This is a genomic window from Pseudoalteromonas sp. SWYJZ19 (assembly GCF_015864375.1).
Classification (GTDB): Bacteria; Pseudomonadota; Gammaproteobacteria; order Enterobacterales; family Alteromonadaceae; genus Pseudoalteromonas; species Pseudoalteromonas arctica.
In genome coordinates this window covers 346,029-403,699 of record NZ_JADYXI010000001.1, presented here as the reverse complement: position 1 = coordinate 403,699, position 57,671 = coordinate 346,029, and the positions used below count along the sequence as shown (strand labels likewise).

The window sequence follows — 57,671 nt, the reverse complement described above, 5'->3', positions numbered from 1 at the left end:
GCGCTAACGGCGGTATCTGTTGCTGCGCTTACTTTGTTTGATATGTGTAAAGCAGCCGACCCACTAATGGAAATTAGCGGCATGCGCGTTACTCAAAAAGCTGGGGGCAAAAATGGCAGTTGGCAACGCGATTAATCCAAACGATGCTATATCTAGCGCCGGAAAAGTAGAGTTATTGTTTTTTGGGCAACTAAAAGAGCGGTTAAAGTGCAGTAAATTAAGCCTTGAGATTACGCAGCCGCTTAGTATTTCAGAGCTTAAATTAAGATTAGTTAGCCAATACCCGCATTGGCAACCGTGGCTTGAAGAGCGTGAGCTACTTGCAGCGCTTAACCAAACTATGTCATCAAGCAACGAAATAGTGAAAGCAGGGGATGAGCTTGCCTTTTTCCCGCCGGTTACAGGTGGCTAATGAGCATACATATTCAAGTACAAACCGATGATTTTAATGTAGGTGACGAGCACAATACGCTTTGTAGTAATAATAAAAGCGATGGCGCTGTTGTCACCTTTACAGGATTGGTAAGAGAGTTCAGCAGTGGCGATAACGTTACTGCACTTGAGCTTGAGCACTACCCTGGTATGACCGAGCAACTGCTTCAATCTATTGCAGAGCAAGCACAAACTCGCTGGCAACTGGCGAGAATATGTATTATTCATCGCGTTGGTTACTTAGCACTTGGCGAGCAAATTGTATTTGTTGGCGTAACGTCCCGCCATCGCCAAGCCGCGTTCGAAGGCGCACAATTTATAATGGATTATTTAAAAAACCACGCCACGTTTTGGAAAAAAGAGCACTTTAAAGACTCATCAAACTGGGTTGAGTTTAAACAAAGTGACAAACAAGCGCTGGGTAAATGGGAAAAGTGATGCAGATATTTCATTACTTGTGCTCTACAGAGGTTATATAGCTCTCAGTTTGCGTGTGAAGTCTGCGTTTTTCGTGTTATAAATCAGCAATATTAGATTGTTATCTCGACCCAAGTTTGGAAGACATATGCGCACATCAAAAATGTTATATTTTACAATATTATTACTTGTTCTACTTTCAGCTTTTCTTGCTGTATGGGTATATGATTTAAAAGAAGGTAAAGATTTACTAAGCTTTACTATATCAACAGTAAGCTTTTGTATAGCCGTATTAGCTTTATTTATTACTGTTAGAACATATACATCAATTGATAGTGTAAATAACATTAGTAAAATGGAAGGTAACATTTTAGATAATGAAAATTACGTAACCTCACTTCCAGAGTTAATTAATCAGTTTAAATCCCAAGATGAAAATACACTAGAGAAAGAAATTTTTGACTCTATTGAGCATAAACTAAAAAAAGAGTCAGAAACCGCCGTTCTTTTTGCCGATACCCTTCAGTATATAATTGACCTAATTGTTTTATTTCCAGCTGTTTTTAATGCATCAGAAACTAACAAAGTGCTTTATAAAAAGCGTATGGATACAATTTTGTCAGAAGTTGATAGGCGCTGTGAAATATTGCACTCGGTGAGTAAAGGTAATTCAATTCAAATAACGGAAACAATAAAGCTATTTAAAGCTGTTGTGTCTTACCAAAGTTTTGTAGCTGATGATAATTTTAATATTCATGCAGACTTACTTCATGTGAGAGGTCCAATTCTTCGTAATCCAGTTACAAAAACCATTTACCATAATTACCTAGGTTTGTATTACAACAAAAAAGGCATGCATTTATTACGAGAGTCGCTAAATATGAACTCTGTAGATATTTTGTCGATTGATGGTTTAGAGCTGGCTCAAAAAAATATTAATACCATAGAGCCATCAATACTTGAAGAAGTAAGTATGTATCTTAAATCTGCCGCTGAGCAGTTCGATAAAGCACTTAAAGTATCTAGCGAAGATGTTATGTGGCCTGGTTTTATTAATTACAATAAAGCACGTACGGTATACTTTTTATCTTTACTATCAAATAGCGAACTTAATTGGTTAGATATTCTCGACGAAGCAATAGAGTCTCGCAGCAGGTTAAATCGACTAATTGACGAAATTTTAATGATAGACAGATCAAAATCAGCCAATATTGTTAGCACACATTTAAGAGAATTTTTTCTATATCAAGAAGAGTTAGCACGTACAGTAAAATTGAATATTTTACTGTCGAATAATCTAACCAGACAAAATAATGCACCTATTATATATAAAGGGATTAATATCTCTGATATATCAAACGAAAAACTAACTGACTTATTTGTTTCAATACAAAAGTTTTCTACAGTTAGTATTTACCAAGAAAAAATCATAAGTCGACTTAAGAATAACCTCGCTGTGACAAACTAACAAAGCTTCAGCGAGAAAGTAGGGGATATACTATTTTTACGGCTTTTTTCTCATCATAAAAAAGCCACCTACCTATGCATGAAAAGTCATAGCAAGAATAAATGGCTCTTTATTAAAATGTTTTTTGGACTGAGCTTATTTTATTACACTTTTCCAATGCTCACATCAGGCATTAAATTGAGCCTGTTATGGATAGCATGATGGATGAAAGATAACTTAGTTCGCACCGCTTGAGTTAGTACAAATGGGTAGGCATCGGCAAGTCCCATGCTGCGATTTAGTGAATTTAGAATAATCGAAAATTCCATCCAAGTATCTAAAATAGCATCAATCGATGTTTGTGAATTAAAGTAATAAGCACTTTGTGGCAATCTAAGCTCGTCTGCTTCATCTAATTCAAACTCATTACCTGTTGTTGAGCCTGTAATTGAAAAGTTTTTGGCTGTTTCTAGCGTATCGATAATATGCATGTAATGCGCCCATGTTTCTGCCCAGTCTTCATAAGGGTGCATAGTAGCGTATTCACTAATAAAGGTTTCATGCCAGTTAGCTGGCGCACCTTGCTTGTAGTGAGTGTCGAGCGCTTGCTGGTAATCTAATTCGTCATCACCAAAATATTGCTTACATAAAGCATGTTTTTTTGGTGAATTTGCAATTAGTTGATCAAAATAATAATGACCAAGTTCATGGCGAAAATGACCAAGTAAGGTACGATAACGCTCACCCATTGCTATTTTAGCTTGTGAGCGTGCTACGTCGTCTGCCTCGGCTAGGTTTATAGTGATATGTCCGCAATCGTGTCCTGTAAATACAACGTCTTGACCTATAATAGGGCTTACAAAGTGATCGCTTACGTTACGGTCTGCTATAAAATCGAAGCTTAATCCGCTTTCAGGTTCTTGAATCGTTGTATTTAAAGGGAGTGATAATGACTTTAATGTATACAAAGCGCGACGTTTTGCTGTCTCCATTTTTTTCCATAATGGAATATGTTCAACAATACTTAAATCGGGCACAGTTTCATTAAAGCGACACGAAAAACACAGCACTTCGTCTTTATCGGCAACGGGTATAAATGTATCTAAATTAACCATGCCATTGCATACGTGATACTGAGCGTTGTTATCACATTTTTTATAAAAAACTTCAGGCGCTTCTGCTTTGTAAAATAGCCCCGATTGTTCATCAATTTCATAGGGTTCAACTTGGTCGAACTCATCATCAATACCCACGGTTCTGCCACAAGCCAAACAATGGCTGCTTTCAAAAAATAAAATAAGTTGATCTGTGCAATTACATTTAAATGTTTTCATATGTTACCGAATAAAAAGAGACTGTATAAACCACTTTTAGTTAGCGTTATGCTATTTGAGGATAGTAGTTAAATCCTTTTTAATAGTTCAGACTTTTTAATATTAAATTCATCATCACTAAGCGCATTAGAGTCGCGAAGTTGTGCTAGCTTCTCTATAATCTGAAGCGTTTCGTCTACCGAATATTGCGCTATTGTATTATTAACAGGTGCTTCAACTTGGTTTGGTGTTAACGATGCAAAATTCGGCTGCGTTACTTGCTGCGTAAAGTCTTTTTGAGGAGCCGGTGGCGTTTGTCCTGAAATTAATGGCAGAGTATTAACATTAATTGTTCCCCACTGACTGTTAAATGTAAGAGAGGTATTATTGCCTTGCTGTTGGCTCACTCCACCAATATTGTGATCTAGCGTGTCGTATACGCTCACTTGTCCATTTAATTCAACGGCTAAGCGATTAGGGAAAATAGCGTAGCGAATATTATTTTGCGCTCCACTACTAAATGGGCTGCCTAAATTACCTGGCCACCATTGATTGCTGCCAGGCGTTCCTGCGGGAATAACCGGAAATATTTGATTATTATTTAATACATTAGCGAGTTCGTTGCATAAGTTATCAACGGTTGATTTTAAGCCGTTGTTAAACATATCGCCAACCATAGTCATTCCGCCGCGCATCCATTGACCAGAACCACCAAGCTCTGGGCAATTAAACTGAGCCATAGAGCCACCGCCGTTATTAACGCTTACTAACATATGTAGTACTGCATCGTGGCTGAGGTTATAACGAGATGCTATACCATTAACTAAGTTTTCACCGACATCCGTTAGCTTTTGCATAAGAAAATATCCTATTAGGTAGATTGGGTTGATTTAAAAAATCTGAAAATACGCTAGTGCTGCATTACCTTTAGCATTGATGATAATGAAAAATTAACAGGTTAGTGAGATGTGTTGGTTTTTCAAATTGGACGTGTTCTGTTTTGTCTGAAATTAAAACACACCGCTGCAAAACTAATCTTTAAAACAAGCATCTTTGTATTAAAAGTTACTTGTTTTATCTCATCGAGATTGTTAGTTTCGCTGTAACGTAAGCGGTTAAAAATCGATCTAGTATAGCACCGTTACTTACTTTAACAGCAGCTTTATTGTGAACTATTTCTTTCTATTTAATGATTATTTTTAATGATTTTTAAACTCTAAATAAATACTTTTAATTATACCCGTTTAGCGTTATAAATAACGGAGTAAGTATTTTGAAAAATTAATTTTATTTGTTTTATTTCAATATTTTAAATTAATTAGCTTTAATTGTAAGTTATTTTAAAGCACTGTTTTGGTGCATTTTCTGCACCATTAAAAATCTAAAATTGATGGTTTAAATTACACTAAGTTTACTATTTATTTAATTGGTGTGTTTTTCCTATTAATTAGGTCAAAACCTTTATGCATAACGTTGCTTTGTGCAAGAGCCGCGAGTGGATGAACAGTACTACTTAAGCAAGTCTTTTGGTATAAAAATTGCACAGGTGAATTAGTCCAAATAATATTTTCAGCGTTATATTGTGGCTATACATTATTAAAGGGGAATTAATAGATGACAATTACAGTTGGAATTTCGCACCATACTCAGTATAAATACGATCGGTCAGTTAATATGGGGCCGCATATATTCCGATTACGTCCAGCGCCACATAGCCGTACAAAAATTAAAAGTTATTCTTTAAAAATAGTTCCAGAAGATCACTATATAAATTGGCAACAAGACCCTTTTGGTAATTACCAAGCGAGGGTGGTGTTTAACAAGCCAACTACCGAATTTAGTTTTACAGTTGATTTGGTCGCCGAACTAACGGTTATTAATCCTTTTGATTTCTTTTTAGAAGATTACGCCGAAAACTTCCCATTTGTTTACGATACTATTTCAAAGTCAGAACTCACTCCTTATTTAAAAAAACGCAAAGCCAGTCCAAAATTTAAAGAATTAATTGAATCTTTAAACCCTAAAGAGCCGCTTAGAAGCGTTGATTTTTTAGTGGCTGTTAATCAAGCTATTTATGAATTAGTAGGTTATGGCATTCGGCTAGAACCCGGTGTGCAAACGGCAAACGAAACAATAAGTAAAAAAACAGGTTCGTGTCGTGATTCTGCTTGGTTGTTAGTACAATTGTTTCGTCATTTAGGGTTGGCATCTCGATTTGTATCGGGTTACCTAGTACAGCTAACGTCTGATCAAAAATCACTAGATGGTCCAAGCGGTCCAGAAGAAGACTTTACCGATTTGCATGCATGGACCGAGGTGTATATTCCGGGTGCAGGTTGGATAGGGCTTGATCCTACCTCGGGTTTATTTGCTGGTGAAGGTCATATTCCATTGGCGTGTACGCCAGAGCCAAGCTCGGCAGCGCCGGTAACCGGCGGTATAGACGACTGTAAATCTGAGTTTAGCTTTTATAATAAAGTAACGCGTGTACACGAAGACCCACGTGTTACTAAGCCGTATTCTGAGGCGCAGTGGGCGGCAATTAACCGCTTAGGTCAGCACGTTGACAATGTTTACAATGAAGAAAACATACATTTAACTATGGGTGGCGAGCCTACGTTTATTTCTATTGACGATATGGAACATTCTCAGTGGAATACTGATGCCGATGGTAAAGAAAAAAGAATATTAGCTCAAAATTTATTTGTAGAAATGAATAAAGTATACACAAAAGGTGGCTTTACTCATTACGGACAAGGTAAATGGTATCCGGGTGAGCCATTACCACGTTGGCAATATGCGTGCTATTGGCGCAAAGACGGCGAGCCTTTATGGCAAGATGCTGCACTATTAGCCGATCCTAATAAAGATTATAAATTTGATCATACCGATACTAAAAAGTTTGCTGATAAACTGTGTGACTCACTTGGTCTTGAAACCAAGGCACTTACTACGGCTTATGAAGATATTTTATATCACATGTGGCAAGAAGCTTCATTACCTACCGAAATAAAGCCTGATCAACCAGAACTTCTTCATGCAATGAGCCGAAAAGGCTTTTTAGCTAAAATGGATAAAGGCATAGAAAAGCCTGTTGGCTATGTTCTACCTTTAAAATGGAACGATAGTAAAAACTGTTGGCAGTCGTGTACGTGGGAGTTTAAACGGGGTCATTGTTTTTTATTGCCGGGTGAATCACCACTTGGTTATCGCCTACCTTTAGACAGCCTTGAGTGGAGCGGCAATATTATTGACCGCGACCCGTTTGATATTCCAGAAAATTTTACCAAAGCTAAAAAGCTTAAAAAGGGCTTTATTGGTAAAGAAATGGTTAAAACTGCGCTTGTAATGGAAGTGAGAGAGGGGCGTTTATATATATTTATGCCACCAACAAGTCATTTTGAACATTACATGGGTTTAATAAGTAGTATAGAGAGTGTAGCAAAAGAACTTAAAATGCCGCTTGTTATTGAAGGCTATAGCCCACCTAAAGATAGCCGCGTAGAAAAATACGCTGTAACGCCAGATCCAGGTGTTATTGAAGTAAACATTCATCCTTCAACATCGTGGGATCAATTAGTCAGTCGAACTACAACGTTATACGGTTTAGCAAAAGAATGCCGATTAGGTACTGATAAGTTTATGGCAGATGGTCGCCATACTGGTACTGGTGGTGGTAACCACGTAACGCTTGGTGGCGAAACACCTGAGCAAAGCCCATTTTTACGCAGACCTGATATTTTAAGAAGTTTTATTACCTATTGGCAGCATCATCCTGGTTTGTCGTATTTATTTTCGGGGCTTTTTATTGGTCCTACAAGCCAAGCGCCGCGAGTGGATGAAGCCCGTGATGAAGTTTTATACGAGCTAGAAATTGCCTTTTCGCATATGCCCGAAGGTGAGGTGCCTGAACCTTGGTTAGTTGATAGGTTACTGCGTAATTTATTAGTGGATTTAACGGGTAATACACACAGAGCAGAATTTTGTATTGATAAGCTCTATTCACCCGACTCAGCCACAGGTCGTTTAGGGATTGTAGAATTTAGAGGCTTTGAAATGCCTCCACATTCACAAATGAGTTTAGTGCAAATGCTACTGTTGCGTACTTTACTTGCTTGGTTTTGGAAAAAACCTTACCACAAGCCATTAATACGTTGGGGTACAGAGTTACACGACAAGTTTTTATTACCACAATATGTAGAAAACGATTTAGCTGAAGTAAGCCGCGATTTACAACAAGCAGGTTTTCAATTTCAGTTAAGTTGGTTAAATCCATTTTTTGAATTTAGGTTTCCGGTATGTGGAACGCGAGAACTTGATAACGTTACACTTGAGCTTAGAACCGCAATCGAGCCTTGGCATGTACTAGGCGAAGAGGCAAGTGCGTCGGGTACGGCGCGCTATGTAGATTCGTCATTAGAAAGAGTGCAAATAAAAGTACAAGGAACAATGAGCGATCGCTATGTTGTAACGTGTAATGGTCGAAGAGTGCCGCTTAAACCGGTTAAAGGTAAAGCAAAAGATGAAATGGTCGCGGGTATACGATACAGAGCTTGGCAACCACCTACAGCGCTTCACCCAACTATTGGCGTACATGCTCCATTAGTTTTTGATTTAATCGATACGTGGGAAGGTCGTTCAGTTGGAGGCTTTGTATATCATGTGAGCCATGCTGGGGGTCGTAATCCTGAAACGCTACCGGTTAATGCATTTGAAGCTGAAGGGCGCAGAGTTGCAAGATTTTGGGAGCATGGGCATACACCATCGTTACTTGCATCAGCAGAACCAAGCTGGAGCCCATCGGCGGTTACGCATAGTTTTCAATCGGCGCAAAGCGCAAGTGAATACGTGGTACCTGATGAAGAAAGTAGTAATCCTGATTATCCAAATACCTTGGATTTACGCAGGCAGCCTAACTTTAAATAATAATTGATAGTTGTGTCATTCCACTTTGAAATTATTTAAAGTGGAATGACTAAATATTTTTAAAGCATCATTATGAACACGGCTATTTACTATAAATTGGAGCGCTTTCAGCTTGTATATTAACAATAACGCGATGCCGGAATTGCCTGAGTGGTTGTCTTTATACCTTGATAAATCACATGGACATGATGAACTAGCAAACCACAGTGGTTTAAACCCAGACCATTGGGATACTTTATTTAAGCGTTTAGCTAGTCTAACAGCAGATGATGTTAGTAGCCGCGCTACAGAAATAAGCCAATTGCTACAAAATGGCAATATTAAAAATGAAAGCAATAAGCAGTGGCACTTCGACCCGTTGCCATTTATGTTATCTAAAGCTGATTGGGCGTTGCTCGAAGAGGGAATAAAACAGAGAACCCTTTTATTAAATAAAATTCAGCAAGATATTTACGGTGACCAAACATTATTAGTTGATGGTCATATTCCTGCAAAGCAGCTTTTTCAAGACCCTAATTACTTACGCGAAGGTTTTAGCTTACCTAGTAACGAATTAACACTATTTTTTACTGCATTAGATGTTTACCGCACGCCAACAGGCGAATTTAAAGTATTAAGCGATCATTGTCAGTGCCCGTTAGGCTTAGGGCTATTAATTAAAAGCCGTATTATTGCAAGGCGTGTAATGGCTGAAGAATTTGCCGAATGTAATGTTCAGCAAATTAAAGAATTTTTAAACCTATTCCAAGAGGGTATTAATGAATATACCCACTATATGGATGACCCACGAATTGTAATTCTAACCCAAGGAATTGATGACCCTAACTACAACGAGCATGCATTCCTATCTACCTACTTTGGCTACACATTAGTACAAAGCGCCGACTTAACCGTACGTGGTGGTGACGTTTGTTTAAAATCGTTACAAGGCTTGGGTAAAATTAATGTCATTTTACGCTGGGTTTCTGATCGTTGTATTGACTCTTTAGAGCAAACTGAATATTCACTTCATGGTATTCCGGGCTTATTACAATCGGTACGACAAGGGTCGGTTAAGGTTTTAAACCCGTTTGGTAGCGGTGTGCTCTCGTCACCTTCAATAAAGTGCAACTTAGAAAAGTTATCGCAGCAAATTTTAAAACAACCGCTGTTATTAGGTGAGCCAAATTATTTAAGTGTAAAAGAAGCGCAAGCCGTTGATTGGAATAACCTCGAACTACTATCTGCTATAGACCCTACACTCAAGTTAGATGGAGTGTTAGACGAGCAAGAAATAAAGCTACTTATCAGCAAAGAACCCGATAATTACTTTTTCCAAGAAAAACCTTCTTTTAGCAGTGCACCATTTTGGCATGATGGGCAATTAATCTCCAAGCCAGTGGTGTTTAGATGCTATGCATTAACCACAGAAAATGGCGTAGAAGTACTTCCTTCAGCACTGTGTTTTTCGAACGAAAAAAGTAACAACCCGAGAATATCTGGTTGGATCAAAGATACATGGATAAATACAGCCGATAGAGTTGATTTAGGCGAGCATAATCCACCGGTGCCAATTAGAAAAAGAATGGATGTAACGCTACTCGAAGGGGTTATTTCGAGCCGTACGGCTGAGCACCTTTTTTGGTTGGGTCGATACTTAGAACGCTGCGAAAACACCATACGTATTTTGCGTATTTTTATAGACAAGTACACCGAGTTTTCTGTTTACCCAGATTCAATACGAAAAAGTATAGTTGCACGGCTTTCTAATGCCATTAGGTCGCAGTATATTGTTTATCCCTATATAGAACCTGATTTAAAACTAGATGGCATTGATGTAAATCTGTCTAAAGAAACTGCTTTTCAACTCCTTGCAGACGAGCAATGCGCTGGCAGTATTATTAATACATTAAAGTACATTGCAAATGCGTCGGTGCAAATTCAAGAATTACTATCTCATGATAGCCGCCGAATAATTGATGATATTAATGAGCAAATTAAAGTATTTAAAAATGTAAATATTAATATTCCAACGCGTGCAATGCAAAGCAGCCTAGATAGAGTTATAGGCTCAATTATGGCTTTTAATGGCTCGATTACAGATTGTATGCCAAATAGTAACGGCTGGTTTTTACTCGAAATGGGCAGAAGAGTAGAGCGTAGCTTACAAATAACATCACTAAGTGCGGCTTTATTAACCAAAGAGTTAGACGAGCCCGAAGAGCTTGGCTTACTTGAAGCAGTGCTAAGTTGCCAAGTTAGTTTAGTTACGCATAAGCGCCGATACAGAATGTATCAAACCATTGGTACAGGGCTTGAGCTATTACTTTTAGATGCTGAATACCCACGTTCTTTATTATTTCAGTTAGAGGAAATTAATAAGTTGTGTAAGCATTTACCCACAAAACGCAGACAAGGCGTAATTGCGGCACACGAAAAAGCAATTTTACTGTCTAAAACAAGTTGTTATGTAACTGAGAAAGATTACCTACAAAAAAGTGAAAATGGACAACGTAACCAGTTAATCGAATTTAACCATAATACGCGTATGAACTTAGATACATTTTGTGATGTATTATTACTACAGTATTTTTCTCATACCCAAACGGCAAATAAATTGAACTGGACTAATATTGAGCAAGCTCAATCGTGAAATATAAAATAAAGCACTCGACTACATACAACTATTCAGACTTTGTTAGTTTGTGTCAAAACCAAGCGCGATTAACGCCAAAAACGAATCGCGGGCAAATATGCCACAGTAGCCGTGTAGAAATTGAACCTACACCGACTTACTTACAAACATTTACTGATTATTTTAATAATCAGGTAACAGCGTTTGAAATAGCAATACAGCATAAAAAACTTAAAGTAACGATGATCAGCGAGGTAGAACTGTTAGTCGGCGCTAATAGCAATTTAGAGAGTGTTGATATTGCTTGGCGAAAAGTACGTGATTTATTGGTTAAACCAAATACAGCGGAATTATTAAAAACGTCTGAATTTGTATTACCTTCACAACTTATTCCAATAGATAAAGGAATTAAGGAATACGCATTAATTTCGTTTGATGCACACAAAAATATAATTTCTGCATGTAAAGATTTAATGGCACGGATTTTTCATGAATTTCATTATGATCCTGGTTTTACAACAATTAGTACGCCTTTGAGCACTGTTTTTGCACAAAAAAGGGGCGTTTGCCAAGACTTTGCACACTTTGCGCTTGCATGCTTACGCAGCGTGGGGTTAGCAGGTCGATACGTAAGTGGGTACATAGAAACCATGCCGCCAGAAGGCGAAGAAAAGCTAGAAGGTGCAGATGCAACTCATGCATGGTTTGCGGTATTTGTGCCAAACTTTGGTTGGGTTGATTTTGATCCAACAAATAATGTTTTACCACGCGATCAGCATATTACTCTAGCCGTAGGGCGAGACTTTTCTGACGTAACTCCTTTAAAAGGAGTGGTATTTGGTGGCGGTAGTCAATTGCTTGATGTAGCGGTTGATATGATTCGAATGGAATAGCAGTTTAACTACGTCATATATGATGATGGATAAGGTGAAAGAGTGTATGAAAATTGATTGGAAAGCGTACCAAACAAAAGGTTTCTTTGATGAATTAATTGATGCACAAGGAAACGTTAGATCGCATGGAACACAATTAGCACAATTTTTTGCTAATTTATCAGCAGAAGAATTAGTAAAAGCCAGAGCGGTTGCTGATTTAGCTATTAAAGAAATGGGTATTACTTTCACGGTTTACAACGAAGGTAATATGATTGATAGAGCCTGGCCGTTTGATATTATCCCTCGAACTATTGGTAAAAAAGAATGGCAAAGCGTAGAGGTTGGTTTAAAGCAACGTGTTGAAGCGCTTAACCTTTTTATAGATGATTTATACCACGACCAAAAAATAATAAAAGATGGTGTTTTTCCAAAAGGATTACTAGAAAAATCAGTAAACTTTCGCCAGCAATGCGTGGGAATAAACCCGCCAAATAAAATATGGGCGCATATTTGTGGCTCAGATTTAGTACGCGATGGCAGCGGTACAATGTATGTGCTTGAGGATAACCTGCGTGTTCCTTCTGGTGTATCTTATATGCTTGAAAATCGCTCTGTAATGAAGCGTGTATTCCCTGAATTATTTGAGCAAGTGTCGATTTTACCTGTTGATGATTACCCTTCACAATTATTTGATATGCTAGCGGCAATGTCGCCTCGTCCACAAGATAAACCAGAAGTCGTGGTACTTACTCCTGGGGTGTTTAACTCCGCTTATTTTGAGCATTGTTACCTTGCCCAAGAAATGGGTTGCGAACTGGTAGAAGGGCGCGATTTAGTTGTTGAAAAAGATGACTGTGTATACATGAGAACAATCACAGGGCTACAACGAGTTGATGTTATTTATCGTCGTATAGATGATTTATTTTTAGACCCAGAAGCCTTTTTACCAGAATCCCAACTTGGCGTTCCTGGATTAATGCGTGCTTGGTCTAAAGGTAATGTGGCTTTAGTTAATGCACCAGGCGCAGGTGTTGCTGATGACAAAGTAGTTTACGCCTATGTACCTGAGATGATTAAGTACTACTTAGGCGAGGAAGCTAAACTTGCTAATGTCCCAACGTTCAAATGTTTAGACCCGAAAGAATGCGACCATGTGATTAAAAATATCGATAAGCTTGTTGTTAAACCAGCAAATGAATCTGGCGGATATGGATTATTAATTGGTCCTAAATCGACTAAAAAAGAACAAGAAGCGTGTATTGCTCAAATTAAAGCGGACCCACGAAACTGGGTAGCTCAACCAACATTAGATTTATCAACAGTACCAACATTTGATGGTAATAAACCAGATGGTCGACATACCGATTTAAGACCGTTTATTTTATCATCAGGTAAAGATACGCAAGTTACCACTGGTGGATTAACGCGTGTTGCTATGGTTAAAGGCTCTTTGGTGGTTAATTCATCACAAGGTGGTGGCAGTAAAGATACTTGGATTGTTGACGAAGAGGCTAAATAATATGTTATCAAGAGTAGGCGAAACTTTATATTGGGTATCTCGATACATTGAGCGTGCGGAAAATGTGGCTCGTTTAATCAACGTTAACAATTTACTGATGATGGACTTACCCAAAGGCGTATGTACCGGCTGGGAGCCATTAATTGATATTATTGGTGTGCGTAAAGCGTATTCAGAAAACCATACAGATTTTACTGAACAAAAAGCATTAAGGTATTTACTTGTTGGTAGTGATAATAGCTCGTCAATTTTAAACTCTATTACCTCTGCACGAGAAAGCGCGCGTACAATCCGCGATGTAATTCCGCGAGATGTGTGGGAAGAAATTAACTCTCTTTATTATTATGTAAAAGATAATCAAAAAGAAGGGATAACAAAGCGCGGACGTTTTGATTATTTAAAAAAGATTATAGATTCAGCCCATCAAATATTTGGGGCGTTAGATGCTACTATTAATCACGACCAAGGTTATGTTTTTATTCGTTTTGGCTCAATTATAGAGCGCGCAGATATGACATCGCGAATTTTAGATATTCGCTCTGCTACGTTAATTACTAATGAAGAAGAAGTGAAGCCGTTTGATAATATTCAGTGGATCAGTTTACTGCGCTCTTTAAGTGCTTATCAAATGTATCGCCAAGAAATGGGCGTTAGAGTACAGCGTGCAGATGTAATAGAATTTGTGATGCACAGCAAAGTATTCCCACGATCTATTTTATTTTGTATGAATGAATTAAAAGCATTGGTTTTACCTTTGCCAAACTCAACAGAAATTATTAAATCAATTGATGATGCAATTGTTGAGTTAGAAAATAAAGACGTACGAGTACTTAAAAATGGTCTGTTGCATGACTTTATCGATGAAATACAAATAGACTTAGCCGGAATACATAATGGATTAGCTGAGACGTATTTTTTAAAACAAGCAGAATAATAAAAACTGTATATTGTGAAATGACTGCTTAGTTTTGAGCGGTCATTTTTTTGCTTAAATTTATTTATAATAATTTTAAAACCTGCATAATTAATCACTACTTCCTCATCCGTTGGTATCGCAATGAAAATCATCTCGACTAATATCTCTAAAATTAAAACTCTTATTCATAATGATAAAGAGGTGAGAACAGGAATATTCAAAACCCCAACTAACGAACCTGTAGTGATTGAAAAGCTAAACATTATAGGTGACGAGCAAGCTGATTTAGTTAATCACGGCGGGGTAGATAAAGCGGTATATGCTTTTTCTCACAATCATTATGAGTATTGGAAACAAACCCTCGAGAATGATGATTTGGCAGTAGGTGCCTTTGGCGAAAACTTCACGATTTCTGACCTTGATGAAGCGAATATACACATAGGTGACCATATTCGAATTGGTACTGCACTGCTTGAAGTAAGCCAGCCTCGTGTACCCTGTTTTAAACTCGCTATCGCCCTTAATAATAAAAACAGTCTTAAACTGTTTACGCAGCATTACTGCACTGGCGTTTATTTTAGGGTACTAGAGCAAGGCGTTGCAAAAACGGGTGATAGTGTTGTTATCGAGAAGAAAGCCTCGCACGACATATCAGTTAAAAAACTGTTCCAGGCATTTTTTGATAAAAAATACGTAGGTTATGAAGACATACTTTTAGAAGCATTAACTTTGCCAGAGCTTGCTGTAGAGTGGCAAGAAAAGCTAAAGAAGAAGCTTGCTATTAAAAGTGAATAAAGCAGTTTAAAACTGTTTTATTCCCGCGCTATCACTCTTTAAAAAGTGTTGCTGCAACCTATTTATTAAACTTTGAAGAACAGGTCCTGTTGATTGGCTTCTTGAAACAACGCATCCCACAGGAGTAAGCCAACCGCCTTGTTCATGAGTAACGGGTAGCGTTACCACTTCAGCTTGGTTTATATACCTCTTAATAGCAAACTCGGGTACAAGCGCCCAACCAATACCCTGAACTACTAAGTCGATAAGGGTTTGATGTGTATTTGCGTACCAAATTCTAGAGCTAATTGCGTAGCTAAACCATAACTCTTTTTGGCTAAGGCTGCGATGAACACATTGCCTATGGGCTTTTAAATCATTGCTTGTTACAGCCTTTAGCTTTGCAAGCGGGTGTTCTGGTGATGAAATCGTTAAAAATCGAGCTTGACCTAATAGAAAAAAATCCATATCAACTTTTAGTTCCCCATCACTATAAATGATACCTACTTGTGCTTTTCCTATTTTTACTAAGTTTTCTACATCGTCAGTTGTTGTCGATATTATTTCGAAATTAGTAATCGGGAACTGATCAGCAAGTGGGGCAATCACTTTTAAAATATCTTGATTATTTAGGCTTTCATCAATAGCTATAATTACCTCATGCTCATAATTTTTTGCTAATGCATCCACTTTTTGGTCAAAATACTTTTGCTGATGAAGTATAGAGTATGCGACAGGTAACAATGCCTTACCACTGATCGTTAAGCTGGGTATATTTTTATTACGCGTAAACAATGTTTGATTAATCGCTATTTCAAGATTAGAAATAGCTTGGCTAATTCCCGATTGTGCACGGTTAAGCTTTCGGGCTGTTGCCGAAAAAGATCCTGTTTCTACCACGGTTACAAAAATTTTTAGTTGCTCAAAACTATACATATCATTCAACTTAAAGGTGAGTACTTATTTGCTCATCTTATCACTAAAGGTGATGGCTACTAACTTTGCAAATAATTAAATTATGTCACTATTATTTTCTTTAATTATTTGGCGTAAAAGGGGTTAATTATGGATGCAAAAATGGGGTCGCTAGAGAGGATGTTTCAGGCAGTTTTGTTTGAGATTTTAGCCGTGTCATTATCAATTTTAGGTTTAGCACTATTTACAGATCATGCAATAGGGGCTTTATCGGGCACTATGGTAATTGTTGCCACAATTGCTATGTGTTGGAACTTTATTTTCAACTGGTGTTTTGACAAAGTAGCTACTGGTGCAAAAGAGCAACGTTCTGTATTATTCCGTATTTTTCACGTGCTTTTATTTCAAGGCGGGTTACTTGTTTTTACTATTCCCGTGATGGCAATCATTTTAAAAGTAGGCTTATGGGAAGCATTAATAATGGATATTGGCGTAACTTTTTTTATAACCCTTTACGCTTTTACTTTTAACCTAGTGTACGACCACACACGAGCCTATATTTTTCATTCAAAAAATGCTGCATGTTAATACACTTTTTAAATATGGGATGACTTAACAAAGTTTTGTATTTAGCTGCTGGTGTATTTGCCAATGCACCAGCACTTTTAGAGGCGTAATATTACCCAAGTTTGCTTTATAGTGGCAAAAAACTAATAAAGGATCTTTTTATTAAAAGTGAATAAAGCTAAATATCAACTGTTATTTATAGAGGAGCTAGTAAAAAAGATAAAATCTGCTATACCTAAGGTTATAAATACTATAATTATTATAGTGTTATTTAAAAATTTTTGGGTTAGTAGCTAAAATAGGTGTCGTATATGAATATCTCAAGAAAACTGATGCTTATTGTAATATTAACTGCAGCAGAGATAAGTATTACTGTCTACTCAGCTTTTGAAATAGCTAAAGGAGCTAAGTTTCACCAACTTAACTTTCTTCATTTAAAGTATACACATCAACTTACCAAGTCAGTTAAAAAAATAGAAAATTATATCCCCATAGATATAAATACCATTGAGTCGGATATATTGTTAATTAGGCAGCAACCGATTGAATGTATTGAACAAATAAACCCGTTAAATTATGCTGTTATGAAAGTTATTAACACAGATCATACATTAACAATCTGTGAAAACGATATTGAAATTGCTGATAAAGCCTTATTGTCAGTTAATCAGTATAAAAAGGGGGAACTTAGTAGAGACGCTTTTTTACTAAATCTTAATACTTCGCTAAGTGGCTTTAATAAAAACACGGAGCTGTTTGAGGAACCAATTAGAAAAACAGTATCGTTTATACTAATGACGTTAATTCCACTTGTTATAATCATATCTTTTTTTAATATTCTTTTTATAAGTTATCTTTCTCGCACAATATCGAGCTCTATTCGAAATCTTACTCTACTTTTATCAAGTAAGCCCGAAAGCAATATTAATCTAGACGATGAACTTGATATAAAAACGTCGGGTGAATTAAAAGCACTCGTTATCGCGGCTAGACAGCGAATTAAAAATGATCTTTTAAATATTGAAAACAGTATTGAACTCAAAGAGATTATAAACAGCCAGACAGCTTCCCTGCAGCAAGCAAATGATGAGCTTGCCCAGTTTGCTTATCGGGCTTCCCATGACCTGAAGTCACCGCTGTCAGGGGCTAAATCCCTAGCGCATTTTGTTATCGAAGATATAAAAGCGGGAGACACAGAGGAGGCAAGCCGAAATGCACTGGTTATTTATCAACAAATGGAAAAGTTAGAAACACTTGTTGTTGATATTTTATTGTTAGCCAAAGCTGAAATTGGCAATGAAGATAAAGATGTAATTGACTTTAATCAGTTAATTATTGATATGAAAGAACGACTGTCTTGGCTCATGAAAGATAATCCTTGTACGCTCGAAACAACAATTAATCTATCAGTACCTATAAGGTCGGAAAAAGCGCGTTTTGCTCAAATTATTGAAAATTTGATATCAAATGGGTTGAAGTATTACGACAGAAATAAAGACTCGCCTTATGTCCGCTGTGATATTTTTAATGAGCAAGAGACGTTTTTTATTACTGTTACAGATAACGGAATGGGAATACCACAAAAGCATCAAAGTGAAGTGTTTGATATGTTTAAGCGATTTCATGCACAGACAAGTACGGGGTCTGGTTTAGGGATGGCGCTGGTTAAAAAACATATTGAGTATTTAAATGGTGAAGTATCACTGCAAAGCTCTGATGAAGGTACGACGTTTAAAATAATAATACCAATGGATAAGCTAACATGACAAAAATTAAACCCCCTATATTAATTGTCGATGACAATGAAGTTGACCGGTATATTCTTAAAAGATTAATTAAAGAGGCTGAACTAGATCTTACAATTTTTGAAAAAAAAGATGGTCAGGAAGCATTAGAATTTCTAGAAAATTATGAAGCTAACAGAAAAGAGTACCCTGATGGATTTCCTCCAATACTCATATTTTTGGACATCAATATGCCAAGAGTCAATGGTATTCAGTTTTTAGAAGAGTTTTCTAAACTGAGGAAGATGATAGAAATCAGCTCGTGTGTGGTTATGATGTTTAGCTCATCAGAAAGAGAAGAAGAAAAAAAGATTATAATGTCACACGATTTTGTTAAAGGTTACCTTGTAAAAGGAAGTTTTCAGGCAGCAGAGTTAAAAGAAAAAGTATTGGCTGTCATCGGTCAGCATTTGAAAAAACACAGCTGATTTGCATGTGTTTTAAGTTTTAATCCGCTAGGCTGTGCCAATTGGAGATCCTTTAGTTTGAGTATGTGACACAAACCAAAGGTTTTTAGCTTAAGGTTACACAGATGTTTGATTTAAGCTTCAATTTTACAAAGGCTCAAAATAACCTTTTTATTAAAGGCTTATTTTTTTACTATAGTCATCGAGCAGCAAATTAATTTCGTTTACAGGCATAGGCTTTGAGAAGAGAAAACCTTGCAGGTAGTCTATATTTAATTTTTTACACAGCTGATGCTGGGTTTCAGTTTCGATTCCTTCAGCTACCACAGAAAAATCTAGTTTCTTCAGCATTAAAGATAAGCTCTCGATTATTTTTAATCGCTTATTATTTTCTCCACCTAACGATTGCATGCTTTTGTCTAATTTTACTATATCAATAGGGTAGGAAATAAGGTGAGATATGGATGAATAACCCATACCAAAATCGTCCAAAGCAATTCTAAACCCTTTATTAGACAAAGAAGTTAATATCTCAATCACTTCTTTACTGTTTTCCATAAAAGCTGTTTCTGTTATTTCGAGAATAATACTACTGGTTTTTAAATTGTATTTTTCGACCGTCTCTAATAGATACGTTTGTAAAACTTCTCTTTGCAGCTGTATCGGTGAAATATTAATAGATAGAGTTAACGGCGTTTGATAGTCTTTCTGCCACAAAGATAACTGCTTTAAAGCGCTCGCAATTATCCATTTTCCAAGGGGGGCTATTAATCGGCACTCTTCAGCAATAGGAATAAACTCATCGGGGGTATAATTAACGGTTGTATCTGGCCAACGGATCAGGGCTTCGACACCTGTCATTATTTGTGTTTTTGAACAATAAACAGGTTGATAAAATAGCCTAAAGTTTTTTTCCTCTATATGCTCTTTTATACTATTTTGAATATCTACCCGACGACTAAATTCATATTGATATTGCTCTTTGTAAAAGCTTATTCTACTTTTACCACTTTGCTTTGAGCGGTACATTGCAATATCAGCACATTTTAGCAGTTCATGAGATTCAGTAGCATCATTTGGGTATATGGCGCTTCCAATGCTAACACTGCAATTTAAAGTTCTACCTTCATGTAAAAAGGGTTTAGAAACTTCAGCTAAAATTCTATTTGCTATCATACCTATTTGATTAATGTTGCAAATCCCACCTATTATAACTGCAAATTCATCGCCTCCTAAGCGTGCAAATCCTTCGTTTTGCCTCAGGCAACTATGAATCCTTTCTACTGTTTGTATTAAAATTTCGTCGCCGACACTATGCCCAAGCGTATCATTAATATTTTTGAAGTTATCTAAATCTAAAGCAAGTAACGCCACGCAGTTTTTAGCACGTTTATTGTTAGCTATCATTACTTTTAGTATTTCTTCAAAATGATATCGATTAGACAAACCAGTAAGCTGATCCCTTTCTGCCATATGCTTTACAGCAAGATAACTGTTGTGCATACGTTGTTCTGCCTCGAAGCGTTTTTTGGCATATATAAGCGCTTTATTTAAACTATCCCTCGTTATATCACCTTTTGGTAAAAAGTCTTGAGCGCCGGCTTCTATACACTCAATAGCCAAAGCTGAGTTCTCTGAGGAACTAATCATGATAATTGCGGTGTTACCGAGTTTAGGCTTTGCACGCATTTCAATTAGCATTTCAATGCCATCTTCTTTAGGCATATTATAATCGAGTAGTATTATATCAAAGTGCGTGTCTTCAATGGCTTTCAAGCCCTCGGATACGCACGTTACCTCGGTAATGTCATGATGATGAGAGCCATCAGAAATAAGCATTTTTTTAATTAATTTGCGATCAACTAAGTCATCATCAACAATTAAAATATTCATAAGTTCCTTCTAAGAGCAGCATCTACATGATGCTCGTTTATAATTGATAATTTCATAGTTAAACTTTGGGCCAATAAATAGTGAATGTACTGCCAAGTTCCCCATCGGAGGCTACTTCAATTTTGCCCCCATAATTAATAATGAGCTTATTGGCAATACAGAGTCCAATGCCGCTCCCTTCAACATCATCTCGAGATTGCAATGTCTGAAATAACTTAAATATGAGTGAAAAATATTTAGGGTCAATTCCAGGGCCATTATCTGTTATCTCAATAATGTAATATTGATTAGAGGGGATAAGTGAAATATCGATAACCGGGTGCTCTTTATTGTTATGTTTTATTGCATTACTAATAAGATTTTGAAAAACAGTTTTAAAAGGAATCAGCGGTATATCGAGTACTTCGTTATTGGCGTGTATATCAACAGTGACAGTTTTTGGAACTTCTAAAATTTGTTCTATATCTTGGTAAATACTTTCTAAAGATATGCTTGCACGCGTTGAATCACAGCTATTTATTCTCGAGTAGCTTAGTAAATCTTCTAGCAGTACTTGCATTCTATTAGCCCGGCTGAGCACAAGCTGAAAGTTTTCTAGGTGCTCTTGAGGGAGTAAATCTTTACAGTCATCATAAATCCACTCTAATAAACGTTTTATAGCATTTAATGGTGACTTGAGATCGTGTGAAGCAATGCTGATAAATTCATCAAGTTCATCGCTCACTTTTTGTAATTTTTTAATTAGGCGATCTTTTTCAGTTTCGTCTTCTTTTTTTAGCTCACAAATTGTTGAGTGAAACTTAGCACTGTTTAATTTTTCTAATAATTCTTTTTGTTGGACTAACTGATTTACAAAGTTTTTTTGTAAACTATTTAAGATTAACTTTTCTTTTTCGGTAAGTCGCGAATTACTTGGTCGGTCAAATATAAACCACCCAAATTTAAGGTTTGAGGGCAAAATAATAGGTGATACCACTCTAAATATTTTAGGATCATGTTCGATAATCGATTCATTAAAAACGTCATCAGATAGTTGCTCTTTAGCGACTGTTATTTTTGAACCTGATTTATATAGCTCAACGGAACGTTCAGGGAGGTTAGCAACAATAGAAAATGCGGTGGCATCAAAAATAGTTAAAATTAGCTCAGCAAAGCTTTTTAAGCTTGTTTGAATACCATTATCAACAGGCGTAATTAATTGCTGTTCATCAATTAATGATACATCTGCGATATAACTCTCTACATTGGGCATTCAAAATCCTACAACACTATTAAATAAATACGCCTCAACAAAATGAGATGTAACAAATGATTAACTTATTGTAGTTGATTATTTTGGATGCGTTGAATAATTTGCATTATAAATTGACTCCACATAAGAGCCTTACCTTATTGTAGTCAGTAGGTTATAAATCTATTTTTAAATACAGAGAAGGCTTAAGCTAGGCGAGCAACTTATAACTGAGTAAATAAGCACTAAGCGGGGTGGTGTTCTTATCAAAACCAATAAGAACAGCACTTTTAATCGCTCATTTGTACTATTGTTTGCGCTACGCTAAATAAGGTTTTATGCGTATCCATTGCTTGTTTTTGTAGCTGTTTATGGGCTTGCTCTTCAGTGAGCTTTAACTGCTCAATAAGTATGTACTTGGCTTGGTGAATGACCTTTTGCTCACTAATTACTTTTTTAGCGTCAAGTAACGCTTGGTTTATTTGTTTTATATGTTGGCTTTGCTCAATAATTAAATCGTACATACTTTTATTAGTATTGAGCTTATCGGCCGCTATGTTTTGGCCTACTTCTGGCTTTGGTTGCTTAATGGCTAATTGGCCAAAAGAAGGCGCTATGTGCTGCTCTGCCATATTGTTAAGTACCTGCTTATTTGTATTTAAACTACGTTGAGCACAGGCTATTTGCATTGCTGCGGTATCAATTAATTGATCTGCTATATTTTGTTCAATTTTGTGCATTATATCTATGCGCGTAGTGGTTACTTCGTACCATACTTCGCTCAGTTGTGAGAGCGGTTGAGCATTCTCGTCATCGAGTTTTTGCAGTAAACTTCTAAGTTGCTCCACCTGATTATTAACCTGATGCGTTGTTAGTGTGGCAAAGCATTTTAAAAGGTGCTCATCGGCGTATTCATTAAAAAATTCAAAGCTGTGGTTTTGTTCTTGTACAAAGTGCGCGAGCTGCTGTTTTTGCTCAGTGGTAAATTTACTTGCTGCAAATGCTTGTGCACCACAGGCACGCTCTTGTCCTGCGTACTCTTTACCTTGCATAAAATTGAAAAATGCGACTAACAAACGCGTTATTTTAGGATCGCTTGCGCCATCTGCTGCCTCTAAAATAATATTGAGTAAACTAGCAATTAACTGCGTGAACGACTGCGTAGCATGTACTGCACTAATGTTTTGTTGTGCTATTTGCTTGCGCAATACCGGTAATGCATCGAGTGCTTGTAAGCTGTAGGTAATTAAATTAAATAACCGAGTATGGCCCGTATCGGCGTTGTCGTTTATAAATGTTTGTTTAAGAGAATCATAAAATGCAGTTTGTGCGCTGTTGCTTAAAGGGATTTGTTCTTGTAATTGGGTTTTAAATCGCTCTCGATTTGAGGCCAAAAATATATTACTCATTGCGCGTTCTTTTTGTAACTGATGTACAAAATCGCCTAACTTAGTGAGCGAGGAACAACTGTTTTGTAATTGCTTTAGCGCGTGTATTTCTTGATATTTAGCCGCTAATAAAAACTGTTTTGTGAGAGGATTGTTTGTCGCCATTGATATTATTCCACACTTTTTTGTTTTTAAAGTGCAACCACTGTTCCAATCATTAATAAATTTCATCATTGAATTTAAAATCAAGCTAATACAATTGCTTAAAGTGTTATTTTTGTTTGTCACTGTGTTTCTATAATTTAACTTACCATTACTTTTAACTTATTTGGTGCATTAAAGCATGTTATTGCACACAACTTGAACCTAAATTAAAAACAAAAAAAGCGCCTACTCCTGGGGAGGTAGTAAGCGCGAAAAGTGCATTATTCATTTTGTATCATGCGTTAACATTCATACTGTTTAATAACTCAGGGCTAATTGCCATTTTATGATTTATCACTTCACCAATCATAATTAGGGTAGGGCCTTGAAGGTTGTGTTTAGCATGCTCATTTACTATCAGTTCAAGCGTACTGGTAATTACCTTTTGCTTAGTAGTAGTGGCATTTTCGATTAGTGCAATGGGTGTATTACTTGGCCAGCCCACTGATTGTAAACCGTTGCTTAGCGTTTGTAAGCGCGAAAGCCCCATATAAACCACTAAAGTGGGGTTGTTGTTTCCAGGCATAAACGCGTAATTTTTCCAATGAGGCTGCTTGTTAGGATCGGCAAACTGCGCCGTTAAAAACGTAACACTGCGCGCTACGTCTCTTGCTGTAAGCGGAATACCCGTATAAGCGGAAGTAGCACAAGCCGTTGTAACACCTGGCACAATAGCAAAATTAATATTATGCTTGGTAAGTGCATCAGCTTCTTCGTTAATACGTGCAAATATACTCGGATCGCCGCCTTTTAAACGCACTACGTTTAAGCCCTGTTGCGCGTATTTAACCAGTAGTTCGCAAATGTTAGCTTGGGTCATCGAATGCTTACCCGCACGTTTACCTACAAATACACGCTGCGCTTTTTTAGGCAGTGTTTTTAATAAATCATCGCTTACTAACCAATCGTATAAAACAACATCGGCGGTATTAATTAAACGCTGCGCTTTTACCGTAATTAGCTCTGCGTCTCCTGGGCCGGCACCAATTATATAAACGTTGCCGCTTTTAGCACTGCGATCATTTGAGCTTGTTAGCTTAGTAACAAGCTTATTTAGCCACACGTTTTCAATACCCGAAAAATAAGACAGTACACTCATAATATTCCCCTAAGCCACAGCTGTTGTAACTTTTGGTTCAGAGCTTATAAATACACTGCGGTCTTCAATTTTTGCATTAAAAACCGGTAGGTGTATTGCTTCTGCTTCTAAGCATTCACCTGTTTCTAGGCAAAAGTGCTGCTTATATAAAGGCGATGCGACCACTAATTTATTATCGATAGAGCCAATAATGCCACGCGATAATACATTGGCTTTGCCAATAGGGTCGTAATTGCTAATAGCAAACACAGCCGTTGGATTTTGCGGAATATAAAAAATAGCCACTTGCTGATTATTAACTAATGCGCATACGCCGCTATTAGCCACTAGGTTGTCGATTGTTCCAATATTATGCCAAGACATCAGCTTGCTCCTCTTCAACTTCCATTACTGGAATACGGTTTTGTGTATTACGTTGCTCACGTTTTTCGACTTCTGTAGCAGGGCGAATTTGGTTACGCTCTTGCACAAACAAAATGTTGTCGTCGGTTTCGGGGCTATTAACAAACTGGCGGAATCGTTTGGCTGCATCTGGGCTTTCAATTGCTTTTTTCCACTCACATGCATAGGTTTGTGTAATTAATTCCATTTGCGCTTCTAGCTCGTCGCAAATGCCTAAGCTGTCGTCAATGACTACGCTTTTAAGGTAGTCTAAACCGCCTTCAAGATTTTCCATCCATACCGACGTACGTTGTAATTTGTCAGCTGTTTTAATGTAAAACATAATCACGCGGTCAATGTATTTAATCAGTGTTGGCGTGTCTAAATCGGTCGCAAATAAATCAGCATGGCGAGGGCGCATACCGCCATTACCACACACGTATAAGTTCCAGCCGTTTTCGGTAGCTATAATGCCAATATCTTTACTTTGTGCTTCGGCGCATTCGCGGGTACAACCCGATACCGCCATTTTAAATTTATGCGGTGCACGTAATCCTTTGTAGCGGTTTTCAATTTCGATTGCGTGTCCAACGCTGTCTTGCACACCATAACGACACCACGTACTACCCACACACGATTTAACTGTTCTAAGAGACTTACCATAAGCATGACCGGTCTCAAATCCGGCTTCTATAAGTCGCTCCCAAATAACAGGAAGTTCTTCTAAGCGCGCACCAAATAAATCAATACGCTGACCACCCGTGACTTTGCAGTACAGGTTAAAGTCTTTGGCTACTTGTCCTATTACAATGAGTTTGTCGGGGGTTATTTCGCCGCCAGCAATACGCGGTACCACAGAGTACGAACCATCTTTTTGCATATTTGCTAGGTACGTATCGTTAGTGTCTTGCAGGCCAACATGGGCGGGTTCTAAAATGAAGTCGTTCCATGTTGAGGCTAAAATAGAGCCAATGGCAGGTTTACATATTTCACAGCCATGACCGCTGCCGTGTTTAGTTAGTAAGTCATCAAAGCTTTTAATGCTTTCTACTTTAACCATATGCAGTAGTTCTTGGCGTGAATACGCAAAGTGCTCACATACATGGTTGTTAACTTCAACTCCACGGCTTGCTAATTCGTTATCAACAACTGACTTTAATAACGCGGCACAACCGCCACAGCCGCTTGCTGCTTTAGTACATGATTTTACCGAGGCTAAATCGCATGAGCCGCCATCAATGGCACCTACAATGTCGCCTTTACTTACATTGTGACACGAACAAATAGTGGCTGTGTCGGGTAGGGCGCTGCCCGATAACGACGGCGCACCACCGCTGTCTGGCAAAATTAAGCACTCAGGATTTTCGGGTAAGTCCATGTCGTTAAGCATGTACTGTAATAAAGTATCGTAATCGCTGGTGTCGCCAACAAGTACAGCGCCCAGTAATTTATCGCCTTTTTCACTTAGTATGATTTTTTTATAACAGCCGCGAATAGCGTCTTGGTATATAAGCTCTTTACAGTCTGGTGTTTTTGCGTGAGCGTCGCCAATTGAGCCTACTTCTACGCCTAATAACTTAAGTTTTGTGCTCATATCAGCACCTAAAAACTCAAGCTCGCCACCACTTAATTGGCTCGCTGCAACGCGTGCCATGTTGTAACCTGGTGCAACTAAGCCAAATAGCTTTTTGTCCCACAGAGCACATTCGCCAATGGCTAAAATATCAGGATCTGATGTTTGGCATTGGTTATTAATAATAATACCGCCGCGTTCACCCAGTTCTAAATCAGCAATTTTACCGAGTTGGTCGTACGGGCGAATACCGGCAGAGAACAAAATTAGGTCTGTTTCTAAAAATGTTTCGTCTGAAAAATTTAATCTAAAGCGGCTCGTTTCACCTTTTACTATTTCGCTGGTCGCTTTTGATGTATGTACTGTTACGCCAAGTTTTTCTATTTTATTTTTTAGTAGCGTACCGCCTTGTCCATCAAGCTGAACAGCCATAAGTTGCGGGGCAAATTCAACTACGTGGGTATCAAGCCCTAGTTGCTTAATCGCGTTTGCGGCTTCAAGCCCCAACAAACCACCACCAATAACAACACCGCTTTTACTTACTGCAGCACTGGCTTTTATTTGTTCTAAATCCTCTAATGTGCGATACACCAAGCAATGGGGTTGGTCGTTACCTTTTATAGGCGGCACAAACGGAAACGAACCGGTTGCAAGTATAAGTTTGTCGTACGGGTATTGTTCACCCGTTAGCGTGGTAACTACCTTTGCAGTTCTATCAATGCCTTCAACCCACTGGCTTGTATGCACATTAATATTGAGTGTTTTGTAGTTGTCGTGGGTGGTAAGTGCTAAATCGGCAGCTGTTTTGCCATCAAATACACTTGATAAGTACACGCGATCGTATGCAAGATTTGCTTCTCCGCAAAGTACAGTAATGTCTGCGTTGGCATCGCTTTGGCGCATTTGCTCAACAAAGTGGTGTCCGACCATACCATTACCAATAATGAGTATTTTTTGCGAGGTTTGCATAGGGCATTCCTTAAAGTGACGGTTTAAATACAATTAACAAAAAAGCCCGCCACAAATACGCATTATGCATAACTGTGTGCGGGCTTCTTTGCCGATGGTTGCTAATAGCTAGTGTGCTCACAACCTAAATTTTTGCCGTAAGTAAAACGGGCTTGTTAATAGGATGTTTGCAAAAACACAGCCAGCTTTTTAAGTTGTTGTTTAAATAGTGTTTAATGCGTTTTTAGAGTGAGGATGAAACCTGTTTTGTTATATGTTGGTGCGCGCTGGGCACTAAGAGGGTGCAAGTATTGTCATCTATTGTCATTATTTTGTGCATTATCAGTCAATAAAACACCCATTATCATTTATTGTGTATTGAGTTAAATTTAACCCATAAAATACGCACACGAATTACGAGTAAAATGACTAACACAAACTCAATAGATGCTTCACCTTTTCACGAAGGCGAGCTGGCAATACAAGACAAACTCGGTAAACGAGAAATAATGGCAACATTTGGCAAACGTGCTGTGCGCTCATTTATGCCAGAGCAGCATCAAGCATTTTTTGAGCAGTTACCGTTTGTGGTTGCAGGCAGTGTTGATGAAAATGCCGATGTTTGGGTATCTATTGTTTCAGGGCAGTCAGGCTTTTTAAGCGCCCCAACTTCCACGTCGTTATTAATGACCCACGCGGTTGATAAAAACGACCCCTTACATAACACGTTAAATATTGCCGGCTCGCCAATTGGTTTATTAGGCATTGAGCTAAGCACGCGTAGGCGTAACCGTTTAAATGTGCGTGTAGGTGAGGTAATTAGCGATAATAAGGTGAGTTTTAGTGTTGATCAATCCTTTGGTAATTGTCCGCAGTATATTCAAACGCGCGACTTAACGTTTAATAGAGATCCCTTACTTAAAAGTAATACGGTACAAAAAGTTGAATTTAATACACTTGATAACGCAGCAGTTGCGTTAATTGACACCACCGATACATTTTTTGTTTCAAGCTTTATAACTGCTAAAAACAATCCAAAAATTGAAGGGGTTGATGTTTCTCACCGTGGTGGGTTGCCGGGTTTTGTAAAGCGCGAAGGTAATACATTAACGATTCCTGACTACGCAGGTAACAATTTTTTTAATACCATGGGTAACTTTTTATTAAACCCAAAAGCAGGTTTGTTATTTCCTGATTTTGATACGGGTAATGTATTAATGCTTACCGGCAGCGTTGAAATTTTATGGGATGGGCACCCAGAGCTTAAAGGTTTTATTGGTGCAGATCGAGGCTGGAAATTTACCCTCACTAAAGGAATGTGGCTTAAAAATTTACTCCCGTTTAGTGCTAAATTTGATTCTTACTCACCTAACACTAAAATGACGGGTACGTGGCTTGAGGCTGATAAAAACAACCAAGCCGAAAAACTCAAACATACTTGGCAGCCTTTAAAAGTAACTAAAATAATTAAAGAGAGTGATGTAATTACCTCCTTTTATTTAGAAGGGCACAACAATACAACCTTGTTACCGTTTAAAGCTGGGCAGCACTTAACCGTACAAATACCAAGTAAAAATAGCGACAATAACAACAGTAATAGCAAACCTGTTACTAGAACCTACACCGTTTCATCAAGCCCGCATGAACTCTTTTATCGGTTATCGATTAAAAAAGAGCTCAGTGGCGAGGTGTCTAACTACTTTCATAATAACGTAAAAGTAGGCGACGTTATTTTAGCTAAATACCCACAAGGGCAGTTTTTTATTGACCCCACCAGTACCAAACCTGCGGTACTCATTGGTGGCGGAATAGGGATTACACCTATGATCTCAATGGCTAAACACATTGCCAATGAAGGGCTAAGAACCCGCTATACACGCCCTTTGCATATTTTTCACAGTGCTAAAAATAAACAACAGCGTGCGTTTTATAACGAGCTAAAAACACTTGCAAACACGAGTGGCGGCGCAATTGATTACTACTCACTTTTATCTCAGCCTGAGCTTGATGAAAAGCAAGACAATGGCTTTAACGTAAAAGATAAGAGCTTTAATTTAAAAGACGAAAGCTTTAATTTAAAAGGGCGCATAAATGCGGATGTGTTTAGATCTTATTTACCACTTGATGATTACGAATTCTTTTTATGCGGACCTGAAGCGTTTATGCAACACGTATATAACGAGTTATTAATGCTCGGTGTGCAGGATAAAAACATATTTGCAGAAGCATTTGGACCCTCCATTATTAAGCGCAAAGTGCTTAACACAAACGAAGCGCCTAATAAAAGCAAAGAGATTAGCGTTGAGGAAGCAGACAGCACCGTAATTAAATTTAGTAAATCGGGCTTTGAACAACGCTGGAACAAAGGCGACAACACTATACTTAATGTAGCCGAAGCTCATGGTTTAGAACCTGAGTTTGGTTGTCGAAACGGCAGCTGCGGCAGTTGCGCCGTAAGAATAAATGCAGGCGCTGTGGTTTATCGAAATAACGTGAGTTACCCAGTAGAGACAGGGCAGGCGCTAATTTGCTGCGCTGTACCCGCCAAAGATGTTGATGAGCTTGATTTAGAGCTATAAAGCTTACGGTACTTTAGTTTTGAGTCACCTTATCGTCATTACATGCGAGCTAATTTAGTAAATGTTTTTTTATGTGTTTTTAAAGCTAACTTAGCTTCAGATATTACAATTTGCTTACCTGCTTCACCCGATAAATCTAAAGTTTTAGTTGCTTTAATCTTAGGTCTATCAACGGATGAAACGCCGTAAGCTTCTACTTTTTTATTCATTACAACGACCTTTTGATAACGTATTAAGTTAAGTATACGTCTATATTATGAAAGAGAACATGGCGAGGTGGTAGAATAACTCCAACAGCTAAAATTAATTAAAAAATGAGCTTATGAAATAATCTCTAATTTTTAAACATGTAAATAGTACATTTGAAACTTATAAAAAAGCACGATGACTTGTTTTAAAACAGTAGTAAGCTTTTATCACTGGGCAAGTAAACCTACTTTTTTTTCAGGCATTGTGATACCGCCATACATTTCGCGAAGGTCTGAGTGCTCCCCCGTATTTATTCCTACCGCCAAATTTTAGATATCTTCTAACTGCTCTACCAGAAAGAATTCCCCTTATTTTCACATTAAATTTCTCACAGTATTATTCGCATAGATATGTATCAACTAATTCAATTAATAGTTGTCTGCCAGTCAAAATATCGGCCTATTTACTTACACTAAATTTCAGATTTCACTTTAACAAAAACAAAAAAAGAGGCTTAATAGCCTCTTATAAAACACTCTTAAATACTTGAACGACTAAGCCAGCAAACCTGCTTTTGTTTCAGGCATTGCTATAAAACCATCAAGTTTACGAATGTTGCTTAACCATCTTAAAATATTAGGGTATTCACTAAGAGATACGCCGCCCTCTGGTGCGTGTGCTATGTACGAAAAGTTGGCAATGTCGGCAATAGTTGGCTGAGTGCCTACTAAGTATTCGCGGTTTTGTAAGTACGCATCCATGGTTTTAAATAATGTGTGGGCGATGTTTATCGCGTTTTGATGATCAAGCTGCGCGCCAAATACTGTTACTAAACGCGCTGCAGCAGGGCCTGAAGCCACAAGCCCCGCAGCAACACTCAACCAGCGTTGAATGTGCGCTTGAACCGTAACATTTTCAGGGTACCAGGTTCTGTTAGCATCAAATTTTTGTGCCAAGTACACTAAAATAGCGTTTGAATCGTTAATAACGTCATCGTTATTTTTGAGTACCGGTACTTGTCCAAAAATATTCATTTTTAGAAAGTCAGCTTGCTTTTGTGCGCCGTTTTGCAGTGCCACATCAACCATATTTACATCAAGCTTTAAAAGCGATGTAAATAGCTCTGCGCGGTGTGAATGACCAGATAAAGTAAAACGGTATAGCGTTAGTTTGCTCATGGGTTGTCCTGTTTTTAATTTTGAATAGTGATTTTTAGTAACGCTATTCTTTCACTATTGTCAGTTTTGAAAAACCGAGCTAGCAAGGAATTAATGTCAATGCTATATTGACAATCATGGATACTATTATTGGCATTAAAACAATCATCGCGGTTGTTGAAACAGGCTCTTTTACAGCCGCAGGCGACAGACTAGGGCTTTCAAAGGCGCTGGTTAGTAAATACGTGGGCATTGTAGAGCAAGACTTAGGGGTTAGATTATTTAACCGCTCCACGCGTAGAATTTCGATTACCGAAGCGGGGCAAAGTTATTACGCAAGCGTAGTGCCCGTTATTGAAAGCTACAGCGAAATGCTCGATAACTTATCGGGTCAAACAGCGCTTGCCAGCGGAAAGCTTAGGGTGAGTGCGCCGGTGTCGTTTGGTGAATCAAACCTTGCGCCGTTAATGCCTGAGTTACTGAGCCGATACCCTGATTTAAGTATTGATTTAGTGCTTTCTGACAAAACAATTGATTTGCTAGAAGAGGGTGTTGATTTAGCAATAAGAATTGGCAGTGTGTCTGACTCTAATTTAATCGCGAGGCAAATTACCAGTTACCCTTTAATTTTATGTGCATCAGCCGAATACATTCAGCGTTTTGGCGCACCTACAAGTGTTGGCGAGCTTGAGCAACACGCCACAGTGATTGATAGCAACTTTAAAATAGGTCGCCATTGGCCTCTAGTTTCACCAAGTGGTGAGGCATTAACGGCAAGCGTAAACTCGCGTGTTTCGGTTAATAATCCACAAGCTGTAAAAGAGGTGGTTGTAGCGGGTGGCGGTATTGGCTTAATCCCTGAAATAGTGGTGAGAGACGATATTGCATCGGGTAAGCTTGTGCAGGTTATGCGGGATTATAAAACATTTGAGTTTGGTTTATTTGCTATTTATCCGCATAGAAAATTTGTGGCTCAAAAGGTGACGTCGTTTATTCAGTTTTTATTCGAAAAGTTTGAAGTTAAAAAATAAAGCGACTCTCAACCTTACTTTAAAGCTAAAATTAAAGTTAAAACCTAAGCTTAGCCAAAAACAAAAAGCCTAAAATCAGTTAAGTGATTTTAGGCTTTTTGGTGTGGGCTATTAAATTTATTCTTAAATAACTACTTATTTTAAAATAACCACTTACTTAAAAGCGACATTTACTTCAAAATAACCACCGGCACATCGCTGTTTTCGAGCATTTTAATGGTGTTGCTGCCTACAAAAAACTGCCTTAGCTTAGAGTGCCCAAACGCACCCATTACAATTAGTTCTACATTATTTTGCTCTTTGTATTGCATTAACGAGTTAAAAATATTGCCCTCTAAAAAGCTTGCTGACACTTTAAAACCCATACTGGTGAGTTTGTATTGCGCGTTAATAAACTTTTCTTCAAGGTCTTCTTCGTTGTTTTTAATACTCACTAAATGACAATGTAAGCCGTGTAATAAACCGCCATCAATTACTTGTTGTAGCGCTTTATCGGCTGTTTCGCGGCCATCGTACGCAATCATAAATGACGTAGGTTGTTTAAACGTTTCAGGAACAAGCAAGATAGGCTGGGTTGCATTGCGTATTAGGGTTTCTATATGCGAGCCAAGTACCGCTAAGCTATTACTATGTCCAGTACCATTTTGTCCAATAACAATAAGGCGAGTGTCGTCTTTAAAGTCGATAACGGTATCGAGCAAATCACCGTGGCGCTTAATTAACTCAAAATTAGTAATGCCTGCCGATTTAGCATGCTCACTTACTGAGTTTAATAATTCGTCAGCCATTTTTAAACTTACTTTGCAGCGCTGCTCGTCAAGGGCTACCATTTCACTAAGCAGCGAAGAATGCGCGCCAATCCCAATGCTGCCAGAGTAGTTGCCGATATTAGTTTGCTGGGCTTTTTCAAGCGTATGCACAAAACTAATGGGTTTATTTAGCTTTTTTGAAGCCCAAATAGCGGCTTCGGTTACATTTTTAGTGATGGCTGAGCCATCAACACAGGTAATTATTTTAGTCATTACATTCTCCTTAATGTCCGCCAAGTAGTTTTTCGACTTCTTCAGGGTTATTGTGCACACCAAACTTATCAACAACGGTTTCGGTTGCGCTATTCATACCAATAACATCAACTGTTGCGCCTTCACGCCTAAATTTAATAACCACCTTGTCGAGTGACGATACACCTGTTATATCCCAAAAGTGGGCATGGGTTAAATCTATTACTACATTAGCAACCGCATTTTTAAAATCGAACGACGCTATAAATTGCTCAGCGGAGGCAAAAAACACTTGGCCAACAACTTCATAAGTTATTTGGTCGTTGATTTCATCATGATTGGCTTTAACCACCATAAAGCGGCCGATTTTATTGGCAAAAAACAACGTTGCTAACAATACGCCAACTAAAACACCAATAGCTAGGTTATGCGTAGCAACCACCACAATAACGGTGGAAATCATTACTACATTTGATGAAAGCGGGTTCTTTTTTAAATCCTTAACTGATGCCCACGAAAACGTACCAATCGATACCATAATCATTACAGCAACCAATGCAGCCATAGGAATTAACCGTAGCCATTCATCTAAAAACACCACCATGATGATTAAAAACAAACCGGCAATAAACGTTGAGAGCCGACCACGACCGCCCGATTTAACGTTAATGATAGACTGCCCAATCATGGCGCAACCCGCCATACCACCAAATAAGCCTGCACCAATATTGGCAATACCTTGACCTTTACACTCTTTATTACGATCGCTTGTTGTATCGGTTAAGTCATCAACAATAGTGGCGGTCATCATTGACTCAAGTAAGCCCACAACAGCAAGACCAATAGAGTAGGGTAAAACAATTTGCAGTGTTTCGAGTGTTAGTGGTACATCAGGCCATAAAAATATAGGTAGAGTATCTGGCAATTCACCCATGTCGCCAACGGTTCTTATATCAAGCCCTAAAAACAGTGAAACAAGCGTAATAACAACAATACACACCAAAGGAGAGGGAAGGATTTTGCCAATGGTTGGAATATACGGAAATAAGTAAATAATACCCAAGCCCGCCGCGGTCATCGCATAAACATGCCAGGTAACATTAGTCAGCTCAGGTAACTGCGCCATAAATATTAAAATTGCCAGTGCGTTTACAAACCCAGTAACAACAGAGCGTGATACAAACCGCATTAACTCACCGAGCTTTAAAAACCCTGCAAATATTTGTATTACGCCGGTAAGTAAGGTGGCAACCAGTAAATATTCAAGACCGTAGTCTTTAACTAGCGTGACCATTAGCAGTGCCATTGCACCGGTAGCCGCCGAGATCATACCTGGGCGTCCGCCTACAAAGGCAATAATAACCGCGATACAAAATGAGGCGTACAAACCTACCTTTGGATCAACACCCGCAATAATAGAAAAGGCAATAGCTTCCGGTATTAGGGCAAGTGCCACAACAATACCAGCAAGCACATCACCACGAACATTAGAGAGCCAATCTCTTTTTACGTGATCAAACATGTAAGTAACCTAATTAGTTAGTTTCCCAAAGTATAGGGGAATATTTTATTTTAATAACAGTGATTCTCGCGCAGGCGGCGATTAAGGTTGCACGCAACGTGCTGATGAAAAAGGGAGTGGTTGCTTAGGGCGGCGTAAGTTTCAAAAAAGAAAGACTCCTATAGTTGATTCAATTGATTAATTTACTTCCTGACAGAACAAAAAATAACATAAGGGTAGGTTTGTTTCTAGTAGATCGTAATTTTAACCACAAGCTAAATTTACTGCGCCAGACTTATATAGTTACAAATTTAAGATTTATTAATAGTGATCTATCAGATAAATTACCTCACTAAATAGGTGAAAGGCATTAAATGCCGCTTAAAAAATCTTAATGTAGGGAAACTTAATGCACAAAAAATTGTCTTTTAGTAATGGAGAAATTAGTGACAACTACGCCAGTATTTTAGTTGGTCATTCTGATTATAACCAGGTAACCACTTTGCTTGAATACAAAGGCTACAAACTTATTGTTGAGTCGTGCCTTGATATTTCACTGCCAGACGAAACAACGCTTACAGGGCCCGAAATATTAAAGCTCGTTGATGATAAAACGCTTACATTAGCGGAGCTTGTTGCATTTTTACGCGGGGAGCAGTCTGAAAAAACAGACGATCTGTATGAGTTTGAATCAAATGCGTGGTTTGAATGGCGAAGTGAGTATGGTGATTGGTCAAGCGATTCGTTTGACACTATGTATGAATCACTAGATGATAATATTAAACAACTTACCGCTTTTCTCAACGAAGATGGGGTTGAGATAGAGCGCATTGATTAGCCGTTATATATTTTAAAAAGGAATCGTTTTGGCAATACTCGTTATAGGTAGTAATACAAATATTACTCAACCAAGCTTTACAATAGAACATACTATGACTGATTCAATAGACGTTTCAGTTTTTTGCCTGGGTGAAAATGGCAAAGTACACAATGACAATGGTATGGTTTTTTACGGCGCTCCAAAAAGTGCATGTGGTACTGTTACTTTACAATCAAAAGAAATTTTAATAAATCTTGATAATGTACCCTCTAATATTGAAAAGTTCGCTATTGCAGCCACTATGGATAACGGTACTTTTGCAACCCATCCAGCTATTTCCTTTACCAGTTCTGATTTTGAATGCCAGTTAGATACTAATGGACGTACTGAGTCTGCACTTATTTTATTAGAAGTTTATAAACGTAATAATAGCTGGAAAATTAAGTTTGTTGGTCAAGGATTTAACGGCGGTTTAAAACCATTAGCCGAGCATTATGGCGTTGATATAGCGGATGAACCTGTAGTTGAACCTTCACCTCCTAAGGCAGCACCTGTACCAAAAATTAATTTGAGCAAAATTAATTTAACTAAAAGCTCTCCTAAAGTTGATCTTACTAAAAAGGCTGGCTTATTAGGCTTAATAAAAGTTAATTTAAACTGGGAAAAAGGCAAAAGCGGGTTTTTTAGTTCAGGAATAGACCTCGACCTTGGTGCATACATAGAGCTTAAAAACGGTGAAAAGAGCATAATTCAAGCTTTAGGAAACCGCTTTGAATATAGCCCTTATATTAAGTTATTAGCAGATGACAGAACAGGTGATAGCTCAAACGGTGAGTGGATACATATAGATGGGAATAATATTAATAACGTAAAGCGTATTATTGTTTTTTCATTCATTTATTCAGGCAGTCCAAACTGGGATAAAGCAAAGGCAGTAGTAACGTTGCATGTGCCAGACATGCCACCTATCGAAACCCAACTAAACGAAACGTCAAGTAATACCGGTTTTTGCGCTATTGCAGAGCTAACCGTTGAAAATAATATAGTGGCAGTAGAAAGGCTGAATCGTTTTTTCAAAGGTCATGCTGACTGTGATAAAGCATACGGATGGGGTTTTAAATGGAGCGCTGGGAGTAAATAACAAACTATAAAGTTAACTAAGTTTAAAGTTACAAGTTGATATTGAATTTAAGTCGTTTTATGAGCAAAAAATTGATAATTTTAGTTTTATTTTAGTACTTGCTAACTATATTTATATTGCATAAATATAGTAAAAAAATGAGAGCAAAAAAGTCTTATTGTTTGCTCTTGTTTAGATAGTTCATTATGGTATTATTTTTTTAAGTCGATACATTAAATCTGTATCGTAAGTGTTTTATTTTATTCGTTTACATAAATTATAAAGGAGTTTTAAAATGGCAGTATCTTTACAAAAAGGTGGTAATGTTTCTTTAGAGAAAGTTGCTCCAGGGATGACAAATTGTTTATTAGGTTTAGGTTGGGATTCTCGTGCTACAGACGGCGCTGATTTTGACTTGGATGCATCAGTATTTATGCTTAATGCAGAAGGCAAAGTAAAAGCTGATAACGGTTTTATCTTTTTCAATAACTTAGTTTCTGAGTGTAAATCAGTAGAGCACACTGGTGATAACTTAACAGGTGAAGGCGAAGGCGATGATGAATCAGTCAAAGTTAGCCTTAAAGATATCCCTGCAGATATTACTAAAATTGTAGTTGCTGTAACTATTCATGATGCAGAAACAAGAAAACAAAACTTTGGTCAAGTATCAAACGCATTTATCCGCATTGTTAATGCTTCATCAAATGAAGAAGTTGCACGTTATGACCTATCTGAAGATTACTCAATTGAAACAGCATTGATCTTCGGTGAGCTATACCGTCATAACAGCGAGTGGAAATTTAAAGCGATTGGTCAAGGTTTTGAAGGTGGTCTTGCACCTTTAGCTCGCCAATACGGCGTATCGGTTTAATACCACACCAGATTAGTTAACTAATAAATCAGTTGAAATTAATTATAGTTTCAGCTGATTTTTTTTAATATAAAGGATTTAAAATGGCAATTTCATTACAAAAAGGTCAGAAAATCAGCCTTGAAAAGTCTAACGGTTCTACTTTAACAAATATTTGTGTAGGCGTTAACTGGGGAGCTATTGAGAAAAAAGGCTTCTTTGGTAAAAAGATGGTTGCAGTAGATTTAGACGCAAGTTGTGCAGTTTTTGATGCTAATAAACAGTTGTTAGACATTGTATACTTTGGAAAACTAGCTTCAACGGGTATTCAGCATTCGGGCGACGACTTAACCGGTGATACTGATGGTGATGACGGACTAGACAACGAAGTAATTAACGTTAACTTAAGCCAATTACCAGCTGCAGCAGAACAAATTGTATTCGTACTTAATTCGTTCAGTGGCGATGATTTTAAAACAATTCCTTTTGCATCAATTCGTTTATACGAAGGTACGCCTAGTCGTGTTGATTCAATTCACGCTGTGTACGATATAGCGAATGACCCTAAATTTGCGGGTTCTGTTTCTATGATTTTAGGTAAATTGTATAAGCATAATGGTAACTGGAAATTTTCTGCAATTGGTGAAACAACAAGCGATAAAAAGCTTGAGCAAACGATCAAAACGGCTGAAAGTAGTTACCTGTAAAGTATTTATAGGTATTAAAGGAGTCATTAATGGCTATATCCTTACAAAAAGGTGCAAATGTTTCTCTTGAAAAAATAGCACCTGGTATCAGTAAATGTTTAGTAGGGCTTGGCTGGGATTCTCGTTCATCAGATGGTGCTGATTTTGATTTAGACGCATCAGCGTTTATGTTAAATGAAAGTGGAAAAATTATATCTGATCAACACTTCATTTTTTATGGTGCGTTAACTTCACCTTGCTTATCAATTGAGCATACCGGAGATAACTTAACTGGAGAAGGTGAGGGAGATGATGAGTCGATAAAAATTGATTTAGCGGCCGTTCCTAGTAACGTTCATAAAATTATTATTGGTGTGACCATTCATGATGCAAATGCCCGTTCTCAAAACTTTGGGCAAGTGTCGAATGCGTTTATACGCGTAGTTAATGAAAAGTCAGGTGAAGAAATAATTCGTTATGACTTATCAGAAGATTACTCAACTGAAACAGCCATCATTTTTGGTGAGCTTTACAGACATAATAATGAATGGAAGTTTAGAGCGGTTGGTCAAGGGTATGCAGGTGGTCTGCATGCTATGGCTGTTAATTATGGCGTTAATATTGCCTAGTCGGAGAAAGACGTGTTAGATACAATATTACCATTTATATATATTATTTTGTCGTGTTACTTACTTAAGTTTGCATGTGACACATTTGAGCAGGCAGCAGGGTATTTAGGTCGCAATTTCCCACCAGGGGTTAAAGGCGCGACAGTGAATGCTATTGGTTCTAGCATGCCAGAAATGTGTGTTGTAATTGCTTGTTTATTTTGGTTTAACGACCCATCTTTGGTTATGGTTGCGTTAGGTGTTACAGCGGGCTCTGCTATTTTTAATGGCTGTGTTATACCTGCTTTGTCTATCATTATGGCTAAAGATGGAAATGGTAAATCGGTAGAGCATATTGAACTTAATAAACATGTACTTTTACGTGATGTTTTTTGGGTTTTAACTGCTGAAATAGCATTAATTGTGTGCCTTGGTTTTAATAGCTTTACAATTTGGATGGCCGTTATATTAAATGTAATTTATTTTTTATATGCAGTTCATTTATATTTTGATGCTAAAAATCACGAAGGTGGCGACGATGATGATGAATATGAGTATGAAGAGATAGAAGACAAAGGGTTTATAGCAAATATATTTACCTTTAACTTTAATGCAATCTTTTTCTCTAATCGCGCATTTTCTGCAACCAGTGCAGTAATTGTTTTATCATTAGCTATTGCGGTTATTTCTGGTGCTTCACACATACTTGTTGAAGGTGTTTTAGGCAGCGCAACAGTATTAGGTGTACCTCAATTTTTTGCTGGTTTAGTTTTTGGTGCTGCGGCTTCATCTGTACCTGACTTAATTTTATCAGTTAAAGATGCTCAAAAAGGTGAATACGAAGATGCAGTTGCTAATCCACTAGCATCTAACACTTTTGACACGACCATTGCATTTGCATTACCGCTATTAGCTTGGTTTATAATTAATGGTGTTGATTCATTACCGCTTGTGCAAGATGATAATTTAACAATATTACGTTGGTCTATTGTTGGCGTTACAGCGGCAGTGGCTGCAAGTTTATTATTTAATTATAAAAGAGTAACTAAAAAGATAGCTTACTTTTTACTTGCTATGTTTGCCGTTTGGGCAGCAAGCATGTATTTCGTTATTCAATAACGATTAAATAATAACTAAACAGTGATTTAATCAACCTCATACCAAAGAGTATAAAGTAGATATAAATAAAAAAATGGGCTTATATTTTAAGCCCATTTATAATTTTGACATATGCGGTTTAGCATTTAGCAAAATTACACATTGTTACTTGAGTGTTTAAAATAGACTCTAAAAAACACAATCAACGTGCATATTAATAAAACTTACACACTAGCTTAAACACACAATTGACTTATAAATGTATTAAAAAATTTTCAGTTAAACAGGAGCGTAATAGCAACTGGGATTTTTATAAGCATACAGAAAATATAACTGGAAAATATGAAACATATCTACGACATTAAAGCTGGCACACTCTCGTTAAAAACGGCTGAAGAAAAAACAACATTAGATCGTATTTTGACATTTGCTTGTCGAGAAAACCCTAAACGCCATTTTATTTTAGTAAATAAATTGATAGGACGTTACACCCCAACTGCCCCTAAAGTAATGAGACAAACTTATAATCAACTAGCCGAAAAAATAGGCGAGGGCTCTCAAACCTATGTTGTCAGTTTTGCTGAAGCGGCAACAGGGCTAGGTGCAGGTGTTGCTGACAGTTTGGCTCATATTCAAAATGATGATGTTTATTTTCAACATACGACAAGGCATAAACTAGATGAAAAATTATGGTTTACTGTAGACGAAGAACATAGCCATGCAGTTAACCACATGTTTTATCAACCAAGTGACGATTTATTAAGCTCTATCATTAAATCTAAACGACTTGTTATAGTTGATGATGAAATTACGACTGGGCGTACTATTAAGGTTTTGCTTTTAAAAATACTTCCTTACTTACCCGATTTAGAAGAAATAGTTGTTACCTCAATTGTCGATTTAATGGGTGAGCAAAACTATTTACATGGCTTGAATTTGGATATTCCAATTCGCTATGTTTCTTTGCTCAAAGCTAATATTAGTTTAGATAAAGACCCAGACTTTAATCCTCAACTCCCTGATAAAGTAAACTCAAGGCTTTCTAGTGTGGCATCCGCAAACGATACGGGTAGATGTGGTTTACTAATGCCTTATAAAGAAAAAATAAACAGCATTGATACATCTCAAAGTACGGTTGTTATTGCCGATGGAGAGCATCAATATATCCCGTTTTTATTAGCAGAAAGGCTTGAAAATGAAGGTGTTGAAGTTGTTTTTCAATCAATTAACCGATCGCCAATATTGCTGTGCGATACAATTATTAATAAGCATAGAATTACGACAGTAGAAAACGATAGTGAACATTATTTATATAATTTTTTCCCCGAAAACAAATCAATATTTGTTGTTAGTGAAAAAAATTATGAAGGGTTACTATTTACAGATGGGGTTAAATACCACGAATGGAAATGCTAGCACAGCACACCTCAAGGCTATTTGTGTTTACTGATTTAGACGACACACTGTTCCAAAACTTAAAAAATACAAAAAGTGACTTATCGTTTGTAGCAACAACAAATAGCGAAGGTGAACCTCAAGGGTATTCTTCGCTACAGCAGCAAAAACTACTAAATGTTTTTGAAGCAGCAGGTGGCGTATTTATACCGGTAACAGGTAGAAGAACAGATTCGTTTTTAAATTGTAGCTTACCTGTTGTTAAAAACACACCGTATGCTGTGGTGTCGCATGGCGCCGTTATATTAGATCAAAATCATACATTGTTAGAGCAATGGCATGAATTTATTAACGCAGAGTTTAACTTAACATTATGGGAAAGCGAGCTGGTAAAAACGTTTGATCATTTACATAATCATTTTACTGCATTCGGTCGTGCTGTGCGGGTCAGACTTATTGTTGACCAAGGTATTACAGCTTACATATGTGTTAAAGTATCAAGAGGTGATTACAGTGAAAATAAAGCCAAAGATGTTGATTCGTATTTAAAAAGCATACTTCCTAATGACATGTTATTACACAATAATGGGCGTAACTTTGCAATATTACCCCCTTATGCAAGAAAAGAGATTGCTGTTAAGTTTATTAAAAATAAATTGCAGATAGGGGAGCATGACACGGTGTTTAGTATTGGCGACAGCAACAGTGATTTACCTTTTATGAAAGAAACTGATTTTTTAATTACTCCCAACGGTTCACAAATTTTAGATAGGGAGCAATGTCAATGAAAACACCATTAATTGGTAGCTATCCTGAGCATGATTGCATGTTCTTATTAAAAAAAATAAAACCAGAATTTCATACTATCGAAGATAAAGAGCGTTTAATTCAAAAAGGTCAATTGCATTACTCTCAGATGGTTAGCCAAGAAAGTAAACCAACACCTGAATATGAAAAATTATTTCATGATTTAACTGCAAAATATAAGCATAAATTGGCTGAAGAAATTCTTAATTTGTCATGTCTAATTTCTGAAAATATTAATCAAGATGTGTGCATTGTATCTTTAGTAAGAGCGGGCACACCCATTGGCGTGCTTGTTAATAAAGGAATAAATACCTACTCACACTATAATTCAACCCATTACTCAATTAGCATTGTTCGCGATAAAGGTATTGATGTTAATGCATTAGATTACCTTATTTTTGATTTGAAAATACCGCCTCAAAGCATTGTATTTATTGATGGCTGGACTGCTAAGGGTGTTATTACCAAAGAGCTTAAAAAAGCGATTGCGCAGTATAATGTTAGCCGTAAAGTTAATATAGGCAATACGTTATATGTTGTTTCTGACATAGGTGGAACCGCTGATTACTGCGTTACGTTTGAGGACTATGCAATTCCCAGTGCATTAATGAACTCAACGGTAAGTGGTTTGATTAGTCGCTCAGTTATTAATGAGCAGATTAAAAAAGATGACTTTCATGGCTGTATTTCGTATCAACATTTGGCTCAATACGATTATTCAAATTGGTTTATTTCAGAAATTTCTAATTGCTTTAAAACGGCATATTATAAATTAGCAGCCGTGCCAGATGAGCAGCAAAGAGCAGCGCGTAATCAGCTAACGCAACACTATATTGCTTTGTTAATGAACAAATTTAATGTAACCGATATAAATAGAATTAAACCCGGTATTGCAGAAGCCACCCGAGTAATGCTACGCCGAGTACCCGATCTTTTGATAGTGAATGATGCGATTAACCCAAATACCGCACATTTAATTAGAATAGCCAATGAGAAAAGCATTGAAGTATGTGTACTTCCTGACATGCCATTTGGTGCTTGCGCACTTATAAAAGATGTAGATTAGTTATGAAAAAAATTGCAGTATTTGATTTCGACGAAACCCTAGTAAAAGAAAACTCTTTAAGCTTTTTGTTTAAATATTTTTTAGGTAGAAGACCTCTTTTTACCTACCTTTTACCCATTGTAGCAAAACGAAAAGTATCTAGAAAAATTATAAAAAATGAAATTAAACAGCATTTCTATATGCTTTCTTTAAATAATAAAAGCAACGAACTGGTATTTGAAGCGGGTATAAACACAGCCGAAAAATTAACCCCTATTAAGCCAGTGCTAGAGCGAATGATGGACTTGCATGCTCAAGGGGTAGAAATTTGGATTATTACCGCTTCGCCCCAATACTTTATTGAAGGCATAGTTAATAAACTACAATGGCCCGTTGAAAGAGTAATTGGTACATTATTGAAAGAAGATGATAATGTACTAAGTGGGTTAATTGGTACAGAGTGTCAAATTGAAGAAAAAGTAACGCGATTTAACTCGTTAATTGCGAGCGAAAAGTTAACGTGCTCAGTTGAAGAGGCATACGGTAATTTACCAGTAGATATACCCATGTTAGAGCTCGCTGAAAAAAAGTTTTATGTAAAAAAAGGGCAATTAAGTCCGTTTATAAACAATTAATGGAGAATAGTATGAGTTTTTGGAATAACGTTAAAGAAAAAATAAGCGATGCAAACGATAGTTTACAAAAAAACATCGGACAATTTAAAAACAAAAAATTTGCAGATGCTTCAATGGCTATATGTGCTTTAGTTGCAGCGGCTGATGGCGATATTGATGCAGACGAGCGTAAAAAAACGGCTGGTTTTATTGTGTCTAACGAGTCTTTAAAGGTTTTTTCTGCTTCTGATTTAAAAGAGAAATTTGACTTTTATTGCAACAAATTAGAAGCCGATTACGACTTTGGTAAAATAGAAGCAATTCAAGCTTTGAGCGCGTTAAAAGGTAAACCAGACCAAGCGCGTGCGTGTATTCAGTTAGGTATTGTTATTGGCGGTGCTGATGGCGATTTTGACGCAGACGAAAAACGTGCAATTAAAGAAGCGTGTAATGCGGTAGGTATTGCACCATCTGAGTTTGATTTGTAAATCAGTTATAAAAATTAATGTGTAGAGAAGGTAGTAAATAAATATGCTAACAAATTAATAATGACAACTATCACTTTGTGTTATTAGTTTATGTTTAACTGCTTTATCTACGCATGAGTTTTCGTTAATTATCTATTAAGGAACTCATTATGAGGCGTTTACCAGTATACCTATTATTAGACACATCTGGCTCAATGTACGGAGAGCCAATCGAATCAGTAAAAAATGGATTAGAAACCTTACTTACTTCACTTCGCCAAGACCCTTATGCGCTTGAAACTGCCTTTTTATCAATAATTGAATTTAACACTAAAGCAGTTCAGTCAGTGCCTCTTACTGATTTAATGTCGTTTCAATCACCCGATTTAACGCCTTCAGGTACTACATCACTTGGGGCTGCACTTACCTTACTTGCCAGTAAAGTGAATGAAGAAGTTAAAACAACAACGCTTGACGAAAAAGGCGATTGGCGACCACTTGTTTTTGTATTTAGCGATGGTGGCGCAACTGATGACTTTCAAAAAGGTATAGATGATTTAAAAGCAACCAAAATGGGTATAGTCGTGGCTTGTGCTGCGGGTCATCATGCAAAAATAGACGAACTTACAAAAATTACTGAAAACGTTGTTCACCTTGAAAATGCAGACTCTAAAACAATCTCAGCTTTTTTTGAATGGGTATCTGCAAGTATTTCTACAAACTCTCAAAAAGTTGAAAATGGCGAATCAGAAGTCTCACAACTATCGGATCTTCCGCCGCCGCCACCTGAAATTAACTTAGTTGATTTAACTAAAAAGTAGGAGTAACCAATGAGTAGACGTTTACCTGTATACCTTTTAATAGATAGCTCTGGTTCTATGCAAGGAGAGCCAATTCATGCTGTTAACGTAGGTATTAGCGCAATGCTCAGTGCATTACGACAAGACCCTTACGCGCTTGAATCAGTTTATATATCTTTAATTACATTCGATCGAGAAATAAAAGAGCTCTTACCATTAACACCACTCGAAAGTGCGCAGTTTTCTGAGATTGAACTGCCTAAATCAGGTGCTACCCATATGGGCGAAGCACTGGAGTTTGTAGTTGATAAAGTAGCAAAAAATGTAATTAAATCATCGGATACTACCAAAGGTGACTTTAGACCGATGCTGTTTATTATGACCGATGGCTCACCATCAGATTTAATGGTGTTTAAAGAAAGTCTACCAAAAGTTAAAGCGAGTAACTTTGCTGAAATAATTGCGTGTGCGGCGGGTCCTAAAGCAAAACCTGAGTTTTTAAAACAACTAACGAATAATGTTGTTGTGTTAGACAACATGGAAAGTTCGGCATTTTCACAATTTTTTAAATGGGTAAGTGACTCTATTGCAGCAGGCTCAATGAGCTCAGGTGTTGATGGACCATTAGAAAATTCACTGCCACCTCCACCGCCGGAGTTTCAAATCGTATTATAAGGGAATAACATGCGCAGATTACCGATTTTTTTTGTTATAGATGTATCTGAGTCGATGACTGGTGAGCCAATTGAATTGATGGAAAAAGGAATCGAAAATATCGTTTCTTCTTTACGTCAAGATCCTCATTCATTAGAAACTGTTTTTATTAGCGTTATAGCATTTGCTGGCAAAGCTAAAACAATTGCGCCTTTAGTTGATTTGATTTCTTTTTATCCGCCTAAAATTCCGGTTGGTGGCGGTACATCTTTAGGTAGCGCATTAAATGTATTAATGGATGAAATAGATACCAACGTAATAAAAACCACGTATGAAACGCGTGGTGATTGGGAACCTATTGTGTTTCTTATTACTGATGGAAAACCAACAGACGACCCGAGTCAGGCAATTACGCGCTGGCAAGATAAGTACGCTAAAAATGCCAGCCTTATTGCTATTACATTGGGTTTAAATGCTGATATAGACATATTAAACCAAGTAGCAAACCCGGTGCTAGCGCTTGAGAACACGGATAAAAACCAATTTTTTAAATTTATAGAATGGGTAAGTGCTTCTGTTAAAGCACAAAGCCAGATGATAGAGCTGGATAACAAAAATTCTCCCGTATCTCTAGAAAAAGTAAGTAACGCTGGCTTAAGAGTAATGGGTAGTACAGGCGAGCTTAGCAATCATGAGGCGAGTACGTCTGATGCAAGTTGCGTAACATTAACAGGTCGTTGCTCAAGCAACCGTCGCCCTTATTTAATTAAATACGCCAAACCAAAACTTGTTGAAGGGATGGAACGTTTTATTCAAAACCACCAGTATTATCATCTCGAAGGCGCTTATAAATTAGAAGAAAGTTACTTTGAGTGGTCCTCTGATAACTATGTTGCAGAGCAAGTTGATACGTCGTCTCTTGATGGCATTCCGCCTTGTCCGCAGTGCGGCAATCAGTCTGCTTTTGCCATGTGCGGTTGCGGTAAATTGTTGTGTATTGGCGATGAAGATATTGTTATGTGCCCGTGGTGCGAAAAAAGCATTAAATTTAGCCAAGGAAGTGGCGACTTTTCGATCACACGAGGGCAGGGCTAATGAGCAAAGCAAAGCTTGAGCAAGCGTTATTAGATATTCTACTGCAAGCTTCACTCACAAATACAAAGCAGTCATTTGTGCAAAAGCGAGTTAATCAGCATCTAGATCAAACCGTTGTACAGCATCATATAAATGCATTGCTTAATGAGCTTACGCCATTGGTAAAAAATGACAAAAGTATGCGTCGCTTAACAGCCACAGAGGACGGTAAATTGCATAAAAAACAGAATAATTTAAATGTAGATAAAAAAGTCCCGCCATTAGTTATTAATTTACGTCTTCCTAACCTTAAAGCGAATACCGCGTTTTCACAATTGATATCTCTTGAGAGCGAAACTGATGCAAAAGTCAGCTTTTTTCAAACTAAAAGCATTGATGAGTTTGAAGGCGTAGAGTTTGATGCTGATAAACTAATGTTATTTGGTATTACAGACCAAGTCGGCGATTATCAGTTTGATTTATACGGCTCAACCCCACTCGCTAATGGGCAAGTCCAGAGTGTCGTAGTTAGAGTAAAAGTAACCTTTGTGCCAGATCCAAAATCACTGTGGAAAAATATCCCGTCAGACGACACAGCACGTTTTCATAAACCAGATACTCACCATGCATATTGCGAAAATAGCAGCATGTTATTAATGGGGAGCAGTGTACGAGGCCGCTCGCATGCTCATAAAGGGATTCATCGCGATGATGATTTTAAACTTTACTGTGATGACTCATCTGAATGGATTATTAGCTGTGTAGCTGATGGCGCCGGTTCGTGCAAATATTCTCGCCAAGGCGCATTTGTTTCGGTTAACAGTGCAACAGACTCACTTAAAGAATCTTTAAATGGGCATTACGGCACCACACTTGAAAAAGCATATAACGACTTTTCTCATGTTAGTAATGAAGAAAACCAAAAATCATTACTCGAAGCTTACCAACATACTATTGTAAAGGCTGTTTTTAGTGCCGCTAAAGCAATAAATAATAGTGTTGATGTTAACCAAGGCGACAGTATAAAAGACTTCTCTACAACGTTAATTCTTGCCGCGCATAAAAAAGTGGAAGGGGGTTATCTTGTTATCTCTTTTTGGATTGGTGACGGTGGCATTGCAATATACGATAAAAATAAAAAAGTAGTGTTAATGGGCGAACCCGACAGTGGTGAATTTGCTGGGCAAACGCGATTTTTAGATAACAAAATATTTGAAGATGGCAGTGTTTACAGGCGCGTCAGAATCGAAAAAGTTGAGTCTATGAGTGCGCTTATACTTGCCACCGATGGGATCACCGATGCGTGGTTTGAAACAGAAAAACAACTCGAATCACTACCTCATTGGGATACGTTATGGAATGAGCTAGCACCGCATGTTACAAACAAAAATCGCGAAGATGGCCTGCAAGGTTTAACTCAGTGGATGGATTTTTGGTCAAAGGGTAATCATGACGATCGTACTATTTCTGTTTGCCTCGTAAAGGAGTGATTTATGGCAGTTGTTAAAATAAACGCACTTGATGGCTCTAAAGTAGAATTTGTTGATGAGATAATTGGGTCTGGTGCAATGAAAGACGTGTACTTTAGCCCTTGTAAATCTTACGTGGTCGCTTTTTATAGAGATAAACTAGACGGTGCAAGCGTAGAGCGACTAGAAATGATAACCGGTCGCTACCGTGAAAGTATTTTTCAGCATGAAACAGGTGATTACTGGAAAAGCTTTTTTTGTTGGCCAGAAAAAATTGTTAAGCATAATGGTCTTACTGGTATTGTTGTGCCATCGTATCAAGCGCATTTTTTCTTTGATTATGGCTCAGTCAATAATGATTTTTTAAAAATTAAAGGCAAAGAAAAACAAGGGAAATGGTTTGCATCGGCAAATAACCAAAATCGCTTTTTAGATGAGCGTGAAAAAGGTGATTGGTCTAAATACCTAAAAATATCCCTTACTATTGCCAGAGCCGTTCGCAGATTACATGCAGCAGGACTTGCTCACTCTGATTTAAGTTATAAAAATGTGCTTGTGTCGCCTGTAGAAGGGCTTGCGACCATCATTGATGTTGATGGTTTGGTTGTACCAGGAAAGTACCCGCCAGACGTAGTAGGTACGCCTGACTTTATAGCACCAGAGGTTGTAGCCACGGCGCACTTATCTAAAACAGATCCAGCAAGGTGTTTACCCAATATATCTACCGACAGACACGCGCTTGCTGTTTTAATTTATAACTACTTATTATTACGCCACCCTTTGCGAGGCGATAAAGTAAGAGATTTAGACCCACAAAAAGACGAAACGTTATCAATGGGCGAAAAAGCTTTATTTGTTGAGCACCCTACAAACGCCGATAACAGAATAAAAATAGAAAGAGTAAAACCAACCGAACTCCCTTGGAAAGACACCAATAAATTACCTTACTCAATTACAGGTCCTTACATCAGTAAGTTATTCGAAAGAGCCTTTATAGATGGACTTCATGCACCTCAAAGTAGACCAACTGCAGATGAGTGGGAAAGCGCGCTAATTAAATCGATTGATTTGATTCAGCCATGCGTTAACGCAAAGTGTAAACAAGGTTGGTATATTTTTGATAATACACTCTCACCAACGTGTCCTTTTTGCACTACTAAATACACAGGGCTGCTTCCTGTTATTAATTTTTACTCAGAAAGAGAAAAAGGGCGTTTTGTTTCTGATGATCACAGGTTAATGGTTTATACCAACCAATCATTATACCGATGGCACACCAATCGCTTTGTAACACCAAACGAAAGGCTGCAAAACAGTGATAAAAAGCGACAAGGTTATTTTGTTTTTCATAATCAAGCTTGGTATTTAGTAAACGAAAGCATGCCAAACTTAATTAATGCAACAACTAAAGAAAGTTACCCAGTAGGAAGTCAGATTGAAATTACCGAAGGCATTAATTTACTTGTTGGTAATGAAAGAGGCGACCGATTGCTAAATATTCAAATGGTTGATAGTAAATAATATTTATGAACTAAATCTATTTATGTGTATTTATAGCTGGGTATATAACAATTTAAATAATAACTTTCTATAGGAAAGAAAATGATAAATAAAAAAGTTTTGTTTGCTGTTGGCGCCGGTGTTGGCGGTTTAGCTAGTGCTGTTTTGGCTCATATTTCAGGTATTCTTGAATCAGCCTTTAGTAGTTGGGTTTTTACTGGCGCGTTTGATGCAGCATTAATTGGTGCATCCCTTGTTTATGTTCAAAATTACTACCAAAGTAATTCATGGGATAATACCAATAAAATATTCGATGGTGCATCTAAAGGACTTGGTATAGGTGCTGCTGGTGGCTTATTAGCCTTTTTATCAATGAATATGTTATCGGATGAGATGGGACGACTTATTGGTTGGAGTATTAGTGGCGCAGCAGCAGGTTATGTTGCCTCAATAAGAATACCCAATTTAAAAGCACAAGTTGCATTAATCGCTGGCGCAGTAGGGGGTGCAATTGGGCTTGTTGTAATGAACTTAGGTTTAAGCTACACCATGGGCGTTGTTGTAACCGGCGCTGTAATTGGGCTTATGGTTGCAACATCAGAAGAGGTATTTAGAAAAGCATCAATTAACGTTACTTTAAAACCTGTTGGTACTGGCATTTCATTAGCAAAAGCGCACAGCTTTAATTTAACACTTGGTGCAGATCCTATTTTAGTTGGGTTTACAGACGATATGGATATTAAGTTAACAAGCAGCGGAATTGCGATGCAAAAGCAAATAGGCCGTATTTCTATTGAAGGCATTGACGTGTTTTTTACTGATGATAGTGACAACAGTAAAGTGAAAATAACAAAAGAAAGAGGGTTTAGCATCGAAAACTGTGAAGTCAGTTTACAAGGTATTAGCTAACGTTTATTTTTGATATACAATATAATTTAACTACTTAATTATGTTGTATATCATTAAGTTTTATATTAACAATTAAAACTTGTTAAACACTTTGACCCAATCTACCAAGTAGGCTAATAGAATCAATCTAGAAAAGAGGGGATTGTATTTATTCTCTCGTTTCAACGTTTTATACTGCAATTATTTAGCTTATTTAAAACTCAAACGTAAAACCAAACTCTCTTAATTTTTCATATACGTTTATGTCAAAACGGTACAAAGTAGCAGCTCTGTGGGCTACGTTGGTTTGTTTTTCTTTGCAGTTTATTAGTAAGTTCATTTTTTGAAACTTACGTCTAAAATTAGGCTTATCGAGTGACTTATTTAAAATCGACTCGTAAATTCCTTGTAGCTCAAGCAGGGTGAATTTTTCTGGGAGTAAGCTAAAACCGATAGGCTCGTGCCTTACTTTATAACGTAAGTAATCAAGGCCGCTTTTTAAAATGTCGGCGTGGTCAAACATTAAACTAGGGACGTTATTTACATCAAACCATTCACACTCTACAGCGTTATCGCCACTCACAAGATTGGTTTCTTCAAAGCGCACGAGCGAGTAGTAAACAATAGTAATAATACGCCTAGCGGGGTAGCGGTCTACGTTACCAAATGCACCTAACTGATCTAAATAAAGGTTTTCAACACCGGTGGTACTTTTAACAACACGCAGAGCTGCAAGGTCTAAGTTTTCGTCTTTACGAACCCAATGACCAATTAAACCCCATTGGCTTGTTGCAAGGCCGCGATTATATTTAACCAGCAGCACTTTTAACTTACCTTCATGGATAGCAAATACAATATTATCTACGGTTAGATTACTAATGCAGTCATCAGGAATCGATTCTTCGTCAATATTGTTAGAAATATTTGATGTTTTATGGTGCATAAATTACTCAGCCAATGCTATACATACATATTGTTATAAAGACTATTAAGAGTATATAAAAGGCGCTTAAAGCGCAAATAAAAAACATTTATAAATCCTATCTAAAACAATCACATCTATTTAATTAATCACTTTATACACTGTCCCTGTTTTTACGCATTAACGGCGATATTCGACTTTGGTTTGGTATTGGTTTTTTATCGAACGAATAATACCTTTGTATGTTAGTAAATTTAACGCCAAATTAGCGTCATGTATTAAATAAATTACCAGTTGATTAAAAATGTAACATAAATGTTTACATGCGCTAAAAATGCATATAGTATTTTTGACTATATCGATTTGCATTGAAAATTGAGCACACATGAACAACACAAAACACACACTCACAATTAAAGAAAAAATAGGGTACGGCCTAGGTGATACAGCCAGTAATATTGTATTTCAAATGGTCGCTAACTTTATGTTGATATTTTATACCGATGTTTACGGTTTATCTGCAGCTGCTGCGGGTACCTTATTATTAGCGGTTCGTTTATTTGATGGTATTACCGATCCAATAATGGGCAGCATTGCCGATAGAACTCGCAGCCGTTGGGGTTCTTACCGCCCTTACATATTATTTTTAGCTGTTCCGTACGGTGTGTTTGCTTGCTTAGCATTTATAACCCCAGATTTTGATTCTACGGGCAAACTTATATATGCCTACTTAACTTACGGGCTATTAATGACGTGTTATACCGCCATTAATATACCGTACGGTGCACTTGGCGCAGTAATGACAAACGATCCTAAAGAGCGCGCATCGCTACAGTCATACCGATTTGCAATGGCAATGGCAGCACTGCTTGTAATTGTATGGGCACTGCCTAAGCTGGTTGCCTTTTTTGGCGACGGCAACGATGTAGTAGGTTACCCGCTAGCAATGGTGTTTTTAGGCGGACTTGCCGCAGCGTGTTTTTTACTGTGTTTTAAAATGACCAAAGAAACCAAACAAGTTAAACCCGCGCAAAGTAAAAAGAATGCCTTTCTTGAGTTTTTAAGCCTATTTAAAAACGATCAATGGGTTGTTATAGCCGTTATAAGCCTAGCAACATTAATCTTAATTGGCGTTAGAGCCTCAGTCGCACCGCATTATATTAAGTACTACGTAGGAGAAGCCTCGCTTACTTCTAACTTTTTAACACTCTCAGCAATTGGCTCAGTATTGGGTGCTATATCTACTAACTTTTTAACCAAATTTATTGAAAAGAAAACACTTTTCATTGTCGCTTTAGTGGTCGTAATTATTTCTCACAGCATGTTTTACGTACTTGAGAGCGACGCTATAGTCACCATTTTTATTGTGTACTTTATTGCTAACTTTGCCCACATGATTATTACCCCAATTATGTTTTCGATGGTGGCTGATACGGTTGACTACGGCGCATTAAAAATTGGCCGCAGATTAACGGCAGTTACGTTTTCGGGTCATTTATTAGCAATAAAACTAGGCTTTGCAATTGGCGGTGCTATTGCAGGGTGGATATTATCTGGCTATGCATATGTGCCTAATCAAGAGCAATCAGAACACACGTTATCAGGCATTTTACTCGCCTTTGCTGGTATTCCAGTAATTTGTACCGTGGCATGTTTAATTTTTATAACACGTTACAAACTTACCGAGCCTGAAGTAAAGCGCATTCAAACGAAGCTGGCTGATAACAAAACCATAAACTAATTTAGCAGTCCATTTTTCACCTTTTAAAAGTGTAAATTGGGCAGGCAATACTAGGAGTAAAAATGCAAAATACAGCGCAAGCAGCACCCCCATCTAATGGATTAAGTGACGCTGAACTTAAACAGTTAAAAGACTTACAACGAGCCAACTCGTTAATACAAAATCACAATGTATTAGTTGATCACATGTATACCGCCGATCCGTCAGCGCATGTGTTTAACGGCACAGTGTATATTTACCCGTCGCACGACATTGAATCAAAAAATGAAATTAATGATAACGGCGACCACTTTGCAATGCGCGACTACCATGTGTTTTCGCTGGACGAAAGCACGGGCAAAGCCATAGACCATGGCGTAGCACTTTGTGTAGACGACGTAAAATGGGCAAGCAAGCAAATGTGGGCACCCGATGCAGCGCATAAACTTGGTCAGTATTACCTTTATTTTCCGGCACGCGATCAGCAAGGTATTTTTAGAATTGGCGTTGCAAAAAGTGACAGCCCAACAGGGCCTTTTAAAGCAGAAGACGATTACATTCAAGGCACGTTTAGTATCGACCCTGCTGTATTTGAAGACGACGACTCAAGTTATTATTTGTATTTTGGTGGCTTGTGGGGCGGCCAATTACAAAATTGGCAAACGAGCGAATTTAACAAAGAAAGTACATATCCAAAAAATGGTGAAGCTGCAATTCCAGCACGCGTTGCAAAATTATCGGAAGATATGATCAGCCTAAGCGAAGACGTAAAAGAGGTTGTTGTACTTGATGAGAGTGGCTTACCAATTACAGTATGCGATAACAACCGCCGCTTTTTTGAAGGCCCATGGGTACACAAACACAACGGTGTTTATTATTTTTCGTATTCAACGGGTGATACACACAAAATTGTCTATGCAACGGGCGATAATCCGTACGGACCATTTACCTATCAGGGCGTTATTTTAAACCCAGTACTGGGTTGGACCACGCACCACTCAATTGTTAAGCACAATGGTGATTGGTTTTTATTTTATCACGACAGTACGTTATCGAGCGGGCAAACCCATTTACGCAGTATGAAAATGGCTAAGCTTGAGCACGACGAAAACGGAAAAATCCAAACAATAAGCCCATATGAACACGCTTAATAAAAATAGTTATAAACAATGCAAATTATCTGCGTGAGCACTGCAACGCCTTTTATTTGCATAAAAAAGATATAGTCAATATGACCATTAATTTATTTGTAAATGGTCGATTTAAGAGGAAGCTGAGGACATATGACAAAATGAAAATATTTTAAAGTAAAAAATTAGCACAAAGAATTAGCATAAACTTGCTGATATTTAATGTTTTTTTAGTTAAGTAGCACATTTTTAAAACTGGTTGTGGTCTTTGTAAAACGTTTAAAACATACACACACAATAATTATTTATTGACCGTAAAATGAAACAAATAGTTTACAATTATGTTTCGAGTAATTCTTAAAGTCTTGCAGTACGTCAATAATAATTAAATAAGAAAAAGGGCATCATGATGTTTAAGAAAAAGATAATTTCAACAGCCATACTCGCTGCAATAGGGTCGGTTACGCTTCCTCACCAAAGCTACGCTGCAGAAACCGTTGCCGATGAAGATGTAGAAATAATACAAGTAACCGGCATTAGAGGTTCATTGCAACGCTCTATGGATGTTAAACGCGATTCTTCTGGTATTGTCGATGCAATTTCGGCTGAGGATATGGGGAAATTTCCTGATACCAATCTTGCTGAATCGCTACAACGTATTACCGGCGTATCAATAGATAGAACGGGCGGTGAAGGTAGCCGCGTAACAGTACGTGGATTTGGACCTGCTAATAACTTAATTACAATTAATGGCCGCCAACTTCCAAATACAACAGGTGACCGTACATTTGATTTTGCAAATGTCGCATCTGAAAGCGTATCGGGCGTGCAAGTTTATAAAACATCAGACGCAAGTGTTACTTCAGGTGGCATTGGTGCAACTATAAACTTAACAACCAACAGACCCTTAAATAGCCCAGGTATAAAAGCATCGTTTGGCGTTAAAGCTGTAGACGATCAATCTACCGACGAGGGTAGCATTACACCAGAGGTAAGCGGTTTATATTCGCAAACATTTGGGGATGACAAGTTTGGTATTTCGATTTCAGGTAGCTACCAAGACCGTGAAAGCGGTATGCAACAGTTTATTCAAGATCAAGGCTACAGAGCATCTGATTACACAAATACAGGATGGGGCGGCGTACCTGCAGGCGCTGAAGGCGGAACAAACAGACCTACATCAGGCATTTACTCAAACCCGCAACAACCACGTTATGTGTTTGAAGAGCGTCAACGTGAACGTGTAAATGGTCAGTTGGTATTTCAATATCAACCTGTTGAAAATATTACAGCAACCCTTGATTACACCGGCTTTAAAACAACCGTTGAAGAGCAACACACTGATGCTTCAGTATGGTTTAACTACGCAGGCGACAGAAGTGAGTCTGTTTGGGCGGGCGAGCCTAACGCGTACCCACTTATTTACTCAGAAATTTATGACATACAAAGTGATGCCGACTACCGCGATACGTCGCTTACGGTAGGTTCTTGGGGTCGCGAAGAAAAAACAGATTCATTAGGCTTTAACCTAGAATGGGCGGTATCGGATCAGCTTAACCTAGAATTTGATCATCACAGTTCAAAAGCATCAATGAAAGCAACCGATCCACGCCACGGTACACGTAATAATATTCAGTTACCGTCGTACACTCGTTCGCGTACAGGGCTTGATTTAACCGGTGACTTACCAGGTATTGCTATTGGGAACATTGAAAATTTCACGCCAGAAACCATGCGTTTATCGGGTAGCTGGTTTGCAAACGACAAATACGATTCAGAAATCGATCAAACACAAATCTCAGGTAAGTACTTCTTTGACGACAGTTTAAGTATTGATTTTGGCGTTGCGGTTAATAAAGTAAATAACCATTATCGTCATACGCAAGTACAGCGCCCAGATTGGGGTGGAGTTGGTGTTGAGGGCGACTTTGCTGATATCGATTGGCGCCAAGATACTATTTTAGATAAGTTTCAAGCTAAAGCGGGTAATTTTGAAGGCACTGCAACACAAGGCGAATATGATTTATTTAATACAATCTTTTTTGCCGACTTTGACGCGATTGTAAATGCTGCCGAGTTTGCTGACCCTGTTGCTAACGTAGATAACCTTTACGGTGATTGTAAAGCAGCCGACGGCGCAGCGGCAGGACCAAACGGGGAAGGACAATTTTGTGCCTCAACCGATTGGGATGCAGCAACAAACCGCTTTACTGAAGAAAAAACGCAGTCTGCTTTTGCACAAGTAAATTACAAAGGCGAATTGAGCGGCATGTTCTTCGATCTACAAGTTGGCTTACGCTACGAAAAAACAGACGTATATTCTAAAGCAACCGCACCCGGCTACAGCCGCGTAGAATGGAACGAAGATACAGCCACATCAGTAACGGGTGTTACCGGTATTGAAACGCTAAGCCAATCGGCAGATTACAGCCAGTTCCTGCCAAATATTAATTTTAATATTGAAGTTGTTGAAGATGTAATGATTCGCGCAGCAGCAAGCAAAACTATTTCAAGAGCGGGTTATGGTCAGCTGCAAGGCGGCACAACTATTAATACCGGCGGTAGTTTAAGTGGTTATTCGGGTGGGTCTGGTAATCCAGGACTTAAACCGCTTGAATCAATTAACTACGACTTATCAAGTGAATGGTATTACGGCGAAGGAAGCTATATTTCGTTTGGTTACTTTAAAAAAGACGTAACAAACTGGATAACTACAGGCACTATCGACTCAAATATATTTAACTTAGCGGATCCATTAAATGGTGAAAAATTTAGAGCTGCATCAAGTGCTCTAGGTGGTAATGCATCTAACGAAGACATCAGAAATTACATATTTGAAAACTTTGCTGATGATCCAAATGTGCAACCTAAATTTGATGAAGATGGTGAGTTAGACGGCGGCACAATTGTTGGTGACCCAGAC

49 protein-coding genes (2 of these 49 cut by a window edge) are annotated in these 57,671 nt (G+C 37.8%); 35 read left to right on the top strand and 14 right to left on the bottom strand.

The window, feature by feature from the left end; all coding sequences use genetic code 11:
- The 4 genes from moaC to I6F45_RS01725 form a co-directional block, all read left to right on the top strand.
- A protein-coding gene (gene moaC / locus I6F45_RS01740; RefSeq protein ID WP_024593775.1) for a cyclic pyranopterin monophosphate synthase MoaC crosses the window boundary here: on the top strand, positions 1-135 show its 3' portion. Its footprint begins 336 nt before the window's first position; only the last 135 of its 471 coding nucleotides appear in the window; its start codon lies off the left edge, out of view; the stop codon is at positions 133-135.
- Complete coding sequence (locus I6F45_RS01735) at positions 113-412, top strand: MoaD/ThiS family protein (protein WP_197140211.1); 300 nt, start codon at positions 113-115, stop codon at positions 410-412. Before moaC ends, I6F45_RS01735 begins: the two co-directional genes overlap by 23 nt.
- Entirely contained in the window at positions 412-870 is a 459-nt protein-coding gene (gene moaE, locus I6F45_RS01730; RefSeq protein ID WP_197159525.1) for a molybdopterin synthase catalytic subunit MoaE, read from the top strand. The genes I6F45_RS01735 and moaE overlap by 1 nt, the downstream gene beginning before the upstream one ends.
- Before the next feature lie 127 nt (positions 871-997).
- Positions 998-2,317: a hypothetical protein gene (locus I6F45_RS01725; RefSeq protein WP_197159524.1), complete on the top strand. Its 1,320-nt coding sequence runs from the start codon at positions 998-1,000 to the stop codon at positions 2,315-2,317.
- 143 nt (positions 2,318-2,460) lie between these two features.
- Here the strand turns inward: I6F45_RS01725 and I6F45_RS01720 are convergent, their stop codons facing one another.
- Together I6F45_RS01720 and I6F45_RS01715 are read right to left on the bottom strand one after the other, a co-directional pair.
- On the bottom strand, positions 2,461-3,630 hold the full coding sequence (locus I6F45_RS01720; RefSeq protein WP_197140217.1) for a zinc-binding metallopeptidase family protein: 1,170 nt from the start codon (positions 3,628-3,630) through the stop codon (positions 2,461-2,463).
- Between the two features lie 68 nt (positions 3,631-3,698).
- Complete coding sequence (locus I6F45_RS01715) at positions 3,699-4,466, bottom strand: SHOCT domain-containing protein (protein WP_166111424.1); 768 nt, start codon at positions 4,464-4,466, stop codon at positions 3,699-3,701.
- A gap of 757 nt (positions 4,467-5,223) precedes the next feature.
- On the opposite strand from I6F45_RS01715, the gene I6F45_RS01710 reads away from it, so the two are divergent.
- The 6 genes from I6F45_RS01710 (at position 5,224) to I6F45_RS01685 (ending at position 15,254) form a co-directional block, all read left to right on the top strand.
- Positions 5,224-8,535 (top strand): transglutaminase family protein, encoded by a 3,312-nt coding sequence (locus I6F45_RS01710; protein ID WP_197159523.1) that lies wholly within the window; start codon positions 5,224-5,226, stop codon positions 8,533-8,535.
- A 112-nt stretch (positions 8,536-8,647) separates the two neighbouring features.
- Positions 8,648-11,167: a circularly permuted type 2 ATP-grasp protein gene (locus tag I6F45_RS01705; protein ID WP_024611321.1), complete on the top strand. Its 2,520-nt coding sequence runs from the start codon at positions 8,648-8,650 to the stop codon at positions 11,165-11,167.
- A complete protein-coding gene (locus tag I6F45_RS01700; protein ID WP_024590933.1) occupies positions 11,164-12,042 on the top strand; it encodes a transglutaminase family protein in 879 nt (292 codons plus the stop codon). Before I6F45_RS01705 ends, I6F45_RS01700 begins: the two co-directional genes overlap by 4 nt.
- Before the next feature lie 46 nt (positions 12,043-12,088).
- Positions 12,089-13,543: a circularly permuted type 2 ATP-grasp protein gene (locus I6F45_RS01695; RefSeq protein WP_007585223.1), complete on the top strand. Its 1,455-nt coding sequence runs from the start codon at positions 12,089-12,091 to the stop codon at positions 13,541-13,543.
- Between the two features lies 1 nt (position 13,544).
- On the top strand, positions 13,545-14,477 hold the full coding sequence (locus I6F45_RS01690) for an alpha-E domain-containing protein (RefSeq protein ID WP_007585221.1): 933 nt from the start codon (positions 13,545-13,547) through the stop codon (positions 14,475-14,477).
- A gap of 123 nt (positions 14,478-14,600) precedes the next feature.
- A complete protein-coding gene (locus I6F45_RS01685; RefSeq protein ID WP_197159522.1) occupies positions 14,601-15,254 on the top strand; it encodes an MOSC domain-containing protein in 654 nt (217 codons plus the stop codon).
- Positions 15,255-15,260: 6 nt separating this feature from the next.
- Here I6F45_RS01685 and I6F45_RS01680 read toward each other — a convergent pair whose 3' ends face one another.
- A complete protein-coding gene (locus I6F45_RS01680; protein ID WP_024593784.1) occupies positions 15,261-16,169 on the bottom strand; it encodes a LysR family transcriptional regulator in 909 nt (302 codons plus the stop codon).
- 129 nt (positions 16,170-16,298) lie between these two features.
- Here I6F45_RS01680 and I6F45_RS01675 point away from each other — a divergent pair, with 129 nt between their 5' ends.
- The 3 genes from I6F45_RS01675 (at position 16,299) to I6F45_RS01665 (ending at position 18,927) form a co-directional block, all read left to right on the top strand.
- Positions 16,299-16,736 carry a PACE efflux transporter gene (locus I6F45_RS01675; protein ID WP_197159521.1) on the top strand — a complete coding sequence of 146 codons (438 nt, stop codon included), beginning with the start codon at positions 16,299-16,301 and terminating at the stop codon, positions 16,734-16,736.
- A 290-nt stretch (positions 16,737-17,026) separates the two neighbouring features.
- Positions 17,027-18,481 carry a sensor histidine kinase gene (locus I6F45_RS01670; RefSeq protein ID WP_197159520.1) on the top strand — a complete coding sequence of 485 codons (1,455 nt, stop codon included), beginning with the start codon at positions 17,027-17,029 and terminating at the stop codon, positions 18,479-18,481.
- Positions 18,478-18,927, top strand: coding sequence for a response regulator (locus I6F45_RS01665; protein WP_165721826.1), 450 nt, complete (start codon positions 18,478-18,480; stop codon positions 18,925-18,927). The genes I6F45_RS01670 and I6F45_RS01665 overlap by 4 nt, the downstream gene beginning before the upstream one ends.
- A 153-nt stretch (positions 18,928-19,080) precedes the next feature.
- Here the strand turns inward: I6F45_RS01665 and I6F45_RS01660 are convergent, their stop codons facing one another.
- The 6 genes from I6F45_RS01660 to nirB all read right to left on the bottom strand — a co-directional run bounded on the left by I6F45_RS01660 (position 19,081) and on the right by nirB (position 27,644).
- A complete protein-coding gene (locus I6F45_RS01660; RefSeq protein WP_007585212.1) occupies positions 19,081-20,799 on the bottom strand; it encodes a two-component system response regulator in 1,719 nt (572 codons plus the stop codon).
- Positions 20,800-20,857: 58 nt separating this feature from the next.
- On the bottom strand, positions 20,858-22,051 hold the full coding sequence (locus I6F45_RS01655; protein ID WP_197159519.1) for a sensor histidine kinase: 1,194 nt from the start codon (positions 22,049-22,051) through the stop codon (positions 20,858-20,860).
- A gap of 269 nt (positions 22,052-22,320) precedes the next feature.
- Positions 22,321-23,583 carry a nitrate- and nitrite sensing domain-containing protein gene (locus I6F45_RS01650; RefSeq protein ID WP_165741033.1) on the bottom strand — a complete coding sequence of 421 codons (1,263 nt, stop codon included), beginning with the start codon at positions 23,581-23,583 and terminating at the stop codon, positions 22,321-22,323.
- Positions 23,584-23,857: 274 nt separating this feature from the next.
- Entirely contained in the window at positions 23,858-24,721 is an 864-nt protein-coding gene (gene cobA, locus I6F45_RS01645) for a uroporphyrinogen-III C-methyltransferase (protein ID WP_165741034.1), read from the bottom strand.
- A 9-nt stretch (positions 24,722-24,730) separates the two neighbouring features.
- A complete protein-coding gene (gene nirD, locus I6F45_RS01640) occupies positions 24,731-25,084 on the bottom strand; it encodes a nitrite reductase small subunit NirD (RefSeq protein ID WP_165741035.1) in 354 nt (117 codons plus the stop codon).
- Entirely contained in the window at positions 25,071-27,644 is a 2,574-nt protein-coding gene (gene nirB / locus I6F45_RS01635) for a nitrite reductase large subunit NirB (RefSeq protein WP_197159518.1), read from the bottom strand. The genes nirD and nirB overlap by 14 nt, the downstream gene beginning before the upstream one ends.
- Positions 27,645-28,048: 404 nt before the next feature.
- Here nirB and I6F45_RS01630 point away from each other — a divergent pair, with 404 nt between their 5' ends.
- Positions 28,049-30,202: a 2Fe-2S iron-sulfur cluster-binding protein gene (locus I6F45_RS01630; RefSeq protein WP_197159517.1), complete on the top strand. Its 2,154-nt coding sequence runs from the start codon at positions 28,049-28,051 to the stop codon at positions 30,200-30,202.
- Between the two features lie 38 nt (positions 30,203-30,240).
- On the opposite strand, the gene I6F45_RS01625 is transcribed toward I6F45_RS01630, so the two are convergent.
- Both I6F45_RS01625 and I6F45_RS01620 read right to left on the bottom strand, forming a co-directional pair.
- Positions 30,241-30,411 carry an acetyltransferase gene (locus I6F45_RS01625; RefSeq protein WP_165727793.1) on the bottom strand — a complete coding sequence of 57 codons (171 nt, stop codon included), beginning with the start codon at positions 30,409-30,411 and terminating at the stop codon, positions 30,241-30,243.
- A 534-nt stretch (positions 30,412-30,945) separates the two neighbouring features.
- Positions 30,946-31,569, bottom strand: a complete 624-nt coding sequence (locus I6F45_RS01620; protein ID WP_197159516.1) for a glutathione S-transferase — start codon at positions 31,567-31,569, stop codon at positions 30,946-30,948.
- Between the two features lie 116 nt (positions 31,570-31,685).
- Between I6F45_RS01620 and I6F45_RS01615 the strand changes: the two genes are divergently transcribed.
- The gene (locus I6F45_RS01615) at positions 31,686-32,579 is read left to right on the top strand and encodes a LysR family transcriptional regulator (RefSeq protein ID WP_197159515.1); all 894 of its coding nucleotides are present in this window, start codon (positions 31,686-31,688) and stop codon (positions 32,577-32,579) included.
- Positions 32,580-32,749: 170 nt separating this feature from the next.
- Here the strand turns inward: I6F45_RS01615 and I6F45_RS01610 are convergent, their stop codons facing one another.
- Complete coding sequence (locus tag I6F45_RS01610; RefSeq protein ID WP_197159514.1) at positions 32,750-33,601, bottom strand: universal stress protein; 852 nt, start codon at positions 33,599-33,601, stop codon at positions 32,750-32,752.
- Between the two features lie 10 nt (positions 33,602-33,611).
- Positions 33,612-35,102: a SulP family inorganic anion transporter gene (locus I6F45_RS01605; RefSeq protein ID WP_197159513.1), complete on the bottom strand. Its 1,491-nt coding sequence runs from the start codon at positions 35,100-35,102 to the stop codon at positions 33,612-33,614.
- Positions 35,103-35,490: 388 nt separating this feature from the next.
- On the opposite strand from I6F45_RS01605, the gene I6F45_RS01600 reads away from it, so the two are divergent.
- The 17 genes from I6F45_RS01600 (at position 35,491) to I6F45_RS01520 (ending at position 50,997) form a co-directional block, all read left to right on the top strand.
- The gene (locus I6F45_RS01600; RefSeq protein ID WP_197159512.1) at positions 35,491-35,919 is read left to right on the top strand and encodes a hypothetical protein; all 429 of its coding nucleotides are present in this window, start codon (positions 35,491-35,493) and stop codon (positions 35,917-35,919) included.
- Between the two features lie 28 nt (positions 35,920-35,947).
- Positions 35,948-37,042 (top strand): TerD family protein, encoded by a 1,095-nt coding sequence (locus I6F45_RS01595; RefSeq protein ID WP_197159511.1) that lies wholly within the window; start codon positions 35,948-35,950, stop codon positions 37,040-37,042.
- A gap of 274 nt (positions 37,043-37,316) precedes the next feature.
- Positions 37,317-37,892: a TerD family protein gene (locus tag I6F45_RS01590; RefSeq protein WP_197159510.1), complete on the top strand. Its 576-nt coding sequence runs from the start codon at positions 37,317-37,319 to the stop codon at positions 37,890-37,892.
- A gap of 83 nt (positions 37,893-37,975) precedes the next feature.
- A complete protein-coding gene (locus tag I6F45_RS01585; protein WP_197159509.1) occupies positions 37,976-38,578 on the top strand; it encodes a TerD family protein in 603 nt (200 codons plus the stop codon).
- A gap of 29 nt (positions 38,579-38,607) precedes the next feature.
- The gene (locus I6F45_RS01580; protein WP_197159508.1) at positions 38,608-39,186 is read left to right on the top strand and encodes a TerD family protein; all 579 of its coding nucleotides are present in this window, start codon (positions 38,608-38,610) and stop codon (positions 39,184-39,186) included.
- Between the two features lie 12 nt (positions 39,187-39,198).
- Positions 39,199-40,284, top strand: a complete 1,086-nt coding sequence (locus I6F45_RS01575; RefSeq protein WP_197159507.1) for a sodium:calcium antiporter — start codon at positions 39,199-39,201, stop codon at positions 40,282-40,284.
- 321 nt (positions 40,285-40,605) lie between these two features.
- Complete coding sequence (locus I6F45_RS01570) at positions 40,606-41,679, top strand: phosphoribosyltransferase domain-containing protein (protein WP_197159506.1); 1,074 nt, start codon at positions 40,606-40,608, stop codon at positions 41,677-41,679.
- Between the two features lie 23 nt (positions 41,680-41,702).
- A complete protein-coding gene (locus I6F45_RS01565; protein ID WP_197159505.1) occupies positions 41,703-42,446 on the top strand; it encodes an HAD family hydrolase in 744 nt (247 codons plus the stop codon).
- Positions 42,443-43,531 carry a cysteine protease StiP family protein gene (locus I6F45_RS01560; protein ID WP_197159504.1) on the top strand — a complete coding sequence of 363 codons (1,089 nt, stop codon included), beginning with the start codon at positions 42,443-42,445 and terminating at the stop codon, positions 43,529-43,531. The genes I6F45_RS01565 and I6F45_RS01560 overlap by 4 nt, the downstream gene beginning before the upstream one ends.
- A gap of 2 nt (positions 43,532-43,533) precedes the next feature.
- Positions 43,534-44,145, top strand: a complete 612-nt coding sequence (locus I6F45_RS01555) for an HAD family hydrolase (protein WP_197159503.1) — start codon at positions 43,534-43,536, stop codon at positions 44,143-44,145.
- 11 nt (positions 44,146-44,156) lie between these two features.
- A complete protein-coding gene (locus I6F45_RS01550) occupies positions 44,157-44,612 on the top strand; it encodes a tellurite resistance TerB family protein (protein ID WP_166112568.1) in 456 nt (151 codons plus the stop codon).
- Between the two features lie 149 nt (positions 44,613-44,761).
- A complete protein-coding gene (locus I6F45_RS01545) occupies positions 44,762-45,412 on the top strand; it encodes a VWA domain-containing protein (protein ID WP_231609585.1) in 651 nt (216 codons plus the stop codon).
- A 9-nt stretch (positions 45,413-45,421) separates the two neighbouring features.
- Entirely contained in the window at positions 45,422-46,066 is a 645-nt protein-coding gene (locus tag I6F45_RS01540; protein WP_197159502.1) for a vWA domain-containing protein, read from the top strand.
- A 9-nt stretch (positions 46,067-46,075) separates the two neighbouring features.
- Positions 46,076-47,140: a TerY-C metal binding domain-containing protein gene (locus I6F45_RS01535; protein WP_197159501.1), complete on the top strand. Its 1,065-nt coding sequence runs from the start codon at positions 46,076-46,078 to the stop codon at positions 47,138-47,140.
- On the top strand, positions 47,140-48,609 hold the full coding sequence (locus I6F45_RS01530; protein WP_197159500.1) for a PP2C family serine/threonine-protein phosphatase: 1,470 nt from the start codon (positions 47,140-47,142) through the stop codon (positions 48,607-48,609). The genes I6F45_RS01535 and I6F45_RS01530 overlap by 1 nt, the downstream gene beginning before the upstream one ends.
- A gap of 3 nt (positions 48,610-48,612) precedes the next feature.
- Positions 48,613-50,109, top strand: coding sequence for a helix-hairpin-helix domain-containing protein (locus I6F45_RS01525; RefSeq protein WP_197159499.1), 1,497 nt, complete (start codon positions 48,613-48,615; stop codon positions 50,107-50,109).
- Positions 50,110-50,190: 81 nt separating this feature from the next.
- On the top strand, positions 50,191-50,997 hold the full coding sequence (locus I6F45_RS01520) for a hypothetical protein (RefSeq protein ID WP_197159498.1): 807 nt from the start codon (positions 50,191-50,193) through the stop codon (positions 50,995-50,997).
- Between the two features lie 193 nt (positions 50,998-51,190).
- Here the strand turns inward: I6F45_RS01520 and I6F45_RS01515 are convergent, their stop codons facing one another.
- Positions 51,191-51,919 carry an NUDIX hydrolase gene (locus I6F45_RS01515; protein WP_166419481.1) on the bottom strand — a complete coding sequence of 243 codons (729 nt, stop codon included), beginning with the start codon at positions 51,917-51,919 and terminating at the stop codon, positions 51,191-51,193.
- Between the two features lie 364 nt (positions 51,920-52,283).
- On the opposite strand from I6F45_RS01515, the gene I6F45_RS01510 reads away from it, so the two are divergent.
- From I6F45_RS01510 to I6F45_RS01500, 3 genes are all read left to right on the top strand, one after another.
- On the top strand, positions 52,284-53,639 hold the full coding sequence (locus I6F45_RS01510; protein ID WP_165727802.1) for an MFS transporter: 1,356 nt from the start codon (positions 52,284-52,286) through the stop codon (positions 53,637-53,639).
- A gap of 62 nt (positions 53,640-53,701) precedes the next feature.
- Positions 53,702-54,769, top strand: coding sequence for a glycoside hydrolase family 43 protein (locus tag I6F45_RS01505; RefSeq protein ID WP_197118762.1), 1,068 nt, complete (start codon positions 53,702-53,704; stop codon positions 54,767-54,769).
- A 388-nt stretch (positions 54,770-55,157) separates the two neighbouring features.
- Positions 55,158-57,671, top strand: partial view of a TonB-dependent receptor gene (locus I6F45_RS01500; RefSeq protein WP_197159537.1) — the 5' portion only. Its footprint extends 516 nt past the window's final position; 2,514 of the gene's 3,030 nt are visible here — the first part of the coding sequence; it begins with the start codon at positions 55,158-55,160; its stop codon lies beyond the right edge, outside the window.

What these genes read in the sequence shown, in the direction of transcription:
- I6F45_RS01650 (WP_165741033.1), bottom strand. Translation starts at nt 23,583, where the DNA reads ATGGCGACAAACAATCCTCTCACAAAACAGTTTTTATTAGCGGCTAAA.
- I6F45_RS01735 (WP_197140211.1), top strand. Translation starts at nt 113, where the DNA reads ATGGCAGTTGGCAACGCGATTAATCCAAACGATGCTATATCTAGCGCC.
- I6F45_RS01515 (WP_166419481.1), bottom strand. Translation starts at nt 51,919, where the DNA reads ATGCACCATAAAACATCAAATATTTCTAACAATATTGACGAAGAATCG.
- I6F45_RS01710 (WP_197159523.1), top strand. Translation starts at nt 5,224, where the DNA reads ATGACAATTACAGTTGGAATTTCGCACCATACTCAGTATAAATACGAT.
- I6F45_RS01505 (WP_197118762.1), top strand. Translation starts at nt 53,702, where the DNA reads ATGCAAAATACAGCGCAAGCAGCACCCCCATCTAATGGATTAAGTGAC.
- I6F45_RS01610 (WP_197159514.1), bottom strand. Translation starts at nt 33,601, where the DNA reads ATGACTAAAATAATTACCTGTGTTGATGGCTCAGCCATCACTAAAAAT.
- I6F45_RS01695 (WP_007585223.1), top strand. Translation starts at nt 12,089, where the DNA reads ATGAAAATTGATTGGAAAGCGTACCAAACAAAAGGTTTCTTTGATGAA.
- nirD (WP_165741035.1), bottom strand. Translation starts at nt 25,084, where the DNA reads ATGTCTTGGCATAATATTGGAACAATCGACAACCTAGTGGCTAATAGC.
- moaE (WP_197159525.1), top strand. Translation starts at nt 412, where the DNA reads ATGAGCATACATATTCAAGTACAAACCGATGATTTTAATGTAGGTGAC.
- I6F45_RS01720 (WP_197140217.1), bottom strand. Translation starts at nt 3,630, where the DNA reads ATGAAAACATTTAAATGTAATTGCACAGATCAACTTATTTTATTTTTT.
- I6F45_RS01675 (WP_197159521.1), top strand. Translation starts at nt 16,299, where the DNA reads ATGGATGCAAAAATGGGGTCGCTAGAGAGGATGTTTCAGGCAGTTTTG.
- I6F45_RS01520 (WP_197159498.1), top strand. Translation starts at nt 50,191, where the DNA reads ATGATAAATAAAAAAGTTTTGTTTGCTGTTGGCGCCGGTGTTGGCGGT.
- cobA (WP_165741034.1), bottom strand. Translation starts at nt 24,721, where the DNA reads ATGAGTGTACTGTCTTATTTTTCGGGTATTGAAAACGTGTGGCTAAAT.
- I6F45_RS01670 (WP_197159520.1), top strand. Translation starts at nt 17,027, where the DNA reads ATGAATATCTCAAGAAAACTGATGCTTATTGTAATATTAACTGCAGCA.
- I6F45_RS01605 (WP_197159513.1), bottom strand. Translation starts at nt 35,102, where the DNA reads ATGTTTGATCACGTAAAAAGAGATTGGCTCTCTAATGTTCGTGGTGAT.
- I6F45_RS01525 (WP_197159499.1), top strand. Translation starts at nt 48,613, where the DNA reads ATGGCAGTTGTTAAAATAAACGCACTTGATGGCTCTAAAGTAGAATTT.
- I6F45_RS01665 (WP_165721826.1), top strand. Translation starts at nt 18,478, where the DNA reads ATGACAAAAATTAAACCCCCTATATTAATTGTCGATGACAATGAAGTT.
- I6F45_RS01600 (WP_197159512.1), top strand. Translation starts at nt 35,491, where the DNA reads ATGCACAAAAAATTGTCTTTTAGTAATGGAGAAATTAGTGACAACTAC.
- I6F45_RS01555 (WP_197159503.1), top strand. Translation starts at nt 43,534, where the DNA reads ATGAAAAAAATTGCAGTATTTGATTTCGACGAAACCCTAGTAAAAGAA.
- I6F45_RS01545 (WP_231609585.1), top strand. Translation starts at nt 44,762, where the DNA reads ATGAGGCGTTTACCAGTATACCTATTATTAGACACATCTGGCTCAATG.
- I6F45_RS01590 (WP_197159510.1), top strand. Translation starts at nt 37,317, where the DNA reads ATGGCAGTATCTTTACAAAAAGGTGGTAATGTTTCTTTAGAGAAAGTT.
- I6F45_RS01550 (WP_166112568.1), top strand. Translation starts at nt 44,157, where the DNA reads ATGAGTTTTTGGAATAACGTTAAAGAAAAAATAAGCGATGCAAACGAT.
- I6F45_RS01540 (WP_197159502.1), top strand. Translation starts at nt 45,422, where the DNA reads ATGAGTAGACGTTTACCTGTATACCTTTTAATAGATAGCTCTGGTTCT.
- I6F45_RS01690 (WP_007585221.1), top strand. Translation starts at nt 13,545, where the DNA reads ATGTTATCAAGAGTAGGCGAAACTTTATATTGGGTATCTCGATACATT.
- nirB (WP_197159518.1), bottom strand. Translation starts at nt 27,644, where the DNA reads ATGCAAACCTCGCAAAAAATACTCATTATTGGTAATGGTATGGTCGGA.
- I6F45_RS01660 (WP_007585212.1), bottom strand. Translation starts at nt 20,799, where the DNA reads ATGAATATTTTAATTGTTGATGATGACTTAGTTGATCGCAAATTAATT.
- I6F45_RS01620 (WP_197159516.1), bottom strand. Translation starts at nt 31,569, where the DNA reads ATGAGCAAACTAACGCTATACCGTTTTACTTTATCTGGTCATTCACAC.
- I6F45_RS01560 (WP_197159504.1), top strand. Translation starts at nt 42,443, where the DNA reads ATGAAAACACCATTAATTGGTAGCTATCCTGAGCATGATTGCATGTTC.
- I6F45_RS01585 (WP_197159509.1), top strand. Translation starts at nt 37,976, where the DNA reads ATGGCAATTTCATTACAAAAAGGTCAGAAAATCAGCCTTGAAAAGTCT.
- I6F45_RS01655 (WP_197159519.1), bottom strand. Translation starts at nt 22,051, where the DNA reads ATGCCCAATGTAGAGAGTTATATCGCAGATGTATCATTAATTGATGAA.
- I6F45_RS01715 (WP_166111424.1), bottom strand. Translation starts at nt 4,466, where the DNA reads ATGCAAAAGCTAACGGATGTCGGTGAAAACTTAGTTAATGGTATAGCA.
- I6F45_RS01510 (WP_165727802.1), top strand. Translation starts at nt 52,284, where the DNA reads ATGAACAACACAAAACACACACTCACAATTAAAGAAAAAATAGGGTAC.
- I6F45_RS01685 (WP_197159522.1), top strand. Translation starts at nt 14,601, where the DNA reads ATGAAAATCATCTCGACTAATATCTCTAAAATTAAAACTCTTATTCAT.
- I6F45_RS01580 (WP_197159508.1), top strand. Translation starts at nt 38,608, where the DNA reads ATGGCTATATCCTTACAAAAAGGTGCAAATGTTTCTCTTGAAAAAATA.
- I6F45_RS01680 (WP_024593784.1), bottom strand. Translation starts at nt 16,169, where the DNA reads ATGTATAGTTTTGAGCAACTAAAAATTTTTGTAACCGTGGTAGAAACA.
- I6F45_RS01625 (WP_165727793.1), bottom strand. Translation starts at nt 30,411, where the DNA reads ATGAATAAAAAAGTAGAAGCTTACGGCGTTTCATCCGTTGATAGACCT.
- I6F45_RS01615 (WP_197159515.1), top strand. Translation starts at nt 31,686, where the DNA reads ATGGATACTATTATTGGCATTAAAACAATCATCGCGGTTGTTGAAACA.
- I6F45_RS01535 (WP_197159501.1), top strand. Translation starts at nt 46,076, where the DNA reads ATGCGCAGATTACCGATTTTTTTTGTTATAGATGTATCTGAGTCGATG.
- I6F45_RS01725 (WP_197159524.1), top strand. Translation starts at nt 998, where the DNA reads ATGCGCACATCAAAAATGTTATATTTTACAATATTATTACTTGTTCTA.
- I6F45_RS01570 (WP_197159506.1), top strand. Translation starts at nt 40,606, where the DNA reads ATGAAACATATCTACGACATTAAAGCTGGCACACTCTCGTTAAAAACG.
- I6F45_RS01630 (WP_197159517.1), top strand. Translation starts at nt 28,049, where the DNA reads ATGACTAACACAAACTCAATAGATGCTTCACCTTTTCACGAAGGCGAG.
- I6F45_RS01530 (WP_197159500.1), top strand. Translation starts at nt 47,140, where the DNA reads ATGAGCAAAGCAAAGCTTGAGCAAGCGTTATTAGATATTCTACTGCAA.